61 protein-coding genes (2 of these 61 only partly in view) are annotated in these 55,051 nt (G+C 72.5%); 31 read left to right on the top strand and 30 right to left on the bottom strand.

The features are described from left to right. The 6 genes from QPJ90_RS04745 to QPJ90_RS04720 all read left to right on the top strand — a co-directional run. A protein-coding gene (locus QPJ90_RS04745; RefSeq protein WP_290133323.1) for a 3-hydroxyacyl-CoA dehydrogenase family protein crosses the window boundary here: on the top strand, positions 1-263 show its end. Its footprint begins 691 nt before the window's first position; the window shows 263 of its 954 coding nt (coding positions 692-954); its start codon lies beyond the left edge, outside the window; it ends in the stop codon at positions 261-263. Between the two features lie 11 nt (positions 264-274). Next, the gene (locus QPJ90_RS04740) at positions 275-1,036 is read left to right on the top strand and encodes an SDR family oxidoreductase (RefSeq protein ID WP_290133322.1); all 762 of its coding nucleotides are present in this window, start codon (positions 275-277) and stop codon (positions 1,034-1,036) included. A 108-nt stretch (positions 1,037-1,144) separates the two neighbouring features. Continuing rightward, positions 1,145-2,533, top strand: a complete 1,389-nt coding sequence (locus QPJ90_RS04735) for an MFS transporter (RefSeq protein WP_290133321.1) — start codon at positions 1,145-1,147, stop codon at positions 2,531-2,533. Then, the gene (locus QPJ90_RS04730; RefSeq protein WP_290133320.1) at positions 2,530-4,257 is read left to right on the top strand and encodes a dihydroxyacetone kinase family protein; all 1,728 of its coding nucleotides are present in this window, start codon (positions 2,530-2,532) and stop codon (positions 4,255-4,257) included. Before QPJ90_RS04735 ends, QPJ90_RS04730 begins: the two co-directional genes overlap by 4 nt. Continuing rightward, complete coding sequence (locus tag QPJ90_RS04725) at positions 4,254-4,748, top strand: ribose-5-phosphate isomerase (RefSeq protein ID WP_290133319.1); 495 nt, start codon at positions 4,254-4,256, stop codon at positions 4,746-4,748. The genes QPJ90_RS04730 and QPJ90_RS04725 overlap by 4 nt, the downstream gene beginning before the upstream one ends. Then, a complete protein-coding gene (locus tag QPJ90_RS04720) occupies positions 4,745-5,518 on the top strand; it encodes a triose-phosphate isomerase family protein (protein ID WP_290133318.1) in 774 nt (257 codons plus the stop codon). Before QPJ90_RS04725 ends, QPJ90_RS04720 begins: the two co-directional genes overlap by 4 nt. Here QPJ90_RS04720 and QPJ90_RS04715 read toward each other — a convergent pair. From QPJ90_RS04715 to QPJ90_RS04695, 5 genes are all read right to left on the bottom strand, one after another. Then, on the bottom strand, positions 5,503-6,258 hold the full coding sequence (locus tag QPJ90_RS04715) for an SDR family oxidoreductase (protein WP_290133317.1): 756 nt from the start codon (positions 6,256-6,258) through the stop codon (positions 5,503-5,505). The two genes, QPJ90_RS04720 and QPJ90_RS04715, sit on opposite strands and share 16 nt — an antisense overlap. Positions 6,259-6,372: 114 nt before the next feature. Further along, positions 6,373-7,116 (bottom strand): response regulator transcription factor, encoded by a 744-nt coding sequence (locus QPJ90_RS04710; protein WP_290133316.1) that lies wholly within the window; start codon positions 7,114-7,116, stop codon positions 6,373-6,375. Next, on the bottom strand, positions 7,113-8,321 hold the full coding sequence (locus QPJ90_RS04705) for a histidine kinase (protein ID WP_290133315.1): 1,209 nt from the start codon (positions 8,319-8,321) through the stop codon (positions 7,113-7,115). The genes QPJ90_RS04710 and QPJ90_RS04705 overlap by 4 nt, the downstream gene beginning before the upstream one ends. Positions 8,322-8,574: 253 nt before the next feature. Continuing rightward, positions 8,575-9,060 carry an AAA family ATPase gene (locus tag QPJ90_RS04700; RefSeq protein ID WP_290133314.1) on the bottom strand — a complete coding sequence of 162 codons (486 nt, stop codon included), beginning with the start codon at positions 9,058-9,060 and terminating at the stop codon, positions 8,575-8,577. 103 nt (positions 9,061-9,163) lie between these two features. Beyond that, entirely contained in the window at positions 9,164-10,297 is a 1,134-nt protein-coding gene (locus tag QPJ90_RS04695; RefSeq protein ID WP_290133313.1) for a hypothetical protein, read from the bottom strand. A gap of 200 nt (positions 10,298-10,497) precedes the next feature. Between QPJ90_RS04695 and QPJ90_RS04690 the strand changes: the two genes are divergently transcribed. Then, positions 10,498-10,881 (top strand): DUF6196 family protein, encoded by a 384-nt coding sequence (locus QPJ90_RS04690; RefSeq protein ID WP_290133312.1) that lies wholly within the window; start codon positions 10,498-10,500, stop codon positions 10,879-10,881. Here QPJ90_RS04690 and QPJ90_RS04685 read toward each other — a convergent pair. Continuing rightward, positions 10,812-11,315, bottom strand: a complete 504-nt coding sequence (locus tag QPJ90_RS04685; RefSeq protein ID WP_290133311.1) for a DinB family protein — start codon at positions 11,313-11,315, stop codon at positions 10,812-10,814. The two genes, QPJ90_RS04690 and QPJ90_RS04685, sit on opposite strands and share 70 nt — an antisense overlap. 112 nt (positions 11,316-11,427) lie before the next feature. After that, positions 11,428-12,114: an SDR family NAD(P)-dependent oxidoreductase gene (locus QPJ90_RS04680; RefSeq protein WP_290133310.1), complete on the bottom strand. Its 687-nt coding sequence runs from the start codon at positions 12,112-12,114 to the stop codon at positions 11,428-11,430. Between the two features lie 169 nt (positions 12,115-12,283). On the opposite strand from QPJ90_RS04680, the gene QPJ90_RS04675 reads away from it, so the two are divergent. Further along, positions 12,284-13,117, top strand: a complete 834-nt coding sequence (locus QPJ90_RS04675; RefSeq protein WP_290133309.1) for an SDR family oxidoreductase — start codon at positions 12,284-12,286, stop codon at positions 13,115-13,117. A 32-nt stretch (positions 13,118-13,149) separates the two neighbouring features. Then, positions 13,150-14,031 (top strand): manganese catalase family protein, encoded by an 882-nt coding sequence (locus QPJ90_RS04670; protein WP_290133308.1) that lies wholly within the window; start codon positions 13,150-13,152, stop codon positions 14,029-14,031. Positions 14,032-14,176: 145 nt separating this feature from the next. On the opposite strand, the gene QPJ90_RS04665 is transcribed toward QPJ90_RS04670, so the two are convergent. The 4 genes from QPJ90_RS04665 to QPJ90_RS04650 all read right to left on the bottom strand — a co-directional run bounded on the left by QPJ90_RS04665 (position 14,177) and on the right by QPJ90_RS04650 (position 17,214). After that, positions 14,177-14,476, bottom strand: coding sequence for a hypothetical protein (locus tag QPJ90_RS04665; RefSeq protein ID WP_290133307.1), 300 nt, complete (start codon positions 14,474-14,476; stop codon positions 14,177-14,179). Positions 14,477-14,488: 12 nt separating this feature from the next. Beyond that, complete coding sequence (locus tag QPJ90_RS04660; protein ID WP_290134165.1) at positions 14,489-14,929, bottom strand: Hsp20/alpha crystallin family protein; 441 nt, start codon at positions 14,927-14,929, stop codon at positions 14,489-14,491. A 111-nt stretch (positions 14,930-15,040) separates the two neighbouring features. After that, positions 15,041-15,691 carry a helix-turn-helix domain-containing protein gene (locus tag QPJ90_RS04655; protein WP_290133306.1) on the bottom strand — a complete coding sequence of 217 codons (651 nt, stop codon included), beginning with the start codon at positions 15,689-15,691 and terminating at the stop codon, positions 15,041-15,043. Then, the gene (locus QPJ90_RS04650; RefSeq protein ID WP_290133305.1) at positions 15,688-17,214 is read right to left on the bottom strand and encodes an APC family permease; all 1,527 of its coding nucleotides are present in this window, start codon (positions 17,212-17,214) and stop codon (positions 15,688-15,690) included. The genes QPJ90_RS04655 and QPJ90_RS04650 overlap by 4 nt, the downstream gene beginning before the upstream one ends. A 193-nt stretch (positions 17,215-17,407) precedes the next feature. Here QPJ90_RS04650 and QPJ90_RS04645 point away from each other — a divergent pair, with 193 nt between their 5' ends. The 6 genes from QPJ90_RS04645 (at position 17,408) to QPJ90_RS04620 (ending at position 23,136) form a co-directional block, all read left to right on the top strand. Next, complete coding sequence (locus QPJ90_RS04645) at positions 17,408-18,904, top strand: APC family permease (protein ID WP_290133304.1); 1,497 nt, start codon at positions 17,408-17,410, stop codon at positions 18,902-18,904. Positions 18,905-19,025: 121 nt separating this feature from the next. Next, a complete protein-coding gene (locus QPJ90_RS04640; RefSeq protein WP_290133303.1) occupies positions 19,026-20,999 on the top strand; it encodes a primary-amine oxidase in 1,974 nt (657 codons plus the stop codon). 1 nt (position 21,000) lies between these two features. Further along, positions 21,001-21,561 carry a hypothetical protein gene (locus QPJ90_RS04635; RefSeq protein WP_290133302.1) on the top strand — a complete coding sequence of 187 codons (561 nt, stop codon included), beginning with the start codon at positions 21,001-21,003 and terminating at the stop codon, positions 21,559-21,561. Between the two features lie 135 nt (positions 21,562-21,696). Continuing rightward, complete coding sequence (locus QPJ90_RS04630; RefSeq protein WP_290133301.1) at positions 21,697-21,879, top strand: hypothetical protein; 183 nt, start codon at positions 21,697-21,699, stop codon at positions 21,877-21,879. Positions 21,880-21,897: 18 nt separating this feature from the next. Next, positions 21,898-22,437, top strand: a complete 540-nt coding sequence (locus tag QPJ90_RS04625; RefSeq protein WP_290133300.1) for a MarR family transcriptional regulator — start codon at positions 21,898-21,900, stop codon at positions 22,435-22,437. A gap of 90 nt (positions 22,438-22,527) precedes the next feature. Beyond that, positions 22,528-23,136, top strand: a complete 609-nt coding sequence (locus QPJ90_RS04620) for a TetR/AcrR family transcriptional regulator (RefSeq protein ID WP_290133299.1) — start codon at positions 22,528-22,530, stop codon at positions 23,134-23,136. Positions 23,137-23,148: 12 nt separating this feature from the next. On the opposite strand, the gene QPJ90_RS04615 is transcribed toward QPJ90_RS04620, so the two are convergent. The 4 genes from QPJ90_RS04615 to QPJ90_RS04600 form a co-directional block, all read right to left on the bottom strand. Then, complete coding sequence (locus tag QPJ90_RS04615; RefSeq protein WP_290133298.1) at positions 23,149-24,021, bottom strand: metal-dependent hydrolase; 873 nt, start codon at positions 24,019-24,021, stop codon at positions 23,149-23,151. Positions 24,022-24,135: 114 nt separating this feature from the next. Further along, complete coding sequence (locus tag QPJ90_RS04610; RefSeq protein WP_290133297.1) at positions 24,136-24,552, bottom strand: DUF1801 domain-containing protein; 417 nt, start codon at positions 24,550-24,552, stop codon at positions 24,136-24,138. A gap of 169 nt (positions 24,553-24,721) precedes the next feature. Next, positions 24,722-25,837 carry a Gfo/Idh/MocA family oxidoreductase gene (locus QPJ90_RS04605; protein ID WP_290133296.1) on the bottom strand — a complete coding sequence of 372 codons (1,116 nt, stop codon included), beginning with the start codon at positions 25,835-25,837 and terminating at the stop codon, positions 24,722-24,724. Continuing rightward, complete coding sequence (locus QPJ90_RS04600; protein ID WP_290133295.1) at positions 25,834-26,649, bottom strand: sugar phosphate isomerase/epimerase; 816 nt, start codon at positions 26,647-26,649, stop codon at positions 25,834-25,836. Before QPJ90_RS04600 ends, QPJ90_RS04605 begins: the two co-directional genes overlap by 4 nt. Positions 26,650-26,840: 191 nt before the next feature. Between QPJ90_RS04600 and QPJ90_RS04595 the strand changes: the two genes are divergently transcribed. The 3 genes from QPJ90_RS04595 (at position 26,841) to QPJ90_RS04585 (ending at position 29,459) form a co-directional block, all read left to right on the top strand. Continuing rightward, complete coding sequence (locus QPJ90_RS04595) at positions 26,841-28,157, top strand: carboxylesterase family protein (protein ID WP_290133294.1); 1,317 nt, start codon at positions 26,841-26,843, stop codon at positions 28,155-28,157. Between the two features lie 159 nt (positions 28,158-28,316). Continuing rightward, positions 28,317-28,904 carry a hypothetical protein gene (locus QPJ90_RS04590; RefSeq protein ID WP_290133293.1) on the top strand — a complete coding sequence of 196 codons (588 nt, stop codon included), beginning with the start codon at positions 28,317-28,319 and terminating at the stop codon, positions 28,902-28,904. A 108-nt stretch (positions 28,905-29,012) separates the two neighbouring features. Next, positions 29,013-29,459: an NUDIX domain-containing protein gene (locus QPJ90_RS04585; protein ID WP_290133292.1), complete on the top strand. Its 447-nt coding sequence runs from the start codon at positions 29,013-29,015 to the stop codon at positions 29,457-29,459. On the opposite strand, the gene QPJ90_RS04580 is transcribed toward QPJ90_RS04585, so the two are convergent. The 3 genes from QPJ90_RS04580 to QPJ90_RS04570 all read right to left on the bottom strand — a co-directional run bounded on the left by QPJ90_RS04580 (position 29,449) and on the right by QPJ90_RS04570 (position 30,770). Beyond that, positions 29,449-30,138 (bottom strand): hypothetical protein, encoded by a 690-nt coding sequence (locus QPJ90_RS04580; RefSeq protein WP_290133291.1) that lies wholly within the window; start codon positions 30,136-30,138, stop codon positions 29,449-29,451. The two genes, QPJ90_RS04585 and QPJ90_RS04580, sit on opposite strands and share 11 nt — an antisense overlap. Next, positions 30,131-30,322: a hypothetical protein gene (locus QPJ90_RS04575; protein WP_290133290.1), complete on the bottom strand. Its 192-nt coding sequence runs from the start codon at positions 30,320-30,322 to the stop codon at positions 30,131-30,133. Before QPJ90_RS04575 ends, QPJ90_RS04580 begins: the two co-directional genes overlap by 8 nt. 82 nt (positions 30,323-30,404) lie before the next feature. Then, positions 30,405-30,770 (bottom strand): VOC family protein, encoded by a 366-nt coding sequence (locus QPJ90_RS04570; RefSeq protein ID WP_290133289.1) that lies wholly within the window; start codon positions 30,768-30,770, stop codon positions 30,405-30,407. A gap of 37 nt (positions 30,771-30,807) precedes the next feature. On the opposite strand from QPJ90_RS04570, the gene QPJ90_RS04565 reads away from it, so the two are divergent. Then, a complete protein-coding gene (locus tag QPJ90_RS04565; RefSeq protein ID WP_290133288.1) occupies positions 30,808-31,449 on the top strand; it encodes a nucleoside/nucleotide kinase family protein in 642 nt (213 codons plus the stop codon). A gap of 118 nt (positions 31,450-31,567) precedes the next feature. Next, a complete protein-coding gene (locus QPJ90_RS04560; protein WP_290133287.1) occupies positions 31,568-32,401 on the top strand; it encodes an NmrA family NAD(P)-binding protein in 834 nt (277 codons plus the stop codon). Here QPJ90_RS04560 and QPJ90_RS04555 read toward each other — a convergent pair. The 5 genes from QPJ90_RS04555 to QPJ90_RS04535 form a co-directional block, all read right to left on the bottom strand. Then, positions 32,352-34,442 carry a glycosyltransferase family 39 protein gene (locus QPJ90_RS04555; protein ID WP_290133286.1) on the bottom strand — a complete coding sequence of 697 codons (2,091 nt, stop codon included), beginning with the start codon at positions 34,440-34,442 and terminating at the stop codon, positions 32,352-32,354. The two genes, QPJ90_RS04560 and QPJ90_RS04555, sit on opposite strands and share 50 nt — an antisense overlap. 161 nt (positions 34,443-34,603) lie before the next feature. Then, positions 34,604-35,857 (bottom strand): MFS transporter, encoded by a 1,254-nt coding sequence (locus QPJ90_RS04550; RefSeq protein ID WP_290133285.1) that lies wholly within the window; start codon positions 35,855-35,857, stop codon positions 34,604-34,606. After that, positions 35,854-36,510 carry an HAD hydrolase-like protein gene (locus tag QPJ90_RS04545; protein WP_290133284.1) on the bottom strand — a complete coding sequence of 219 codons (657 nt, stop codon included), beginning with the start codon at positions 36,508-36,510 and terminating at the stop codon, positions 35,854-35,856. Before QPJ90_RS04545 ends, QPJ90_RS04550 begins: the two co-directional genes overlap by 4 nt. Positions 36,511-36,708: 198 nt before the next feature. Next, positions 36,709-37,404: an endonuclease NucS gene (gene nucS, locus QPJ90_RS04540; protein WP_290133283.1), complete on the bottom strand. Its 696-nt coding sequence runs from the start codon at positions 37,402-37,404 to the stop codon at positions 36,709-36,711. A 9-nt stretch (positions 37,405-37,413) separates the two neighbouring features. After that, entirely contained in the window at positions 37,414-38,820 is a 1,407-nt protein-coding gene (locus QPJ90_RS04535; RefSeq protein WP_290133282.1) for an MFS transporter, read from the bottom strand. Positions 38,821-38,924: 104 nt separating this feature from the next. On the opposite strand from QPJ90_RS04535, the gene QPJ90_RS04530 reads away from it, so the two are divergent. After that, positions 38,925-40,046 carry a LacI family DNA-binding transcriptional regulator gene (locus QPJ90_RS04530; protein WP_290133281.1) on the top strand — a complete coding sequence of 374 codons (1,122 nt, stop codon included), beginning with the start codon at positions 38,925-38,927 and terminating at the stop codon, positions 40,044-40,046. 159 nt (positions 40,047-40,205) lie between these two features. Here the strand turns inward: QPJ90_RS04530 and QPJ90_RS04525 are convergent, their stop codons facing one another. Continuing rightward, complete coding sequence (locus QPJ90_RS04525; RefSeq protein WP_290133280.1) at positions 40,206-41,522, bottom strand: MATE family efflux transporter; 1,317 nt, start codon at positions 41,520-41,522, stop codon at positions 40,206-40,208. A 105-nt stretch (positions 41,523-41,627) separates the two neighbouring features. Next, positions 41,628-42,965, bottom strand: coding sequence for a solute carrier family 23 protein (locus QPJ90_RS04520; protein ID WP_290133279.1), 1,338 nt, complete (start codon positions 42,963-42,965; stop codon positions 41,628-41,630). A gap of 125 nt (positions 42,966-43,090) precedes the next feature. On the opposite strand from QPJ90_RS04520, the gene QPJ90_RS04515 reads away from it, so the two are divergent. Next, complete coding sequence (locus QPJ90_RS04515; RefSeq protein WP_290133278.1) at positions 43,091-45,055, top strand: M13-type metalloendopeptidase; 1,965 nt, start codon at positions 43,091-43,093, stop codon at positions 45,053-45,055. Then, positions 45,055-46,014, top strand: coding sequence for a serine hydrolase (locus QPJ90_RS04510; protein WP_290133277.1), 960 nt, complete (start codon positions 45,055-45,057; stop codon positions 46,012-46,014). The genes QPJ90_RS04515 and QPJ90_RS04510 overlap by 1 nt, the downstream gene beginning before the upstream one ends. 11 nt (positions 46,015-46,025) lie before the next feature. Here QPJ90_RS04510 and QPJ90_RS04505 read toward each other — a convergent pair whose 3' ends face one another. Beyond that, positions 46,026-46,871: an aminoglycoside phosphotransferase family protein gene (locus tag QPJ90_RS04505; protein ID WP_290133276.1), complete on the bottom strand. Its 846-nt coding sequence runs from the start codon at positions 46,869-46,871 to the stop codon at positions 46,026-46,028. A 214-nt stretch (positions 46,872-47,085) separates the two neighbouring features. On the opposite strand from QPJ90_RS04505, the gene QPJ90_RS04500 reads away from it, so the two are divergent. After that, positions 47,086-47,766, top strand: coding sequence for a hypothetical protein (locus QPJ90_RS04500; RefSeq protein WP_290133275.1), 681 nt, complete (start codon positions 47,086-47,088; stop codon positions 47,764-47,766). Positions 47,767-47,827: 61 nt separating this feature from the next. On the opposite strand, the gene QPJ90_RS04495 is transcribed toward QPJ90_RS04500, so the two are convergent. Beyond that, the gene (locus QPJ90_RS04495) at positions 47,828-48,241 is read right to left on the bottom strand and encodes a GNAT family N-acetyltransferase (RefSeq protein WP_290133274.1); all 414 of its coding nucleotides are present in this window, start codon (positions 48,239-48,241) and stop codon (positions 47,828-47,830) included. 19 nt (positions 48,242-48,260) lie between these two features. Beyond that, positions 48,261-48,911, bottom strand: coding sequence for a DUF4232 domain-containing protein (locus QPJ90_RS04490; RefSeq protein ID WP_290133273.1), 651 nt, complete (start codon positions 48,909-48,911; stop codon positions 48,261-48,263). Positions 48,912-49,024: 113 nt separating this feature from the next. Between QPJ90_RS04490 and QPJ90_RS04485 the strand changes: the two genes are divergently transcribed. Beyond that, positions 49,025-49,297: a hypothetical protein gene (locus QPJ90_RS04485; protein ID WP_290133272.1), complete on the top strand. Its 273-nt coding sequence runs from the start codon at positions 49,025-49,027 to the stop codon at positions 49,295-49,297. Between the two features lie 15 nt (positions 49,298-49,312). On the opposite strand, the gene QPJ90_RS04480 is transcribed toward QPJ90_RS04485, so the two are convergent. Continuing rightward, entirely contained in the window at positions 49,313-49,711 is a 399-nt protein-coding gene (locus QPJ90_RS04480) for an NUDIX domain-containing protein (protein ID WP_290133271.1), read from the bottom strand. A gap of 95 nt (positions 49,712-49,806) precedes the next feature. After that, on the bottom strand, positions 49,807-51,126 hold the full coding sequence (locus tag QPJ90_RS04475; RefSeq protein ID WP_290133270.1) for a glutamyl-tRNA reductase: 1,320 nt from the start codon (positions 51,124-51,126) through the stop codon (positions 49,807-49,809). Between the two features lie 90 nt (positions 51,127-51,216). Here QPJ90_RS04475 and hemE point away from each other — a divergent pair, with 90 nt between their 5' ends. The 6 genes from hemE to hemQ form a co-directional block, all read left to right on the top strand. Continuing rightward, complete coding sequence (gene hemE, locus QPJ90_RS04470) at positions 51,217-52,335, top strand: uroporphyrinogen decarboxylase (RefSeq protein WP_354670488.1); 1,119 nt, start codon at positions 51,217-51,219, stop codon at positions 52,333-52,335. Next, on the top strand, positions 52,332-53,654 hold the full coding sequence (locus QPJ90_RS04465; protein WP_290133268.1) for an FAD-dependent oxidoreductase: 1,323 nt from the start codon (positions 52,332-52,334) through the stop codon (positions 53,652-53,654). The genes hemE and QPJ90_RS04465 overlap by 4 nt, the downstream gene beginning before the upstream one ends. Before the next feature lie 105 nt (positions 53,655-53,759). After that, positions 53,760-54,014, top strand: a complete 255-nt coding sequence (locus tag QPJ90_RS04460; protein WP_058724481.1) for a hypothetical protein — start codon at positions 53,760-53,762, stop codon at positions 54,012-54,014. Beyond that, positions 54,011-54,469 (top strand): phage holin family protein, encoded by a 459-nt coding sequence (locus QPJ90_RS04455; protein WP_290133267.1) that lies wholly within the window; start codon positions 54,011-54,013, stop codon positions 54,467-54,469. The genes QPJ90_RS04460 and QPJ90_RS04455 overlap by 4 nt, the downstream gene beginning before the upstream one ends. Positions 54,470-54,537: 68 nt before the next feature. After that, entirely contained in the window at positions 54,538-54,768 is a 231-nt protein-coding gene (locus tag QPJ90_RS04450; RefSeq protein ID WP_290133266.1) for a DUF3618 domain-containing protein, read from the top strand. A 95-nt stretch (positions 54,769-54,863) separates the two neighbouring features. Beyond that, on the top strand, positions 54,864-55,051 hold the start of the coding sequence (gene hemQ / locus QPJ90_RS04445; RefSeq protein WP_290133265.1) for a hydrogen peroxide-dependent heme synthase. Its footprint extends 544 nt past the window's final position; the window shows 188 of its 732 coding nt (coding positions 1-188); the start codon lies at positions 54,864-54,866; its stop codon lies off the right edge, out of view.

Raw genomic sequence — 55,051 nt, 5'->3', positions numbered from 1 at the left:
GCCCGTTCGCGATCGCCGACATGGCCGGGCTCGACGTGTACGCGTTCTGCTTCGAGTCGCTGCAGACCCGCTGGCCCGAGCGCTTCGCCACGCCGCCGTCGCTCCAGCAGCACGTCGACGCCGGTGAACTCGGCACGAAGTCCGGCGCCGGGTACCTCGACGTGCCCGCCGACCGCACGCCCGAGCTGGTCGCCTACCGGAACAAGGCTTACGTCGCGATGCAGAAGCTCCTCGACGACCTCGGCCCGGCCCCGATCCACTGAGGGGACCGAGCATGAGCACCGAACAGCAGACCGTCGTCCTCACCGGCGCCGCCTCCCCGCGCGGGATCGGCCGGGCCACGGCCCACCACCTCGCCGGGCAGGGCTGGAACGTCGGCATCATCGACCTCGACCAGGCCGCGAGCGAGCAGGTCGCCGCCGAGCTCCGCGACCAGCACGGCGTCCAGGCCGTCGGCGCCGGGGCGAACGTCGCGGACGAGGCCGCCGTCCGCGCCGCGTTCGACACGATCGAAGCCGCGCTGCCGCCGATCGCGGCGCTCGTGAACCTCGCGGGCGTCTCGTCCGCGCACGAGTACCTCGACCTGCCCGAGGGGGAGTGGCACCGGGTCCTGAGCATCAACCTCGACGGCGTGCACTTCGCGAGCCTCCGGGCAGCGCAGTCCATGGTCGAGCGCGGGTACGGCCGCATCGTGAACCTGTCGTCGGTCTCCGCCCAGCGCGGCGGCGGCACGTTCAGCAAGACGCCGTACTCGGTCGCGAAGGCCGGGGTCATCGGTCTCACCCGTGGCATGGCCCGCGAGCTCGGCCACCGGGGGATCACCGTCAACGCGATCTCGCCCGGTCCGATCGACACCGACATCATGGGCGGCACGCTCTCCGAGGAGCGCAAGACCGCGATGGCGGCCGACGGTGTGCTCCCGCGCATCGGCACCCCGCGGGACATCGCGGCGGCGATCGCCTACCTCATCAGCGAGGACGCCGGGTTCGTCACCGGGCAGACGCTGAACGTCGACGGCGGCCTCTACATGCACTGAAACGCCCACAGGCGTACTGGGCCGACCCAGCCCCACGACCAGAGCGAGCCGGTGTGCTCGTCGTGAGTCGTGCCTCCAGTCAGACCACCCGATCGCGAAGGAGCGACCGTGTCCGCAACCAGCCCCGCCCTGGGGTCCACCCACGATCCCGCCCTGAAGTCGGCGATCGGCAAGGCGACGAAGCACCTCATGCCGATGCTCGTCATCCTGTACTTCGTCGCCTTCCTCGACCGCACGAACGTCGGGTTCGCCGAAGAGGCCCTCAGCGTCGACCGCAACATCTCCGACGCCGCGTTCGCGCTCGGCGCCGGCATCTTCTTCATCGGCTACGCGATCTTCGAGATCCCGTCGAACCTGCTGCTCAAGCGGTTCGGCGCCCGCTTCTGGCTCGCCCGCATCGCCGTCACGTGGGGCATCGTCGCCGCGCTGTTCTCGTTCACGACGAACGACACGATGTTCATCATCCTGCGCTTCCTGCTCGGCGTGACCGAGGCCGGGCTCTTCCCGGGCGTGATCATGTACCTCTCCGAGTGGTTCCCGAACAAGGTCCGCGTGCGGATGTTCGCGATCTTCTACCTCGCGCAGCCCTTCTCGCAGATGATCGGCGCACCGCTCTCCGGCGGACTCATCAGCGTCGGCGACCAGGTCACCCCGTTCCACGGCTGGCAGGTCATGTTCTTCGGCGAGGGCATCCTCGCGGTGCTCGCCGGCGTCGCGGCCCTCTTCTTCCTGACGAACAGCCCGCAGCAGGCGAAGTGGCTCGACGACGGGCAGAAGGCGTCCCTCACGGCGGCGATGGCCCGCGAGGACCACGCCCGGAACGAGGACGGCCCGAAGGGGATCTGGAAGGCGATGGCGAGCGGCCGCGTCTGGTACTTCACGATCATCTACTTCTGCCTGCAGGTCGCCGTGTACGGCACGACGTTCTACCTGCCGCAGCAGGTGTCGTCGCTCCTCGGGCAGGACGTCGGCTGGCAGGTCGGCCTCGTCGCCGCGATCCCGTGGCTCGTCGGCCTCGTCGCCTGCTACCTCGTCGGCTCGAAGGCGGACACCGTCGGACGGCGTCGTCGCTGGGGCACCATGTTCTACGTCACGACGGGCCTGTCGATCCTCGGGTCGGCGTGGGCGGGTGCGAACGGGCAGCCCATCCTCGGCATCCTGTTCATCACCCTGGCCGTGGCGAGCTTCCTCGCCGTCGGCCCGATCACCTGGGCGTACCCGACGGCGTTCCTCACCGGGGCGGCGGCGGCCGCGGGCATCGGCCTCATCAACTCGCTCGGCAACCTCGGCGGCTTCGTGGCCCCGATCATGCGGACGGCCATCAACGAGGTGGTCCCGACCGACAGCGGCGCGTTCGGCATCGTCTCGCTCGGTGTCCTGGCGTTCGTGGCGGCCGTGATGATCTTCTGCACGAAGTTCTTCCGAGGCGCGAAGGCGGATGATCTGCTCGACACCTCACACGTGGCGACGAGTGCGTCGAAGGAGACGACACGATGACCAGGCTCTTCAACGACCCCGCGGACTTCGCGGACGAGGCGGCGGACGGGTTCGTCCTCGCCAACCAGCGGTGGGTGCGCCGGGTGCACGGCGGTGTGGCCCGCGCCACCACCAGTCCCGACGGCACGGTCGCGGTCGTCATCGGCGGCGGCTCCGGGCACTACCCGGCGTTCGGCGGACTCGTCGGGCACGGGCTGGCGGCCGGCGCGGCGATGGGCAACCTGTTCGCCAGTCCGTCGGCGCAGCAGGTCGCCGGGGTCGCCCGAGCAGCCGAGCACGGGGGCGGGGTGCTGTTCTCGTACGGCAACTACGCGGGTGACTGCCTGAACTTCGACGCCGCCGCACGCACGCTCGAGGGCGAGGGCATCCCGGTGCGGACCGTCCGGGTCACCGACGACGTCGTGTCCGCACCCACCGACCGCACCGCCGAGCGCCGCGGCATCGCCGGCGACCTCTGCGTCTTCAAGGTCGCGGGGGCCGCCGCCGAGGAGGGGCGCAGCCTCGACGACGTCACCACGGTGGCGTCGCGGGCCAACGACCGGACCCGCTCGTTCGGCGTCGCGTTCTCCGGGTGCTCCCTCCCCGGTGCCGCCGAACCGCTCTTCGAGGTCCCGGAACACCGGATGGCCATCGGCATGGGCATCCACGGCGAACGCGGCATCGACGAGACCGAGGTACCCACGGCCGAGGGGCTCGCGTCCCTCCTGGTGTCGCGCCTGCTCGACGAGCTGCCGACGGGCGTCACGGCGTCCGGTGCGCGGGCCGTCCCGATCCTCAACGGCCTCGGCAGCGTGAAGTACGAGGAACTCTTCGTCGTCTACCGCTCGGTGGCCAGACTGCTCGAGGACGCCGGCGTCGTCATCGTCGAACCCGAGGTCGGCGAGCTCGTCACGAGCTTCGACATGGCGGGCGTCTCGCTCACCCTGTTCTGGCTCGACGAGGAACTCGAACGGCTCTGGGCAGCGCCGGCCGACACCCCCGCGTTCCGGAAGGGCGGTGCGGTCGCGGCCGAGCGGCTGCCGGAGTCCGAGCTCGAGGCGTCCGACGGCATCGAGGTCGGCACCGGCACCGCGGAGTCGCAGGAGGTCGCGGCACGGGTCGCCGCGGCGCTCGCCGCAGCGCGCCGCGTCGTCGACGAGCACGTCGACGAACTCGGAGAGATGGACGCGGTCGCTGGCGACGGCGACCACGGCATCGGCATGCAGCGCGGGGCGCACGCCGCGGACGCGGCGGCTTCCGGTGCGTTGCACCGCGAGGTCGGAGCCGGCGGCCTCCTCGCGATCGCCGCCGACGCCTGGTCCGACAAGGCCGGCGGGACGTCCGGAGCGATCTGGGGAGCCGCCCTGGAGGCACTGGGTCGCGTCATCGGGGACGAGTCACGTCCGTCGTCGGCGCGGCTCGCGGAAGCGGTGCACGCCGCGACCACGGCGGTGTCGGCCTTCGGTGCCGTGCCCGGGGACAAGACGATGGTGGACGCCCTCGTGCCGTTCGACGAGGCCTTCGGCGCCGCGGTCGAGGGTGGGGCGTCGACCGCGGACGCCTGGCGCACCGCGGCGACCGCTGCCCGCGAGGCGGCGGACGCCACGGCTGACCTCGTGCCCCGGAAGGGACGCGCCAAGACCCACGCCGACCAGGCGGTGGGGACGCGGGACCCCGGAGCGGTGTCCTTCGCATTGATCGTCGAGACGGTGACCTCGGTCATCGAGGAAGGAGCAGCACGATGACGCTGCGACTGGTGGTCGGATCGGACGATGCCGGCTTCGAGTACAAGGAGGCGATCAAGGCCGACCTGCTCGCGGACGAGCGGGTCTCGGACGTCGCCGACGTCGGCGTGGACGCGGACGGGCACACCGCCTACCCGCACGTCGCCGTCGACGCCGCACGCATGGTCGCGAACGGCGAGGCCGACCGGGCAATCCTGATCTGCGGCACCGGGCTCGGCGTCGCGATCAGCGCGAACAAGGTCCCGGGCATCCGAGCAGTGACCGCCCACGACAGTTACAGCGTCGAGCGTTCCGTGCTGTCGAACGACGCGCAGGTGCTCTGCATGGGGCAGCGGGTCATCGGGCTGGAACTCGCACGACGGCTGGCGAAGGAGTGGCTCGGGTACGAGTTCGACACGTCCTCTGCCAGCGCCGAGAAGGTCGCGGCGATCTGCTCCTACGACGGCTCGGCGGCCGAGGGCATCGACGCGACGGGGGCCGACCGCGCATGACGCTCGTCGGGGTGTCGCTCAAGACGTACTTCTCCCACGCCCGGACCCTCGACTGGGTCCGGCAGGTGGTGGACATCGCCGAGCGGCACCCCGCCGTGCGTTCCGGGGCCGCGCAGCTCTTCGTCGTCCCGACGTTCCCGGCGCTCGTGCCCGTGCGTGAGGTCATCGGCGATGCTCCGGTGCTGCTCGGGGCGCAGGATCTGGCGTGGGCCGACGAGGGCGCGTTCACGGGAGAGGTCTCCGGCGCCGAGCTCCGTGAGATCGGCGTCGACCTCGTCGAGATCGGCCACGCCGAACGGCGGAGCCTGTTCCACGAGACCGACGAGGACGTCGCGGGGAAGGTGCACGCGGCGTACCGCAACCACCTGCGGCCGCTGGTCTGCGTCGGGGAGCCGCACCGTGCCTCCAGTGCGGACGCGATCGACGAGGTGACCGCGCAACTGGACCGCTCGCTCGCCACCGCGACCGCGGACGGTCTCGCCGGGCCGCTGATCGTCGCGTACGAGCCCGTGTGGGCGATCGGTGCGCCGGCGCCCGCGCCGGACGACCACATCGTGGACGTGCTCGCCGGGCTCGAGGCGCACCTCGCGTCGCGGCCGGAACTCACTGGCAGCACGGTGATCTACGGCGGCAGCGCCGGACCGGGGCTGCTCACCCGTGGGCAGGGGCGGATCGGCGGACTGTTCCTCGGACGCTTCGCCCACGACCCGGCCGCGATCACCACCATCCTCGACGAGGTGCTGACCCTGCCCGGTCAGCGCAGCGAGTAGCCGCCGTCCATCAGCAGCTCGGTCCCGTGGCAGTACGAGGCCGCGTCACTCAGCAGGAAGTGGATCGCCGCCGCGACCTCGGCCGGCTGCGCGAACCGCCCCGGCACGATGTCCCGCATCCACTCGTCGAACTGGTGGTGCTTCTTGGCGAGCAGCGGTGTGTCCACGTAGCCGGGTGACACGCAGTTCACCCGGATGCCCTCCGACCCCCACTCGACGGCGAGGGTCTTCGTGAGCGCGGTGACGCCCGCCTTCGACACGTTGTAGGCGACCTGCTTCTGCGGGTGGTTCACGACGTGGTTGCCGGACATGGACGCGATGCTCACGATCGCTGCTCCACCGCGCCCCGCCATCACCCGGTGGAGGGCCTGCGAGGTGAGGAACACCCCGACGAGGTTGACGTCGAGGACCCCGCGGAACTGTTCGGCGGACATCTCCGCCGCGGCGACGTCGTCCTCGACGATGCCCGCCGCGTTGACCAGGTCGATGCGGCCGGGGTGCTCGGAGCCGACCCGGTCCGCGAACGCGCGCAGGGACTCCGGATCAGTGATGTCGACCGTGTCCGACGTCACGCCCGCGGGGACGTCGGTCGGTTCGCGGAGGTCGACCGCGACCACTTCGGCGCCGGCGGCGTGGAGGCGGCGCACGACCTCGCGGCCGATGCCGCCGGCTGCTCCGGTGACCACCACCGTCCGGTCCGTCAGGTCGCGGGCCACGGTCGTCGTCTGGTCGATCGTCATCGATCGCCCCTCTCTGCCCGGCGCACCGGGCGTCGTTCGGTCGGTGTCCGGGACGGTACCCGGCGACACCTGACGTGCGTCCGTGCCGCGTCCGCCGCTACGCCTCGTCCGCCGCTACGCCTCGTCGCGTGCGCCCGCGAGCCCGTGGTCGTGGGCGTAGACGACCAGCTGCACCCGGTCGCGAAGCTGGAGCTTTCCCAGGATGCTCGAGATCTGGGTCTTCACGGTCGACTCGGTGACGAACTCCTTCGCGGCGATCTCGGCGTTCGACAGACCCCGCGACGCCCAACCGAACACGATGCGCTCGCGGTCGGAGAGCGTCTGGAACTCCTGCGGTTGCGGCTTCGGCGCACGCTCGACGTCGGCGCCGAACAGCTGCGCGAGGTCGTTCGGGGCGATCACCGAGCTGCCCTCGTGCACGGCGCGGATGGCCGCGAACAGGAACGGCGGCGTCGTGTCCTTGAGGAGGAACCCGCTGGCACCGAGCCGGATCGCGGTCGCTGCCGCCGGGTCGAGGCCGAACGTCGTCAGGACGATCACGCGGGGGATCGGGCCGTCGACCGCGCCGGAGAACAGCTGGCGGACGGTCTCGACGCCGTCCATGCCCGCCATCCGCATGTCGAGCAGCATCACGTCCGGACGGACGTCGGGGATCGCTGCGAGGGCCTCCGCGCCGTCCGATGCCTCACCCACCACGACCATGTCGTCCTGGGCGTCGAGCACGACACGGAGCCCCGCGCGGAAGAGCGCCTGGTCGTCGGTGAGCAGGACGCGGATGGGCGCCGGTCCCGTCGCGTCGGTGCCGGCCGGGCCGCGGGCCGGGTCGGCGGCGGCTGCGTGGTCGGTCGTGTCGGTCATCGGTGGTTCCCCCCTGGGATGTCGATCGGGATGCGGGCGCGGGCGACGAACACGTCGTCGAGGACCGCGGCGTCGAAGGAGCCGTCGAGGGCGGCGAGTCGGGAGCGCATGCCGTCGACCCCGCGGCCGGAGCCCCCGGTGGCACCACCGCCGACGACGTTCTCGACCTCGAGCACGAGGTCCGCGGAGCGCCAGGTCTCCCGGACGGTGACGGGCATGCCGGGAGCGCCGTGCCGGAGCGCGTTCGTGAGCATCTCCTGCAGCACCCGACGGGCAGCGGTGCCGGCGTCGGGGCCGAACGTGCGCGGGACGCCGCGGACGGTGTGGTCCACGGTGATCCCGGCGTCGCGGATGCCCTGCACGATCTCGTCGAGCGTCGCCGGACCGGCGTCCCCGGTGCCGTCGATCTGCCCGAGGACCTGCCGGACCTCCATGAGCGAACTGCGCGCGGTGCTGGCGATCGTGGCGCTGACCTCGCGCACCCGTGCCTCGTCGGCGAGGAACGGCACCGAGTCGGCCTGGGCGATGATCACGGCGAGGGAGTGACCCACGACGTCGTGCACGTCCCGGGCGATCGCCGCTCGGATCCGCTCGGACTCCGCGACGTCGATGGCACGGGTGGCGGTGGCCTCGGCCTCGGTGGCGACGGCCTCCGCTCGGGACCGCGCGGCCTCGGCGTGGGCGCGTCGCTCGGACTCGCGGTCGCGGGAGCGGAACGCCCGCACGGCCAGCCCGCCGGCCCACACCGCGAGCAGCGCCGCCGCGGGGGCCGCCATCGCCAGGAAGGCCTGGTCGCGCGGCCCGTTCACGAGCACGGCGAACCGGAACCCGGTGACGGTCAGGTACAGCGTCGCGCCGACACCGGTGACGAACGCGAGCAGTCCGGAGAGGACGACCTCGGCGCGGGTCCCGACGATCGCGGTCGTCCCGATGACGACGAAGATCGCGAGGTCCACGAGCGACGGACGCTCGCCGCCGGCTACCTGCACGAACCCGAGCGCGACGACGAGCAGCATCGCGACGGACGGCGAGATGCGTCGCACGGCGATGGCCCCGGCCGCGGCGACGACGGCGAGGATGCTGGCGTGCTCGAGCTCGAGGTCGACGGGGGCGAGGAACGCGAGCGCCGCGACGACCGCCCAGACCACGTCGACGACGATCGAGCGCGTGGCGAGCGGTCGGATGAACGTGCGCCCTTCCGTCACGGGTCCGATCATCGCACGGAGGGGTCCGTCACCCGGCCGCGCGTGGGGACGGCCCCGCGGGTCGCCCCGCGCTTCACGCCACCGGTGACATCGCGATGAGCGCCCACGCGGTGACGACGACGATCCCGGCGCAGACCGACAGGGTGGCGATGACGTGCTTGATCGAGGAGTCCATGCTCCTCAGCCTCCGCGATCTCGGGCCGCCGGGCATCGGGCGGACGGCCGAAGCGCATCCGTCGCGGGGACGAACGGCTCAGCGCGCGAGGGCTGCCAGGTCCGCGACGACGTCGTCCAGCGGCCGGGTCGCGTCGAGCTCGTGCGTGCACCCGGCGCGGAGCAGCGGCAGCACCTCGGCGAAGTCCGCCGCGATCATCGCCCGCTCCACGTCGGTCTTCCCGTACGGGTTCGTCGTCCGCCGCGCGACCCGTTCGAGCAGGACGTCGAGCGGTGCGCTGAGGAGCACGACCGCATCGAAGCGGTCGTACCAGCGGCCCTGGTTGCGGACGCAGCCCTGGACGAAGAGCGACCGGTCGTCGTCCTCGTCGAGCAGCGCCGTCATCCGGTCCTCGGCCCAGAGCCACTCGCCGCGGTGTGCCTCGTCGGACGGGTGCGGGTACGGGTGGTACTCGCGCCAGCCCGGGTCGTCGGTGTCCACGACGCGGTGACCGAACGTGGCCAGCCGCTCCAGCGCCGAGGACTTGCCCGTCCCCGACATCCCGGTGATCAGCACCCTCGCCACGACGGGGAGCCTAGCGGGGCAACGGGGTGACCACTCGCCGCTGCGACGACCACGGACCCGCCACGACGCGCGTGACGGGTCCGTGGTCGCGGGCTCCCGAGGATCAGCCGACCTTGCTCCAGGTGCCGCAGCCGGAGGACTCGAAGACCGAGATGTCAGAGCCGATCCGGACCGTCGTGGACCCACGGCCGTCGATGAAGTCGTTCGCGATGACGTCCTCGAAGCGACCGGACGCGCGGCTGCTCGTCTCCCAGTAGCAGCCGTCCGTGAACGACGTCCGCCAAGTGCCGGCAGCGATCTGCTGTCCGACCTTGAAGACGCCGTCCGCAGGCATCTTCGTCAGTCGGGGCGCGCTGGCGATCGGGTACCACGATCCGCAATCCGAGAAGGAAACGTACCGGTCCGACGAAGCGATGGTGATGATGCGCTGACCACTCCCGAAGGAGTTCCCGATGATCTCGTCGAAGCTGCCGCTCGCGCCGCTGAGTCGCGCCCAGTAGCAGCCGCTCGTCGAGCCGGAGAAGTACGTGCCCGGCTTGATCTTCGACCCGACGGCGTACGTGCCGTTGCCGGAGAACGCTGCGCTGCGGGTCACCTTGGCGGTCACCGTGGTCCGCGCGCTGCCGTCCTGGTAGCCGGCCTTCGAGACGATGACCCGGGCTGCCAGCGTTGCACCGAAGTCGCTGCCCGACACGGTGTACGACTTCTTCGTCTGGCCGCTGATCACCGAGCCGTTGCGGAGCCACTGGTACCGCACCGAGAGCCCGGACCGGTTCCACGAGCCGTTGGTCGTCGTCAGCGTGCTCCCGACCTTCGCGGACCCGGTCAGCTTCGGGGCGACGGTCATCTTCGGTGCATCGCCCTTCGCGACGATCCCGAGATCCTTCGTCCGCGTGGCCTTCGCGTACCCGCTCCGGGATCCGATGATCATCAACGAGAGGCGGTGCCCGCTGTCCCCGGCCGCGGGCGTGTACGTGGGCCGCGTCGCGCCGGTGATGGCCTTCCCGTCGCGGAGCCAGCGGTACCCCTTGGCCGTCGGAGCGGGCCGCCAGGTGGGGAACACCGCGGTGATCGTGCTGCCGACCTTCACCGCGCCGGTCGCCCGAGGGGCCTGGGTGGTGAAGGTCGCTGCGGCGCTCGCCGGGGTGGTGCCGGCGAGCACGGTCACGGACGCGATGCCGAGTCCGAGGAGAGCGAGGAGAGCGCGTCCACGGGACGCGCTTCGGGTGGGAGACATGTCGATCCGTTCTCGGATGCTGGGCAGGGGCACAGGAAGTGCCGGCCCAGCCTAGAAGAGCAGTGCTCAACTTGGGGAGCCCCTGAAAGGAGGGTGACGGAAACCTGCGGTTTCCCGCAGAGCTGTCGGGCGACTAGCGTGCGGACACGGTCGACATCAGCCACGAGACCCCGTACGAGACCGACCGACGGCTCCGAGCGATGATCGCCGAAGCCGAGCTCGTGGTCCTCGACGGGGAGTGGGCGTACCGCGAGGCGCCCGCGGACGAGACGCCCACGCTCGGGATGGACGTGCTCGCTGTCGTGCCGGACGAGCACTCGTGGTCCTGGCTCGCCCCGGCCGGCGAGGATGCGCCGGAGCGGTTCGGGCTGGTGTCCTTCCACTTCCCCGCCGGCACGGACAACAGCGGCTTCGTCGGGTGGCTCGCCACCGAGTTGAAGCAGCGCCTCGGCACGGGAGTGTTCGTCGTCTGCGGGCAGAACAGCGCCCGCGGCGGCATCTACGACTACTGGGGCTACCCGGCGTCGCTCGCCACCGAGGCCGTCTCCGTGGTCCGGGAGCTCCGGGACGGTCGCGCGGCGTAGAGGTCCCGCAGGAGCGCCGCCTCGGCACCGTGGTGGATCAGCTCGTCCGCCACGTGCAGCACGAACGACCGCTTCGTCGACTCGGCGTACGGGCCGGCGACGGCGCCCATCGGCTCGGAGGCGGTGTCGCCGACCTCCGTCGCGGCCGCCAGGAACACCCGGATCGCCGCGTCGAGTCCCGCGAGCGCCTCGGCGGCGGTCGCCGGGGTGCCCGGCGTCGGTCCGGTCGACGGCGCGAGCCCCAGCCACTCGCGGTTCCGGCTGGTCGTGAGCACCTCGACGACGTGGTCGAGCCGCCACCGCACGGTGACCTCCGCATCCCCGGTGATCGGCTGCCATGCCCACTCGTCGTCGGAGAGCCCTTCCATCCGGTCCGTCAGCCGCCCACCGGCGTACTCGACGAGTCCGACCACGTCCTGCTCCGCAGTGTCCATGCCCCATCTTGACCCTGCACCGGGCGCACGGACAGGGCGCTGACGCACCACGGGACGGACGGGAGGCGCGGGGCGGGCCCGCCACGGGCCTCCCGTCCGCCGCGACGCGGCTTCAGACGACGACGGAGCCGAGCATCCGGTGCGCGATCGAGATCGACTCCCCGCTCAGCGCCGAGAGCGGCGACGACAGGAACGCGACGAGGTCGGCGATCTGCTGCGGGCTCGACTCGCCGCCGGCTCCGCGCTGCACCTCCGACGAGGGCTCGTCGGTGACGGTCCCGGGGTTGACCACGTTCACGGCGACGCCGGACCCGGCGCACTCGTCAGCGAGGTTCTTCGCGATGACGTTCGTCGCGGTGTTCCGCAGCGACGCGGTGATGTTGCCCGCGATGTAGGCGTTCTGGCCGCTCACGACGACGACCCGACCGAAGCCCGCCTCCCGCTGGTGGGGGAGCACGGCGTTCGCGACGCGGAGGAAGCCGAGTGCCTTGCCGTCGATCGCCTCGGCGACCTGCGCGGGGTCGGACCCCCGAGCCGGGTCGAGGGTCTGCGCGCTCGGGGCGGCCGTGACCACGAGCACGTCGATCCGCCCGTGCCGCTGGAGCACCGACGCGACGCCGGCGTCGACCGAATCCTGCGACGCGGTGTCCATCGACACGCTGTCGTCGTCGTCCCCGGCGCTCCGGGAGGCCACCACGACGGTCGCCCCCTCGGTCCGGAGCCGTTCGGCGACGGCACGACCGATGTAGCCCTTCCCTCCGACGACGAGCGCGACACGTTCCGAGAGTTGCAGGTCCATGCCGGCCACGCTACGCGCGGCCCGTCGGGCCGGTGCCCGCGCGATCCGGCCACACCCGCCGCGCGATCGGGCCACTCCCGGACGGCCGCTCAGTGCGGCGCGCCGACCATCGGCCGAACCGAGCGGTCCTCGGACGAAGCGGACCGCGCACCACTGATCAGGAGGCGACATGACCGACCGACAGCAGCCCCCGGGGAGCGACCAGGAGCTCAGCCCGACGGCGGACCACGGCGAGCAGTCGTACCGCGGGTCCGGCAAGCTCACGGGCAAGCGGGCGGTCATCACCGGCGGGGACAGCGGCATCGGCAAGGCCGTCGCGATCGCCTTCGCCCGCGAGGGTGCCGACGTGCTCATCAGTTACCTCCCCGACGAGGAGGACGACGCGCAGGACACGAAGCGCTGGGTCGAGGAGGCGGGGCGGGCGGCGGTCCTGCTGCCCGGCGACGTCAGCGACCCCGCGTACTGCCGGTCCGTCGTCGCCACCGCGGTGGAGCAACTCGGCGGGCTCGACGTCCTCGTGAACAACGCGGCGTACCAGATGACGCACGAGACGATCGAGGAGATCAGCGACGCGGAGTGGGACCACACCCTCGCGACCAACCTCAGCGCCTACTTCCACCTCGTCAAGGCCGCGCTGCCGCACCTCGGCCCCGGCTCGGCGATCATCGGGTCGAGCTCGGTGAACTCGGACAACCCGAAGCCCGACCTCGCGCCGTACGACGTCACGAAGGCGGGCGTCGCGAACCTCTCGGCAGCGCTGGCGCAGCTGCTCGGCCCGCGTGGCATCCGCGTCAACAGCGTCGCGCCCGGGCCGATCTGGACGCCGCTGATCCCCTCGACCATGCCTCCGGAGGAGGTCGAGCAGTTCGGGAAGCAGACCCCGCTCGGCCGTCCCGGACAGCCCGCGGAGCTCGCCCCGGTGTACGTGCTGCTCGCGAGCGACGACGGCAGCTACGTCTCCGGTGCGCGCGTCGCCGTCACCGGCGGTACCCCGATCCTCTGAACCGCACCACCGAACGAAGACAGGAGCACGATTTGTACTTCCACAAGCAGGAACTCCAGTTCAAGTCCACGCCCGACAAGCCCGACGCCGTCTACGCGCGCAAGCTGCAGGAGGTGCTCGGCGGTCAGTACGGCGAGATCACCGTCGCCCTGCAGTACCAGTTCCAGGCGTGGAACATGCACATGCCCGGCAAGTACCGCGACCTGGTGTTCGGCATCGGCGCGGAGGAGATGGGCCACGTCGAGATGCTCGCGACGATGATCGCGCAGCTGCTCGAGAAGAGCCCGCTCGGCATCACCGAGGACGCCGTGCAGGACGACCCGACCGTCGCGGCGATCGTCGGTGGCACGGACGTCCAGCAGGGCATCGTCGCCGGAGCCGGCGCACGTCCGGTCGACAGCAACGGCAACCCCTGGCAGGGGTCGTTCATCACCGCGAGCGGCAACCTGCTCGCCGACTTCACGGCGAACGCGAACGCCGAGATGCAGGGCCGCGTGCAGGTCGCGCGGCTCTACCACCAGACCGACGACGCCGGGGTCCGGGACCTCCTGTCGTTCCTGCTCGCGCGCGACACCATGCACCAGAACATGTGGGCGACGGCCGCCGCGGAGCTCCGCGAGAAGGGCATCGAGGACTTCCCGGTGCCGAGCAACTTCCCGCAGGCGAAGGAGAACCAGGAGGTCAACTACCAGTACCTCAACTTCTCCGACGGCAAGGAGGCGGCGAACGGCCCGTGGGCGAGCGGCCCCTCGTTCGACGGCAAGGGCGAGTACACGTACCACGACGGTCCGACGACCTCGTCGCCGATGCCGCCGCCCACGCATCCGGACGTCCGGTTCTACGGCACGACCGAGCTCCCGAACGTCGTCGAGAAGACGGCCGGCACGGTGCAGGACAAGCTCAACAAGGAGTAGTCCGCGGAACGAAACGCGCGCGTTCCGACGTGGCACCCGTCGATCGACCGGTGCGATGTCGGAACGCGCGCGTTTCGTTGACTGATGGGGCGGACGGACGGGAGGCGCGGTGCCGCTGAGCGGGGCGCGCCCGTCCGTCATGCGGTCACCGCGCGGTCGTCGCGATCGTCCCGGTCTCGTCCGCCGGTTCCGGCGGCGGGGCGAAGACGCCGTCGTAGAGCCGGACGACGCTCCAGCCGGCCGTGAGCGCCGCCGTCCCGAGGACGGCGGCGACCCACGGCACGAACCCGGAGAACGCGCTCGGCGCGACCACCCACGCGAGGAACGCGCCGACCGTGCTGCCGGTCGCCCCGAGCACCAGGGCGACCCGCCTCTCCAGACTCGTCGCGGTGAGCGCGACGGTCACGGCCCCGATCGCGAGCAGCGCGTTCAGGAGTGCTGCCATCGCGCCTCCGACCTACTCGGAGGCCCCGCCGCCGACGGCGAGCTGCTGGGACCCGCTGCCCACCGCGACCTCGATCTTGCGCGGCTTCGCCGACTCCTTGACCGGGATCGTGATGCTCAGCACACCGTTGTCGTAGGTCGCGGTGATGCGTCCGGCGTCGAGGTGGTCGCCGAGCGTCAGCTGGCGGACGAACGTGCCGGGCTGCCGCTCGCGCGTGATCCACTGCGAGCCCTCCGGGGCGCCGAGGGTGCGCTCGGCGCGGATCGTGAGGACCGAGCCGTCCACGTCGACGTCGACGCTGCCCGGGTCGATGCCCGGCAGGTCGACGTCGAGGACGTAGTGGTCCCCGGTGCGGTACAGGTCCATCGGCATCGAACGCGGTCCGCCGGCGCTCCCGAGCAGGGATCCGGCGAGGCGGTCGAGCTCGCGGAACGGGTCGAAGTTCATCGTCATCGTCGTCAACTCCTTCACGTGATCCTCGTTGAGTCCCCTCGACTCAACTGCCATCCGTTCTAGCACTCGAACCCAGAGAGTGCCAACAGTGCGCTCCGAGGACGCTGAGGGTCAGGCGAGGAGCGGCTCGAGGCGGTCGGCTCCACGCTGCAGGAGCGGCAGGAGGTCGCCGGGGGAGTCGATCCGGGGCGCCGCGGCGGACAGCGTGAGTCCGGCGACCAGCAGACCGTGCTCGTCGAGGACCGGGACCGCGAGGCACCCGAAGCCGGACCGGAACGCGCCGACCTGCCGGACGACCTCGGTGCCGCCGTGCGCGTGCAGTCGCCCCATCGCGCTCGCCCCGGGGTCTGCGCGGAGCCCCCGCTCGTCGAGGAGCGGGAAGTCGGGGTCCACGTCGACGTCGGCCAGCCCGGAGGCGTCGTACCGGGCGAGGTGCACGCCGGCGCGGACGCTCGACCGGACCTCGGCGAGGACGGACCGCACCGCGCGTGACAGCGGCGGGAGGGACGGCGCTGCCCCGAGCCCGGCCAGCTCGGCGACCTTGTGCCCGAGGGCGAAGCCCCGCAGGTCGGACAGGCGGACCAGGTACTCGTCCTCGACGAGGAGCGTGATGAGCCGGTAGGTCGTCGCCCGTGGCATGCCGAGTGCCTCGGACACCTGCTGCGCGGTGGTCCCCGGTCCCGATGCGGCGACGGCCTCGAGCACGGCGAAGGCGTTCTGGATCGCCTTCGGCTGGCGTGCGCGCAGGCCGGGGTCGCTCACGGCCGGTCGCCTCGGCCGGTCCGGTCGGGGTCGTCGGGGCGCAGCCGGGAGGCACCCAGGAGGTCCGTCTCGACGGGCACGTCCCACACGGCCCGGCTCCTCGCGCGCCGCCACGGACGCCGTCGGGTCACGACCGCGAAGGCGAGCAGGACGACGGCGACCACTCCGACGACCAGCGCGACGGCGGGCCACCGGTCGCTCGTCGCCTCGACCCCGGCGTAGACCACGAGGACTCCCGTCAGGAGCGCCGCCGTCACGACCGCGACGGTCGCGACCCGGGCGGTCAGCTCGCCGATCCGACGGAGGAACACCGGCGCGGCGACGCAGGTGAGCGCGTAGGCGACGAGGTACCCGAGTGCGGCGACGGCGAGTTCGGTCTCCATGAGCGTCCACGTCGCGACGCCCGCGGTCAGTCCTGCGACCGGGACCGCGGTCAGGACGACGCTCGCCACGATCCCCGCGACGAACGGCGTCCGGAAGCGCGGGGACGTCCGACCGAACACACGGGGGAGCACGCCCTCGCGGCCCATCGCGAAGAGCACCCGGACGAGCGCGGTCGTCGACGCGATCGCGCACGCCGCGAACGAGGCCGCGATCGCGAGGTCGAGCACCCACCCGACCCAGCCCACACCCGAGGCGACGGCGAGCTCGTTCACCGGCGAGGCGCTCGTCGCGAGTTCTGCTCCCACCGCCGCGAAACCGGACTGCTGGGCCACGGCGCTGCCGAGGTAGAGGACGCCGGCGAGCAGGACGGTCCACGAGATCGCGCGCGGGATCGTGGCGAACGGGCGGCGGGCCTCGACGCCGAGCACCGACGCGCTCTCGAAGCCGACGAACGCGGTGACGGCGAGTGCGGTCCCGACGGAGAACGGCGCCGGCATGACGGGGCCGAGTGCGACCGCCCCGAGGTTCGGCGGTCCGCTGCGGGCCAGCAGGGCGATGACGAGCACCGCGATCACCGCCACCGAGACGGTCTCGACGAGCAGCGTCAGACGGGTCGACAGCCGGACGCCGACGGCCGTCACGGCGAACACGACGGCCCCCGTGACGAGGACCACGAGCACGGTGACGAGCACACCGCCGTTCCCGAGCGGGACGAATCGCGACAGCACGTACTCGAGGTAGTAGCCGGTCCCCGTCAGCGAGAACACCGCGATGCACCCCGAGCCGAGGAGCAGCGCTGCACCGCACACCACGCCCGCGACCGGTCCGAGGCCGAGGGACACGTACGTGTAGAGGGAGCCCGGGCCCGCGACGCGGCGGACGAACTCGTTCACGGTGCGTCCGACCAGGAACGAGAGCGCCATCGCCGCCAGCAGCGACCACGTCGCACCGCTGCCGGCGACGGACGCGACGAGCACCGGGATCGTGGTCGCGGCGGCGGACGGGGCCACCGCGGAGACCGACTGCGCGAGCACGTCGACCGGCCCGACACTGCGTCGCGAGAGTCCGTCGACGGGCGAACCCGCACCGACGCCCGGCACCCGGGGCGGGTGGGCTATCGCACGGTCGAGGGCGGTCACCCGGCCACGGTAGGGCCCGCGCGTTGCCCCGGTGTGGCGGCCGTGTTTCGGGCAGGTACCGGCGGAACGGGACGCCGGCGACGAAGGTGTCCCGTTCGGGTGCGACCGGGTTTCACCTCGGCGGTACGTGGCCGCAACGGCGGCGCGGGACCGTGGTGCCGACCCCCGAAGCCACCCGAACCGGAAGGCCACGATGTCCAGCATCACGAAGGACCCCGCGTCACTCGGAGCGCTCCCCGCCCCGCACGGCCGGGCCATGCACGGCTCCCTCGGCGTCACCGCGATCGTCTTCATGGTCGTCGCGGCCGCCGCACCGCTCACCGTCGTCGGCGGCGCAGCCCCGCTCGGCATGCTGCTCGGCAACGGCGTCGGGTTCCCGGCGCTCTACGCCGTCTCGGCCGTGGTGCTCCTGCTGTTCTCCGTCGGGCTCGCCGCGATGACCCGTCACCTGCCGCGGCCCGGCGCCTTCTTCACGTTCGTCGGGCACGGACTCGGACGTCCGGCCGGCGCGGGGGCCGCGACGCTCGCCCTCCTGACGTACACGACGATCCAGGTGGCCGTGCACGCGTACATGGGGTACCTGCTCGGCGTCACCGTCGCGGGCCTCGGCGCGCCGGACGTGCCCTGGTACGTCTGGTCGCTCGCCGTGGTCGTGCTCGTCGGCGTCCTCGGCTACCGGCACATCGACCTGTCGAGCAAGGTCCTCGGGGTCCTGCTCGTCGCCGAGGTCGGCATCGTGCTCGTCCTCGTCGCCGCCGTGGTGTTCCGGGGCGGCGCCGACGGGCTGTCGCTCGCGCCGTTCGCGCCGTCGCAGGTCGTGTCCGGCTCGCCCGGTGTCGGACTGATGTTCGCGATCGCGGCGTTCATCGGCTTCGAGGCCACCGCGATCTTCCGCGACGAGGCGAAGGACCCCGACCGCACGATCCCCCGCGCGACCTACGCGGCCGTGATCGGCATCGGGGTCTTCTACACCCTCGCGTCGTGGGCCCTCGTGATGGCCTGGGGACCGGACGGGGTGCTGGCCGAGGCGGCGGAGGACCCGGGGTCGCTCATCCTCACCACGGCGGCCCGGTACATCGGCGGTGTCGGCGAAGCGGTCCTCAACGTCCTGCTGCTGACGAGCATGTTCGCCTGCGTCCTCTCGTTCCACAACGTCATCACCCGCTACCAGCACGCGATGGCGAACGCCGCACTGCTCCCCGGTCGCCTCGGCCTCGTGCACCGACGACACGCCTCCCCGCACACCTCGAGCGTCGTCCAGACCGTCACCGCCGTCGTGCTCACCGCGCTGTTCGCCGTCCTCGGCCTCGACCCCGTCCTGCAGGTCTTCAGCTGGTTCTCCGGCGTCGCCACGCTCGGCATCGCCGTGCTCATGGCGGCCACGAGCCTCGCCGTCGTCGTCTACTTCCGCCGCAACCGAGCCGACCTCCGCGTCTGGAACACCGTCGTCGCGCCCCTGCTCGGCTTCGCGGGGCTGGTCGCGTCGGCCGTCCTGATCTGGGCGAACTTCCCGACCCTCGTCGGCGACGTGGACGCAGCCGGGCACAGCGTCTTCGGCGTCGTGAGCACCGTGCTCACCGGCCTCGTGGTGGTCGTCCCCGCCGTCGGGACCGTCCAGGCCCTGGTGCTGCGCCGGCGACGACGCGACCGCTACGAGCTGATGCTCGACCGCCTCGAAGCGGAGCAGTGAGCGGCACCGACCGGCGGCGTCCCGCCAGCAGGACCGACCGACAGCACCGACCACCCAGTCGGCGTGAGCCGACCCACCGACCCACACCGTGCCTCCCGACCGAACGCAAGGAACCACGCGCATGACCATCACCGAACCGACCGTCCCCGCCACCTCGACCACCCACCCGCTGGCGAGCCTCACCGCCCCGGAGATCACCCGGATCCGCGACGTCGTGACGGCGCAGCCGGACTGGACCGACACCACCCGGTTCGCCTACGTCGGTCTCGCGGAGCCGCACAAGCGCGACGTCCTGGCATGGCAGGCCGGGACCGGCGCAGTCCCGGAACGGTGCGCCCGCGTGATGCTGCTCGACATGGCGACGGGCCGCTCGACCGACAACGTCGTGTCGATCGACGGCGGTACGGTCCTGCGCACCGACGTCCTGGACGGCTCGCGCGGTCAGCTCCCGGTGCTCATCGAGGAGTTCGACGCCGTCGGCGAGATCGCGGCGGCCGACGAGCGGTGGGTGGCCGCCCTCGCGGCACGCGGGCTCACCGTCGAGGAGGTCAAGTGCGTCCCACTGTCGGCCGGGTACTACGACCTCCCCGAGGAGGAGGGCCGACGCATCCTCCGCGTGCTCGCCTTCCGGCAGGACCACCCCGCCGACCACGTGTGGGCACACCCCGTCGACGGGCTCTCGGTGTACGTCGACGCGGCGAACCGCACCGTCACCCGGATCGTCGACGCCGCCGACATGCCCGTCCCCGCGACCTCGGGCAACTTCGACGACCCGGAGCTCCAGGGCGAGCCGCTCGACCTCAAGCCGATCGTCATCACCCAGCCCGAGGGGCCGTCCTTCACGGTCGACGGTGAGTTCGTCGAGTGGGCGAACTGGCGGTTCCAGGTCGGGTTCGACCCACGCGAGGGACTGGTGCTCCGCCAGCTCTCCTGGCAGGACGGCGACCGGCTGCGCCCGATCGTGTACCGCGCGTCGATCGACGAGATGCTCGTGCCCTACGGGGACCCCTCGCCCGTGCGGTTCTGGCAGAACTACTTCGACACCGGCGAGTACCTCTTCGGCCGCTTCACGAACTCCCTCGAGCTCGGCTGTGACTGCGTCGGCGAGATCCGCTACTTCGACGCCGTCCTCGCCGACGAGCTCGGCAACCCGCAGACCATCACGAACGGGATCTGCATGCACGAGGAGGACTTCGGCACGCTCTGGAAGCACGAGGACATCTACACCGGCTCGCACGAGGTCCGCCGGTCCCGCCGCCTCGTGATCTCCTTCTTCACGACCGTCGGCAACTACGACTACGGCTTCTACTGGTACCTCTACCTCGACGGCACGATCGAGTGCGAGGCGAAGCTCACCGGCGTCCTGTTCACCTCGTCCTACCCCGGCCGGGACGCCGACGGATCGGACTACGGGTTCGCGTCCGAGGTCGCCCCCGGGCTGGGTGCGCCGTACCACCAGCACCTGTTCTCCGCGCGGCTCGACATGACCGTGGACGGGCTCACCAACGCCGTGGACGAGATCGACGCGGTCCGGGTGCCGGTCGGACCCGGCAACGAGCACGGGAACGCGTTCACGAAGCGGGCGACGCGCATCGCCTCGGAGTCGATGTCGGGGCGGCTCGCGGACGCGTCCCGTGGCCGGACCTGGTTCATCTCGAACACCGAGGAGCGCAACCACCTCGGCCGGCCGACCGGCTACGTGCTGTACCCGCAGGACGCCCCGGTGCTGCTCGCCGACGACTCGTCCTCGGTCGCGTCGCGCGCCGAGTTCGCCCGCAAGCACCTCTACGTCACGCAGTACGACCCCGCCGAGCAGTACGCGGCGGGTGACTTCGTGCACCAGAACCCGGGCGGGGACGGCGTCGCGCGGTACGTGCAAGCCGACCGGTCGCTCGACGGTGAGGACATCGTGCTCTGGCACACCTTCGGTCCGACGCACTTCCCCCGCCCGGAGGACTGGCCCGTGATGCCCGTCGACTACGCGAAGTTCACCCTGAAGCCGTACGGGTTCTTCCCGCGCAACCCCGCCCTGAACGTGCCGGCCGCGGTGTCGGCCGCCACGGACGCGCACTGCACGCACCACACCGGGCACTGACGTGACGGACGTCCTCGGGCTGGTCGCCGTCCTGCCGGCGTCCGCCGGAGCGTGCTGCACGGTCGGGGCGTGGCGCCCCGGCCGTGCGGTCGACGTCGTCGCGGCGATCACGATGGTCGCCGCGATGGCAGACGGCCTCCTGACGCCCCGCGTCCTCCCCGGAGCCGCCTGGTTCCTGGTCCTGGTCGTCCTGGCGGTGGCGCTCGCCGCGGTCGACCGGTCGCAGCGGAACGGCGCGCGTGCGGACCCGTCCGCGCGGCTGCACGCGGCGCTCGGGTTGCTGGTGATGGGCGCGATGGGCGTCGGGATGTCGCACGACGGCTCGATGCCCGGCATGCACGACCACGGCGGACCGGTCGCCGCGACGTGGGCGGCCGTGCTCGCCGGGCTGACCGCCGGGTACCTCGTCCTGACGGTCGCGGAGGTCCGCGGCTGCCTCCGGGAACGGGAACGGGAACGGGCACAGGAGCGAGGCCGGCGCCGGGCGGGCATGCTCCCGCTGCTCGAGACCGTGACGATGGGGACGGCGGTCGTGGTCATGGCCGTCGGCATGCTCTCCTGACGGCACTGTCCGAACGGTTCAGTGCGCGAATCGTCCAGGACGGAAACTGTTCGTTGCGCAAACCGTTCACCTCGTGAAAGAGTCTGGATCGTCCACGACGGACACCTCGACCACAGCAGGAAGGCGGGATCAGACATGCGCAGCACGTACACGGGGATGCCGCGACTCGCAGCCAGCGGACGGAGCCACCCCCGGGTCGGCCTGACCGACCAGGCAGTGATCGACGCCTTCGTCCAGCGTCGGATCGAGGATCCGTCGCTGCTCGCGAAGCAGACCGAACCGTCCTACGCCGACTTCTTCTCGGCAACCCTCGTCTGACCAGGAGCGCATGACCGCATGCCGTTGACCGTCGTCCGCCGCGAGCACGCCCACCTCTACGCCCGCCAGCCCCGCTCGGCCGCCGCCAAGACCGCGGTCGACGCACTGCTCCGCCTGCAGCACGCCGAGGAGCAGCAGATCGAGGCCGCACGTGTCGAGACCGGGCTGACGAAGAACGAGTCGCTCGCGCTCCGGTACCTGCTCCAGGCGCACCGCGACGACCGGCCGATGAGACCGAAGGACCTCGCGGTGATGCTGTCGGTGTCCAACGCGTCCGTCACCAAGCTCGTCGACGGGCTCGTCGCGTCGGGCGACCTCGTGCGGGCCGCGCACCCGACGGACCGTCGACAGCAGGTCCTCGAGCCGACCGACGAGGCGGCGGCGAAGATCGGTGTCTCCTACGCCTCGTTCCACGAGGCCGTGGTGGGCGTGCTGGACGGGCTGTCGGACGACGACAACGAGGTGCTCACGCGGACGCTCTCGGCGATCGTGGACGCGCTCGCGGAGGGATCGCCCGTGCCGGTCGACGAGTACACGGTCCCCGCCGACGCAGACTGAGCGACCATGCCGTGGTGCGGCGCGCGATCGTGCGCCGGCCCGTGCCCACGACCGGTCGCGCGGAAAACCTTCCAGCGGTAAGTTGGCGGGGTGACCTCCCCGGCCGACGACGACGCGGTCCCGCGACGACGCGGGTACCGCAAGGGCGCCGAGCGCCGGGCGCAGATCCTCGACGAGATGATCCGCATGGTCGCGGCGCAGGGCGTCGACGCGTCGTCGCTCCGGTCGGTCGCCGACGCGCTCGGCATCACCCACGCAGCGCTCCGGCACTACTTCCCGAGCCGCGACGAACTGCTGCTCGCGGTCTACCACGAGCACGAGGTCCGGTCGCAGGCCGATCCGGAGCGCGTCAAGTCGGCGATCGGCGACATGCGGGACAGTGCCGTGCGGAACCGAGCGGTCCCCGGCCTCGTGCAGCTCTACACGACGCTGTCGGCCGACGCGGTGCAGGAGGGGCACCCGGCGACCCGGGAGTTCATGCGCGAGCGCTTCGCCGCACTGCGCGCCGAGCTCGCCGAGTGGATCCGGGCCGACCAGGCCGCCGGGCGCATCCGCGACGACCTCGACCCGGTGGACCTGGCGAGCCTCGGCATCGCGGCGTCGGACGGCCTGCAGGTGCAGTGGCTGCTCGACCCGGACGCCGTCGACGGGGAGCGCGTGCTCCGCATGCTCGAGCGGCTCCTGCCCCCGGCGCCCTGACGCGACCGCGGCTCAGCGGGGCGCGGTGACCCTCGTCGTCATCGTGACGAGCCGCGCGCCGGGGACGTCCTCGACGCTGATCGTGACCGCGGGGTCGACCAGGTCGGCGAGGGACTCGGCGTGCGTGCCGCCGCAGGGGATCGCGGCGGTGCCCTCGGGCAGCGCGCACGTCCACTGCCGCCGTGCGGAGAGGCCGGGACCCTCGGCGTCGACGTGGATCGAGCCCCCGGCGGCGGTCCAGGCGCGGAGCTGCTCCGTCACCCGGGCAGCGATCGCGTCGGGGTCGTCGAACGCGCTCGGGTCGAAGCCCTTCTTCCGGAGCGACTTCCCGATCCGGTAGACGTCCTCGGACCGGTACTCGTGGATCGAGGACCGGGTGACGGCCAGCGCGTCGAAGGCCGGACGGCCGAGGGCGTCCTCCGGCACGGCCTTCGACCAGTGGTCCGCGAGCGCTGCGTCGAGGGCGAGGGCGGCGAGGTGGCAGGCACTGTGCGCGACGCTCAGCGCCGCGCGGTACGCCGCGTCGACGGTGACCGTGACGGTCTCGCCGACCCGTGGTGGGGTCCCTGCGACCACGTGCGCGACACCGAACACCCACCCTGGCGTGCCGGTCCGCACGGGCAGGGCGTCCCCGAGGAGCACGCTCCCGTCGTGGAAGCCGGCGACCCGCACCTCCGCCACCTCGTACGCGTCGTCGGGCCCCCGGAGGGCAACCCGGTCGGCTGGCTGGTCCGGCCAGGCGGTGTCGACCGGGTGCGCCGCGGTGCGGTCGAGGAACACGGCCCACCGGTCGTCGCCCGCGGGCTCGACCTGCAGGACCGTCCCCTCGCTCGTCAGGGCGCCCGCGGGGTAGGAGACCTCGGTGTCGGTCGTCGGTGCTGCCATGGTCGCGCCCTCCTGCTCGTCCGCCGGTCGACGGCGTCCACCCATCTTGGCGCGGACGCCGAACGACCCGTCGGAGGCGGGCCGACCGCGCGGGTCTCGTGGACCGGGGCGGGATCAGCCGTTCGCCAGCGCGTCGTCTCGGGTCCGGACCAGCAGCTCACGGAGCACCGACCGATCGACCGCCTCGAGTCGGGTCAGGTAGAGGCAGGCGGTGCTCGCCCGGTGCGCTCCGAGCTGCTCGAGCAGGTCCGGCCACCGTTCCGCGAACCCCGAGGCGAGGTAGACCGTGTGGTGCTTCGGACCTGGGGCGAACGCGAGCAGGGGCACGGTGCCCGAACGGCCGGAGTCGTGCCGGTACTCGACCGCACCGAACCCGAGGATGCGACCCGCCCACACCACCGGCTCCGCCCCGCTCAGGTCGCGGTGGAGCGTCACCAGATCGTCGACCTCGGCGCGACGGGCACCGGTGGCGCGGTCGAGCACGTCGGCGAGGGGCGTCGGCGTCGGTGTCATCGCAGGGGTCTTCGCCACGGGGCGACGCTACCCCAGCCGGACGGGTGCGGTGTCCCGGATCGACCCGCGCGGCGCGACCGGTGCCCGCGGGGCGGGCGCGACCCGTGCCTCCCGGCCGACGACGCCGGACGGCGGACACGAAGGGGGCCGGTCCCTGACGGAACCGGCCCCTCCTCGTGCGGTGCGACTAGGCGTTGACGCCCTCGGCGAGGACCGCGGCTGCCGGGTCGAAGTCCTCGGGCAACGGCTCCGGCTTCGCGATGCGCGAGGCGATCTCGACGGCCTGGCCGGACTCGGCCGCGTCGCGGATGCCGAGCATGACGTCGAGCGCGTGCGACGCGACAGCACCGGAGGCCCGCTCGGGGCGGCCCTCGGCGATCGCGCGGGCCATCTCGACGACGCCCGTGCCACGACCCCAGGTGGAACCCTTGTGCGCCAGCGTCGTCGGCTCGTCCTTGCCGAGCGTCCACAGCGTGCTGTCACCGTCGAAGACGTTCGGGTCCGGCAGCACGATCGTGCCCTCGGAGCCGTTGATCTCGACGAAGCCGTTGCGCGGCAGGGCGTGCTGGAACGACAGCGTCGTCTGCGCGGACTGCCCGTCGGCGAACGAGATGAGCGCGGCGTGGTGCGTGGGCACCTCGACCGGGAACTCGGTGCCGGCACGGGGACCCGAACCGATCACGCGGGTCTCGCGCGACTTCGACGACACGGCCTGCACGCGCGAGGCGGAGCCGAACGCGTGGAGCAGCGTCGTGACGTAGTACGGGCCGATGTCGAACAGCGGACCGGCGCCCTGCGCGTACAGGAACTCGGGGTCCGGGTGCCACTGGTCCGGGCCGGGCACGTGGAACATCGTCGTCGCGGTGAGCGGCGTGCCGATGTCCCCGCGGGCGATGGCGCGGATCGCGGTCTGGATGCCCGCACCGAGCACGGTGTCCGGCGCCGTGGCGTAGCGGACCCCGGCAGCCTCGGCCGCGGCGAGGAGCGCCTGCGCGTCCTCGGCCGTGGTGGCGACCGGCTTCTCGCTCCAGGTGTGCTTGCCGGCGGCGATGATCTGCTGGCCGACCTTGGCGTGCTCGGCCGGGATCGTGATGTTCACCACGATCGAGATGTCGTCGCGGGCGAGGAGCTCCTCGACCGAGCCGTACGACGGGACGCCGTACTTCTCGGCCTGGGACTTCGCGCGCTCCTGGATGAGGTCGGCGACGAACAGGACCTCGACGTCGGCGAACTGCGTCAGGTTCGTCAGGTACTGGTCGGAGATGTTGCCGGCACCGATGATGCCGACGCCGACGCGGGTCACGCGGCGCTCCCGGCGGTGTCGTTCTCGCGCAGCCACTGCAGCGACTCGGTGATGCCCTCGAAGACGTCACCGGCGTAGGCGTCGAACTCGACGACGCGGATGGCCTGCGGAGCGGCGGCGAGGATGCCTGCGACGTCGACGTCGCCCTGACCGGCGGGCTTCTGGTTCTCGAACGCGCGCTGGAGCGCCTCCGGGACGATGAGGGCGCTCTCGGCGGAGGGGAGGGCGGTGAGGATGTCACCGTCGACCTTGCCGTCCTTCACGTGGATCGCGACGACGCGGTCACCGAGGGAGCGGAGCACGGCGGGGGCGTCCGCGCCGCCGACGGTCGCCCAGAAGGTGTCGACCTCGAGCACGGTCTCCGGTGCGAGCTGCTCGACGAACAGGTCGTAGACGGTGCGCCCGTCGACCTTGTTCGTGAACTCCCACTGGTGGTTGTGGTACCCGAACTGCAGGCCGTGCCCGGCGGCCTCGGCGGTCAGCTCGTTGACCCGGTCCGCGATCTTCTTGACGTCGTCGGCGGTCTGCCAGCGGTCGGTCGGGATGAACGGGTCGATGACGGTCTGGATGCCGAGGCGCTTCGCGGCGTCCCAGATCGGGGCGGTGTCCTCGGCGTCGATCACCGCGACGTGGCCCGAGGGTGCCGAGAGGCCGTTGGCCTGCAGTGCCCGCTCGAGGTCGTCGACGCGCTCGACGAAGGCGTACGGCTCGACGTTCTCGTAGCCGATCTCGCGGACCCGGGCGATGGCCTTGTCGAGGTCTTCGGCGATGGCGTCGCGCAGCGAGTAGAGCTGCACAGAGGTGGTGGGCATTGCAGAGGCTCCTTCGGTCCTGACTGGTGTCGCGGCACTGGTCGCCGTGACGGTGTCGTCGCGGCCCTGGTCGTCGCAGCCCGCAGAGGAGCGATGCTCCACGGCGAGATCGAGGACGACGCTACCGGAAAAACCACCCGGTGGGTAGTTTTCGACGCCGTGTTGCGGGCGTCGGCGCTAGCGTGGAGGGCGTGACCGATCTGCGCGCCTTCGACACCCCGGTCGGCACCGTCCAGGCCCGCGTCGACGGGGACGTCGTCCGGGCGCAGGGGATCCCCTACGCCGTCGCCGAGCGCTTCGGCCGGCCCCGACCCGCACCCGCGTTCGGTGCACCGTTCGCCGCCGTCACCCCCGCCCCGGTCGCGCCGCAGCCGCCAGCAGCGTTCGTGGACGAGTTGCTGCCCCCGATGCAGCACCTCGCCGTCGCCGAGGACTGCCAGCGCCTGACCATCACGCTCCCCGCCGACGTGCGTCCGGACGAGCAGCTCCCCGTCATGGTCTGGGTCCACGGCGGCTCGTACGTCATCGGCGGCGGCGACCTGCCCATCCACGATGCGCACGACCTCGTGGTCGAGCAGCGGGTCGTCGTCGTGTCGGTGACCTACCGGCTCGGCGTCCTCGGGTTCCTCGGCGACGGGGAGCGCGTGCCGGCGAACCTCGGACTGCTCGACCTCGTCGAGGCGCTGCGGTGGGTGCACGGGAACATCCAGTCCTTCGGGGGCGACCCGGACGCCGTGACGCTGTTCGGGCAGTCGGCCGGTGGCGACGCGATCGCGCACCTCATGATCAGCGACGGCACCGAGGGGCTGTTCCGTCGCGTGATCGTCCAGAGCGCTCCGCTCGGCATCTCCCGACGGCGAGCGCGGATGTCACGCGCGGTGCTCCGGGCCGTCGGTGTCGTGGGCGCGACCACACCGCTCGACGACGTCCTCGAGCGGCAGCTGGCCGGCACCCGGGCGGGCGCACCGTTCGGCCTCCGCGGCGGCATGCCCTTCGGCACGCAGTACGGGCACGATCCGCTGCCGACCGAGCGCCGGGCGGCCGACGCCTGGCGCGCGGTGGCGCCGAGGATCGACGTGCTCATCGGCTCCGCGGTCGACGAGGCGGCGATGTTCGTCCGGGCCGTCCCCGCGCTCGCAGCCGTGACCCGGATCCGCCCACTGCGCTCCCTCGTGCGATGGTGGCTCGTCCGGCCCCTGTCCGAGGCCATCTACGGACGGGACGTCCGGCGCTTCCGCGACCGGCACCGAGCAGCCGGCGGGCGGGCGACCTCGTACCGCCTGCTCCGGGGCACCACGGCCCGCCCCACCGGCGCGGTGCACATGAGCGACCTGCCGATGCTGCTCGGGGGGCGTGCGGCGTGGGCCGGGTCGGCGTTCGTGCCCGAGCGGGACTGGGCGGCGGTCGATGAGCGTGGTCGCCGGATCCGGAAGGTGTGGGCCGACTTCGCGCGGACCGGACGGGTCGAGGAGCCGGACGACGAGACGATCGCGTTCGACCGCGGCTGACGCGCTGACGCGCTGACGCGCTGACGCGCTGACGCGCTGACGCGCGGGCGGGACCGGCTGGCGGGTGGCCGCATGACCGGCGGGGCACCCCGGCGCCCCGGACTGACCCCCTGAACTGGGCGATGCTCCGCACCCGCCGGTCGGGACAGGATCGACGGCATGCCCGATTCCGACGCCGACCTCCGGTCCCGTGTGGTCACCGGTGCCGTCGAGGCCTACCGGTCCGGTGACTTCCACAGCGTGGGTCACGCCGAGATCGCCGGCGCGGCCGGCCTCACGGAGGACGACGTGTGCCGCGCCTACCCGATCTGGGACCTCCTGATCGTGGCCGTCATGGACCGTTGGAACAACGGGAGCCGCCGGGCGCTGTGGAGCATCGCCGAGCAGGACGGCGTGGTCGCCTACCTCCGTGCCCGGTTGCAGGCCGGCCTCGACGAGCCGTCGCTCGTCCGGCTGCGGATCGCCCTCCTCAGCGCCGCGTCCACGCCGGGTCACCCGGCCGAGGGCTGGTTCCGCGCCCAGTACGCCCACTCGTTCGAGGACATCACGCTCGGACTGACCCGCGACGTCGTCGCCGGGCGCGAGTCGCGGGGCGCGTCCCCACGGCACGCCGCCGAGCAGCTCGTCGCGCTGTACGAGGGCCTGCAGCTGCAGGCCATGCTCCGCGACGACACCGAGGTGCTGGGGGCGTTCGACCGGGCGGTCGCTCGGCTCCGGGTCGGGTGGAGCACGGTCGCGACGGCGTGAGCACCGTCACACCGCTGTGAGCGGCGGCGCGCGGTCGTCCCGCCGCATCAGCCGGGAGGCACGGCGCGGCTGAACGAGTCGCACTCGCGTTCCTGGCATGGTCGGGTCATGGAGTACACGGACTACGACACCCGGCTCGCGGCGTACGCCGTGATCACCGAGGGCGACCGGGTGCTCCTCGCGAAGCTCCGGTTCCCCGAGGCCGGGACGTGGACGCTGCCGGGCGGGGGAGTCGAGTTCGACGAGACCGTGGAGCAGGCCGTCGTGCGCGAGGTGCAGGAGGAGACCGGGCTGGACGCCATGGTCGGGCCGCTGCTCGGCATCCGGCACCACGTGGTCCCGGGGGAGCGGCGCATGCACGCCGGAGCGAAGGGCCGCCCGATGAAGGCCGTGCAGGTGGTGTTCCGCGCCACCGTCACCGGTGGGGTGCTCCGCGACGAGCTCGACGGATCCACCGACGAGGCCCGGTGGATCCCGATCGCCGAGCTGCCCCACCACCGACACGGGCTCCTCGTCCCGATCGCCCTCGCGTGGGCGGGCGCGCTCACACGCTGACGGCCCGAGCGGACCGCTGCTCCCAGTCGACGAAGGGCGCGTCGACCGTCCAGCCGAGCGCGCGGAGGGCCTCGGCCGTCTCTGCGGGGAACTGGCGTGCCGTCGCAGCGGCCTCGTCCCGACGCCAGTCCCGCCGGTACTCGTGCACCGCGCTCCGCCAGCCGGGTCGTGCGTCCACGCCGCACTCCTCGATGAGGAACTCGACGAAGTCGGCGAGCCCGGTCCGGAAGTGCGGGCCGCCGAGCGGCAGGTGCAGCGACGACAACCGTGCGGCGCTCCGAGGGCCGGAGGTCCTGCCGTGCGCCTTCGTGAGCATCGCACTGAATGCGCCACGTTCGGCGTGGACGTGGAAGTGGGCCGGTGGTGTCGACGTCAGGGCCTCCTGGTACTCGAACCGGAGCAGCGGCTGGCGCTCACCGTCGAGGAACAGTGCGAACGTGGACGCGTCGACGACCGCCTCCGACGAGGAGGGGCCGGGTCGGAATCGGAACCAGATCTCTGCTGAGCCGAGTACCGCGCCGTCGGCCAGCAGGGTCAGCGCGGACGGGACGGAGCCGTCGAGCTGCACCCATCGGTAGTCGTCGGCACCGACGCTGGCCACGAACTGTGCACCGTGGTGGGGCAAGGACGCATTGACGAGCGCCTGCATGTCCTCGACCGCCGAGTCGATGTCACGCATGCTCGTGGTTCCGCATCGACCAGTCGATGTTGAGCAGGTGCTGCTTGGCGCGGAACTCGTCGACGTCGAGGTCCCGCCAAGCCTCGATCGGCTCGAAGCCCCGCTCGTCCAACCCGAACCGCGTCAGGATCGCCGCGCGTTCGGCGAGGAGCCCTTCCTTCGTCGTCGTCACCCAGATGACCATCGATGTGTCCTCCCGCTCGTGTGGAGAAGACCGTACGGAGGTCCATCCCGAGGACCGCAATCCTCGGGATACGACATCCCGACTACTCCTCGAGGACGCTGAGCACGTTGCCCGACGGGTCGGTGAACCACGCGATCAGCGGACCGCCCTGCCGGTTCACGCCCCGCGCGTCCGTGACACCGTCGTAGTGCAGGAACACGACCCCGGCATCGGTGAGCTCGTCGACCGCGGCATCGATGTCGGGCACCGGGAAGTTCAGGACGGTGAAGGACGCCGGCTCGTGCGCGGGACCCTTCGGGTAGACCAGCACGTGGGTCCCGCCGACCTGCAGGGAGAGCATGCCGTACTCCTCCGTCACGGGGACGCCGAGCACCCCCTCGTAGAACGCCCTCGCCTCCGGGACGTCGCGCACCGAGAACCCGCTGAACGCCTTCGTCGCATCGACCATGCGGCCAGTGAACCACCGCGCCTGCGAGGATGACACCGTGCCGCAGCAGGAGATGTCCGTCGACGAGGCCGTCGAGCGAGCCGTGGAACTGGCACGGGGCGCGGACCGGGTGGTCCTCGGCATCGCCGGCGCTCCGGGCGCGGGGAAGTCCACGCTCGCCCGACGCATCGTGACCGCGGTCGACGAACGGCTCGGCGCGGGGACGGCCGTGCAGGTGCCGATGGACGGGTTCCACCTGGCGAACGCGGCGCTCGACGCCCTCGGCCGGCACGACCGCAAGGGAGCGGTCGACACCTTCGACGCCGCCGGGTACGTCGCGCTCGCCCGTCGACTGGCGACCGCGGACGAACCGGTCGTCTGGGCCCCGGACTTCGACCGCCGGATCGACGAACCCGTCGCGGGCAGCATCGCCGTCCCGCGTGCGACCCGACTCGTGGTGACCGAGGGGAACTACCTCCTCGACACCGAGGCGCCGTGGACCGCGCTGCCGGAGCTCCTCACCGAGACGTGGGCCTGCGTCGTCGACGACGCGGTCCGCGTCGACCGCCTGGTCGGTCGCCACATGCGGCACGGGCGCGACCACGACGCAGCGCGCGCGTGGGCGGTGGAGGTGGACGGCGTGAACGCCGCACGGGTCGCTGCAACGGTGAGCCGTGCCTCCAGGACGGTCCGGACGTGACCGTCCGACCGACGGGGGCCGGCCGGCCCCGCACCACCCGACCGACGCTGGCCGGCCAGCCCCGCACCACCCGACCGACGCGCGCCGGCCGGCCCCGCACCCCACGAGAGGACCGACCATGACCATCGCCGTCACCGGGGCCACCGGCAACATCGGCGGCGCCGTCGCCCACGCGCTCGCCGCGGCCGACGTGCCCTTCCGCATGATCGTGCGGGACGCCTCCCGTGCGCCGCGGCTCCCCGGCACCGAGGTCGCGGTCGCCTCCTACGACGACGCCGGGGCCGCACGCGCCGCGCTCGAGGGCGTGGACCTGCTGCTCATGGTGTCCGGTGCCGAGGCCGAGGACCGCCTCGCGCAGCACCGCACCTTCGTCGGCGCCGCCGCGACGGCCGGGGTGCGCCACGTCGTCTACACCTCGTTCGTCGGTGCGGCGGCGGACGCGACGTTCACGCTCGGCCGCGACCACTGGGCGACGGAGCAGGCGATCCGGGCGACCTCGATGGCGCACACGTTCCTCCGTGACTCGTTCTACCTCGACTTCGTCGAGGACCTCGTCGGCGAGGACGGCGTGATCCGCGGGCCGGCGGCGGACGGCGCGATGGCCGCGGTCGCGCGCGCCGACGTCGCTCGCGTCGCGACGGCCGTGCTGCAGGCGCCGACGTCGCACCTCGACCGGACGTACGAACTGACGGGACCGGCCGCGATCACCCTCGCGCAGGCCGCGGCGACGGTGTCGGAGGTCCGCGGGCGCACCGTGACGTACCACTCGGAGACCCTCGACGAGGCGTACGCCTCCCGCGCTCGGTGGGAACCGGCGCCGTGGCAGGCCGATGCCTGGGTGAGCACCTACACGGCGATCGCCGAGGGGGCGCTTGCACACGTCTCGGGCGACGTCGAGCGCGTCACCGGGCGCCGGCCGATGTCCCTGCACGAGGTGCTCGAGCAGGCCTGACGAGCAGCTCGACCCGGCCGTGGCCGTCGGCCGGGTGCACGAGCACGCTGCCGACCGAGGGTCCCGACAGCCCGCAGCGCCACACCGACCACCGCAGTCCGGCGATGGCCCAGCGCCCGCGGGTGTGGTGCCTGCCCGGGAGGACGTCCCCGACGGTCCGGCACCCGCCGAGCAGCACCGCGCGGAGCACCGGGTCGCCGAGACGGGTGCCCTCCCGCACGACGACCACGCGGAGTCCGTGGTCGATCCGCTCCCGGATCTGGTGCGTCGTGAACACCGCGACGGTCCCGGAGAAGCCGCCGTCGGTCAGGACCGGCAGCCCCGTCGCCGAGATGACGCGGGAGGACAGCCGCCACGTGTCCGTGAGGAACAGCGGCATGCCGTGGCGGGGGCCGTCGATGCGCTCCGAGAGCGCGACGAGCCGGCGGAGCGCGACCGGGTAGGCGGTCGGCTCGCCGCCGCGCCAGTCCGGCGACGAGACACGGAAGCGCTCCGCCGCGTCGGCCGTGCGCCCCACCGACGCGTCGAGTCCACTGCCGTCGCGTGCCGCGTCGAGCGCCTGGAGCGAGAAGGCGGCCGGCCCCGCCACGAGGGCCAGTCCGGTGGCGGTCGCGATCACCGCACGGGAGGCACGGTGCAGCCCCGACGGTCCCCCCGCGACCTGCCGTGGCCGCCAGAGCAGTGCCACGACCGCCGCGACGACGCTCGCGTTCGCGACGACGTGCGCCGCGTGGGCGAGGACGGTCGGCTCACCGGCGCCGTGCGCGAGGAAGAGCCACCAAGCCTCCTGCCCGACGGCGAGGACGAGCGGGAGGGCGCGCAGCCATGCGGACCGGGAGCGCGCCAGGCCGACCGCCCCGCACCAGCCGACGGCGGCGAGGACCGCGAGCTGGACGCCGACCGCGGCGACGTAGGCGGTGTGCGGGATCCGGGCCACCGAGAGCACGGCGGCCGCGGTCGCGAGCCAGACCGTCACGACGACGAGCGTGACGGCACCGGCGCGGGTGTCGAGCGCGCCGCCGAGGACCAGCGCGGCCCGGTCGTGCCGTCGGATGCACACCACGACGGCTCCGACGAGGACGGCGAAGAGCGCTGCCGGCAGCAGCCACGACACCTGCGAGCCGAGGTGCGGCTCGAGCAGCTTCGTCAGCCCGCCCGGGTCACCGGACGGCGCCGGCGTGGCCGAGGGGTGCACGGCGACCGACCCCGGGAACGTCCCCGGTCGGAAGCGGTCGAGCCCGTTGTAGCCGAACACCATCGCCCACGGGTCGTCGTCCGTCGAGCCGTCCACGACGGGCCGTGCCCCGGCGGGCGTCGCGGCGAGCCAGACGATCCACACGAGCGAGGCCGCGACGGCGACGGTACCGAGCACCGCGGACCGCCCGAGCCGCATCCACACGCTCCACCGTCGTCCGTCGGGCCGGGCGTCCGCGAGCAGTGCGCCGAGCACCAGTGCGGGCAGGATGAACCACGCCTGCAGCATCTTCGCCTGGAACCCCACCCCGACCGCGAGGCCGGATGCCACGAGCGGCCACCACGTCCCGGTGATCGCGGCACGCTGCCAACAGAGCAGGGCGACGGCGAGTGCGGCCGTGACGAGTGCGTCCTCCATCGGGTGCGCGAACACGGACACGAAGATCGGCGTGCTGGCGGCGGCGAGGGCGGCGACGAGTCCCGTCCCGGCACCGGCCCAGCGGAGGCCGACGACCGAGCACGCCCACACCGTGACGAGTCCCTCGACGACCTGCGGCAGCGCGAGGGCCGAGGTGGAGTCGCCGAACAGCCGGATGCTCAGTGCCTGCGGGACGAGGAACCCGCTGAGCTTGTCGAGCGTCACCGTCCCCGAGGGGTCGAAGGACCCGGACCACAGCGCGTGCCACGATCCGGACATCGAGCGGGCGGCCGCCGCGTAGAAGGGCGCATCGCCGCCGCGGGCGAGGTTCCACCCGAGCAGCACCGTGGACCCGGTCAGGACGAGGAGCAGTGCGACCCGCGCCGCGGGGTGTTGGTCGGCCCACCGGGCCGGACGTCGGGTGTCCACCCCTGGACCCTCGCGCTGCCGGGTGACGGTGTGCCGCGACGCTGCCGCCAGCATGCCGCGAAGCCGGAGCCTGCGCTGAGCCGACGTGCGGTTCGTCCGGGGAACGTCCAGCCCGCGTGCGGCCTCGACTGACCGGAAGCTCAGCCGACGCCGAGGACCGGTCAGTCGACCCGACGCGCCGAGATCGTGCCCGCGACGCCGAGGGTCAGCACGGCCACGAGGACGACGAGCAGCGGCGCCGTCCAGTCGCCCGTGGCTCCGTGCAGGGACCCGGCCACGAGCGGTCCGGCGCTCCCGAGGAGGTACCCGCCGCCCTGCACGAATGCCGACATCCGCCGGGCATCGGCGTCACTCGACACGATCCGGACGATGACGATGAAGATGACCGTGATGCCGCCGCCCTGCGCCGCACCGCCGAGGACCGACCAGAGCAACCAGAGCTGCGGCGCGAACAGCAGCCCGAGCGGCATCGCGAGCCAGAGGAACGCGACGAGCGCGATGATCGCCCGTGGACGCCACCGGGTCGCGAGCAGCGGGACGCCGAGCGCCCCGACGACGGCGAGGATCTGGAAGACCGACGAGCTCGCGCCCGAGGACTCCTTCGAGAAGCCGATCTCGTCGTGCAGCAGCGTCGGGATCCAGGCGGTGAGGGCGTAGTACGAGAACGCCTGCCCGCCGAACGCCAGCGTGAGCCCCCAGGTGATGAGTCGCCGAGCCGGACGGACGGGGGTCGTTCCCGCACCGCCGTCGACGGTCCGGATCGACCCCGTGCCGAGCACCTGGTCGATCGGTCCGGTCTCCACGACGGGCTCGACCGCGACCGGCCGACGCCAGGCCGCCCGAGCCCCGACGGTGTACGTCCAGCCGATGCCGGCGAGGACTGCGAGCACACCCCAGATCGCGATCGCGACGGGCCAGCCCCAGACCGCGGCGATCGGCGCCGTCCCGAGCGAGGTGATCATCGACCCGACGTTGAGCGCCGAGGTGTACACGCCCGTGACGAGTCCGACCCGCTCCGGGGAGGTGTCCCGCCGGATGACCACCGGGATCACGACGTTCCCGATCGTGATGCCGATGCCGATCACCGCGGTGCCGACGAGCAGTGCCACCGACGAGGGCAGCGACCGGACGACCGTGCCGACGAGGACGACCACGAGCGAGAGCGACACCGCGCGCTCGGGATCCGCCTTCGCGATCACCCAGCTCGCGAACGGTGTCGCGAGTGCGAAGCAGAGCACGGGGATGGTCGTCAGGAGACCGGCGATGCTCGCGGTCAGCCCGAGGTCGGCGCGCACGTCCCCGATGACCGGGGCGGTCGCGACGATCGGCCCGCGGAAGTTCAGGGCGATGAGGACGACGGCGGCGGGGAGCAGCCACGCGGCCCCGCGGAGCCCGGTGCGGACGGCGCCCGTCACGGGAGCAGGATCGGCAGGAGGTCGAGCGGGGTCGCGGCCCGGGCGACGGTGCCCTCGGCCTCCTCCGGCGAGCCGTAGCCCCACTCCGCGAAGATCGTCGGCACGCCGTGGACCGCTGCGCCCTCGACGTCGTGCTTGCGGTCGCCGATCAACACGGGACGGCTGACGTCGAACCCGCGGGCGTCGAGTCGGCGCAGCGCCTCCGCGACGACGTCGGCCTTGGAGCTGCGGACCTCGTCGTCGCTCGCGCCGGTGATGATGTCGATGTCCCCGGTCAGGCCGTAGTGCTCGAGGATGTACGTCGCCGGGGTCTCCGGCTTGCTCGTCGCGGTCGAGATCGGCAACCCGGCCTCGTGCAGCGTGTGGAGCACGACGTCGATGCCCGGGAACATCGCCGAGTCGAGGGCGCCGTGCGAGAGGTAGTGCTCGCGGTACACGGCGAGGGTGTGCTCGGCCTGCGCGGCGTCCATGCCCATCGCGTCGTGGAAGGTGTCGAGGATCGGCGGTCCCACGAACGACATGAGCGTCGCGTGGTCCGGCACGGGGACGCCCACGGTGGTGAAGGTGTGCGTCATGCTCTCGAGGATGCCCGGAGCGGAGTCGCTGATGGTGCCGTCGAGGTCGAAGAGGATGGCGGTGAACGGGCGCGTCATGTCCCACCCAGCCTAGCCGGGGCCGTGGAGACGACCACGCGGCCGCCGTCGGCGACGGGGCGGACCCGCACCGTGCCTCCCGGCTGCGGGTGAGCGGGGTCCACGAAACGCGCGCGCTTCGACGTTGCACCCGTCGATCGACGCGCGCGATGTCGGAACGCGCGCGTTTCGCGACCCTGTTGCCGGCAGACCCACGCGTCAGAACAGGCGGGTGTGCCCGCCCTCGATGCCGCGCATCGCGTCGTAGTCGAGGACGAGGACGCGGATCCCGCGGTCCTCGGCCAGGGTTCGGGCCTGCGGCGCCACCGTCTGCGCCGCGAGGACGCCCTGCACCGGACGGAGCAGCGGGTCGCGGTTCATCAGCTCGAGGTACCGGGTCAGCTGCTCGACCGCGTCGATGTTCGCGTTCCGCTTCATCTCGACCGCGACGCTCGCCCCCGCGTCGTCGCGCGCCAGGATGTCGACCGGCCCGATCGCGGTCATGTACTCGCGGCGGACGAGGGTGTGCCCGTCGCCCAGGAGCTCGATCTGCTCCGCGAGGAGCTGCTGCAGGTGGGCCTCGACGCCGTCCTTCACGAGACCAGGGTCGACGCCGAGGTCGTGGGTCTCGTCCGCGATGACCTCGTACAGGCTGACGACGAGCTTGTCCTGCGTCTTCTTCTGCGTCACCGTCCAGACCTGCGTGATGCCGGCCTCGGCCTGCTCCTCGCTCGGCTCGCCCATCTCGATCGAGCAGGGCGGGCTCATCCAGTTCAGCGGCTTGTAGCTGCCGCCGTCGGAGTGGACGAGCAGCGAGCCGTCCGCCTTGAGCATGAGCAGGCGCGTGGCGAGGGGGAGGTGGGCCGAGAGTCGCCCCGCGTAGTCGACGGAGCAGCGGGCGATGACGAGACGCACCCGGCGATCCTAACGGTCGGTGCGTGCACCGCCCGACGACGCCGGGTCCGCCATCGTGTCGTCCGTCGCGTGGTCCGGATGGTCGGCCTGGAGGCGCGGCTCGCCTCCGCCGCGCTGCGTCGCGTCCGCCTGCTGGTCGCGTGCTGCCCCGCGGGAGTCGGTGGTGCCGTGGTCGCCGTCACGTGCGCGCCGCTTCCGGAGGGTCTCGGCGGCCGCGCCGGTCTCGCGGGCGGCACCGGACGCCAGGCCCGCGGCGATGATGAAGACGAACACCACGAGCAGGGCGCCGAGCAGCCCGATGTGCTCGCCGAGGAAGCCGATCAGCGGCGGGCCGGCGAGGAAGGCCACGTACCCGATCGTCGCGACGGCGCTGACCTTGAGCGCTGCGGAACGGGGGTCGTCGGCGGCGGCGGACATGCCCATCGGGAAGCCGAGGCTCGCCCCGAGGCCCCACAGGACCACGCCGACGATCGCGATCGGGATGACGTCGACGAAGATGAGCAGGCCGAGTCCGACGACGGCGACGGCGGCGCTCACCCGGAGCACGGGGACACGGCCGAACCGGTCGATGAGCGGGCTGCCGGCGATGCGCCCGGCGGTCATCGCAGCGAGGAACACCGTGAGCACCGCGGAACCGGCGGCGTTGTCGAGGCCGTGGCCGTCGATCATGGCGAGGGGCAGCCAGTCGTTCGCGGACCCCTCGGCCAGGGCCATGCCGAGCACGATCACGCCGATGAGGAGCGTGGACGGCTGCGCCCACACCTGCCAGCGGGTGAGCTGCACCGGGGTCGGGCTGGTCTCGGTGCCTTCGTGCTCCTCGTACCGGTGCTCGTCGCCGAAGCGCGAGGCGGCGGCGAGCATGACGAGGCAGGTCACCACACCGAGGACCGCGAAGTGCAAGACCACCGGCACGTCGAGCGCCTCGGTCAGGGCGCCGATGCCGGCACCAGCGAGCGTCCCGACGCTGAACGCGGCGTGGAAGAGCGGCATGATCGTGCGGCCACCGGCCTTCTCGGCGGCTGCGCCGGAGACGTTCATCGAGACGTCCACGAGGCCGTTGCCGAAGCCGAAGGCGACGAGGCCGATCCAGATCGCGGCGAAGCCCCAGCCGAAGGTGACGGCGAACCCGGCGAAGACGATCCCGGCCGCGAGGCAGACCGACGCGACCTGCACACCCCGACGGGCGCCGACCTTGGCGACGATGTGCCCGGCGAACGTGAGGCCGCCGATCGAGCCCACCGCCATGCCGAGCACGAGCAGGCCCATCTCGAAGGTGGTCGCGCCGAGGGAGTCGCGGACGCTCGGGATCCGACCGAGCCACGTGGCGATCGCGAGGCCGGACATCGTGAAGGCCACGAACACGGCGGTGATCCACGCCCGGGTGGTCGGTGCGGTGCGTGCGGACGTCGTCGTCATGGTGCTCTTCCGGGTCTCGTGCTGGGTGGGGTCCCGCGTCGTCTTGCGTGTCGGGCCGCTGGTCGAATCGATTCGACCGCCGTTGACGATTACGCTAACGGGCGATGGACGAACCGGCAACCGCGAACGGCGCGGCGCGACCCACGACGGGCAGTCGTGTCGCGCGCCCGACCCTGGCCGCGGTCGCACGGGCCGCCGGCGTGGCACCCTCGACCGCGTCGCTCGCGTTCAGCGGTGCCGGCCCGGTCTCGGACGAAGCCCGCGAGCGCGTGCTCGCGGCCGCCGCGGAACTCGGCTACGGCGGCCCCGACCCACGTGCGCGCTCCCTCCGCCGAGGTCGGTCCGGGGTCATCGGCGTGGTGATGGACGAGCGGCTGAGCGACGCCTTCCGTGACCCGGTGAACGTCCTCACGCTCGACGGCATCGCCGAGGTCGCCGGCGAGGCGGGGACCTCCCTGCTCCTCGTCCGCAGCCCGCTCGACGACGCCGGGTTGGTGGGACCGCTCGTCGACGCCCCGGTGGACGCGGTGGTGCTCATCGGGTGCAACGTCCGGATCGATCCAGCGGTCGCCGTCCTCCGCCGTCGGAACATCCCCGTCGTCGCCATCGAGGCGGACGACATCGAGGGCGCGGTCCCCGTGCAGCTCGACAACCGGGAGGCCTCGCGCCGCGCCGCTGCCTTCCTCCGCGACCTCGGCCACACCGACGTCCTCGTCGTGACGCTGCCGCTCGACGGCACCCACCGACGCGGGCCGATCAGCCCCGGACGTGAGGCCGAGGGCATCGCGCACACTTCGCTCGAACGCCTGCGCGGGGTCCGCGGGGTCTTCCCGTCCGCGCTGGCGCACGAGGCGGCCGGGAGCTCGGTCGAGGAGGGCCGCATCGTCGGGGCCGCCCTCTTCGCCCCCGACGGGCCTCGGCCCACCGCGGTGGTCGTGCAGAGCGACGTCCTCGCGGTCGGGGTGATCTCGGCGGCGCTCGATGCCGGACTCCGCGTGCCCGAGGACGTCAGCGTCGTGGGGTTCGACGGCATCCCCGTCGACGACAGCCTGTTCCACCGCACCCCGATCCGGCAGCTGACCACGCTCGTGCAGCCGTTCGTGCAGAAGGGCCAGGCCGCGGCCCGGGCGGCGATCGCCATGCTCGAGGGGGCTCCGGCCCAGCCCGCTGCCTTCCGCTCCGAGCTCCGCATCGGCGACACGACGGCCCCGCCGCCCGCGCGCTGACGCGGTGCGCGGAACGCGCCGGCGATCGTCGTTTTCGCGAAAGCGACAGTCTGCCGCGGGGATCCGCACGGTTCTTGTCGCTCTCGCGAGAGCGACACGGCACATCTGTCGCTGTCACGGCACCCGCGCGCCCTCACCAGGGCGCGCGGATGCCGCCGCTCAACGGGCCAGCGCCACCTCGATCCAGCCCCGCCGGTGCGCCCGCACCCCGAGCGTCACCGCGCGCACGCCGATGTACCCGAGCGCGAACGCAGCCCAGAGCCCTGCGAGCGTCCCGCCCGCCCACCACAGCAGCGGCAGGTACACGACGAGGTTCACGCCGCCCGCGAGTGCCAGGTACCGCGCGTCCCCGGCGCCGATGAGCACCCCGTCCAGCACGAACACGTACCCGGCGACCGGCATCCCCACCGCGACGATCACCAGCACCAGGGGGAGTGCCTGCTGCACCGCGCTCGAGCCCGAGAACACCGGCCCGAGCACGCCGCTCACAGCCGCGGTCAGGAGTCCGAGCACGACGCCGCCCACGATCCCGAGCAGCACCAGCCGGCCGGTCACGAGCCGCACCCGGTCGGGATCGCGCGCTCCGAGTCCGTGGCCGACGAGGGCCTGCCCTGCGATCGCGAGGGCGTCGAGCGCGAACGCCAGCGTCGAGAACACGGTGAGCCCGACCTGCGTCGTGGCGAGCCCCGTGGTGCCGAGTCCCGCCGACACCGACACCGTCGCGAGCATGGCGATCCGGAGCGAGGCGGTGCGGAGGAACAGCCACGCCCCCGACCGGAGCGCGCGTGCCACCCCCGAGGCGCCGGGGCGCAGCGGGGCACCGGACGCCCGGGCTGCCCGCACCGCGATCACCACGTAGACGGCGGCCATCGCCCACTGCACGACGACCGTCCCGGCCGCCGAACCCTCGACGCCCCAGCCCGCGCCGTAGATGAGGACCGCGTTGAGCAGCCCGTTCGCGACGAACCCGACGGTCGCGACCACGAGGGGGGTCCGCGTGTCCTGCAGTCCGCGCAGGAGCCCGGTGGACGCCGTCACCACGAGGATCCCCGGCAGCCCGACGAGCGACAGCGTGAGGTACGCCGTCGCTGCTGCCGAGACCTCCGGCGCGGCGCCGAACGCATCGACGAACGGTGCCGCGAGGGGCCACCCGACCAGGGCGAGCACGACCCCGAGCACGAGGGCGAGCCACATGCCGTCGATGCCCGCGTGCACGGCTCCGCGTCGGTCACCGGCGCCGAGGGCCCGCGCGACCGCAGGGGTGGTCGAGTACGCGAGGAAGACGAGCAGCCCCGTGACGGTCTGGAGGACGGCACTCGCCAGACCGACCGCTGCGAGCGGCGTCTGGCCGAGGTGCCCGACGAGGGCGGTGTCGGTGAGCAGGAACAGCGGTTCGACGACGAGCGCGCCGAGCGCGGGCACGGCGAGCCGGACGATGTCCCGGTCGACTCGACGGGTCTCGGTCCTCAGGTGCACCGGACCATCTTGACGGGTCGCGCGGCTCGCGCGGCGCGCACGGGACGGACGGGAGGCTCGGGCGCGGGCCGGCCACGAGCCTCCCGTCCGTCCCGTGGCGGCGTCTCAGTCGGCGCGCGGCTCCGCGGGGACCGCGCCGGTCGCGGCGTGGGCCGCGTCCGACGCCGCAGGCGTCGCCGGGTCCGTCCCGCGGGCCCGGCCGATGAGGTCCATCACGTGGTACACCACGATCGCAGCGACCGTGCCGACGATGATCCCGCCGAACGTCGCGCTGCCGAACGAGAACGTGAAGTCCGCGATGCCCATGATGAGCGCGATCCCCGCCGTGAGCTGATTCTTCGGCTTCGCGAAGTCGACCTTGTTCTCGACCCAGATCCGGATGCCGATGATCCCGATGAGGCCGTAGAGCGCGGTCGTCGCTCCGCCGAGCACCCCCGCGGGGACCGACGAGATCAGGACACCGATCTTCGGGGAGAGTCCGAGCAGGACCGCGACGATCGCCGCGACCCAGTACGCCGCGGTCGAGAACACGCGGGTGGCGGCCATCACGCCGATGTTCTCGCCGTAGGTCGTCGTCGCGGATCCGCCGCCGATGCCCGCGAGGACCGTCGACACCCCGTCCGCGAACAGCGCACGCCCGGTGAGCGGGGTGAGGTCGCGGCCGGTGAGCTGTCCCACGCCCTTCACGTGGCCGACGTTCTCGGCGACCAGTGCCAGGACGACCGGCACGAAGCCGAGGTAGATCGCGAGCTGGCCGGCGTCGAAGGCCGGGGCGGTGAACGTCGGCAGACCGATCCACGGCGCCGCCGCCACCTTCGAGAAGTCGACCTCGCCCGCGATGACCGCCGCGACGTAGCCGACGACGACGCCGATGACGATCGAGAGCCGCCCGATGAGCCCCTTGAACAGGACGGTCACGAGGATGATGGCGAGCAGGGTGATCAGCGCGATGACCGGCGCCTTGACGAAGTTGTCGCGTGCGGCGGGCGCGAGGTTGAACCCGATGAGGGCGACGATCGCACCGGACACCACCGGCGGCATCACCCGGTCGATCCACCCGGCGCCGGCGAGGTGCACCACGAGTCCGACGACCGCGAGCAGCGCCCCGACGACGATGATCCCCGACAGGGCGAGCGGGATGCCGCCGATCTTCGTGGCGGCGCCGATCGGTGCGAGGAACGCGAACGACGAACCGAGGTAGCTCGGTAGGCGGTTGCCGGTGATGAGCAGGAACAGGATCGTCCCGATGCCGCTGAACAGCAGGGTCGTCGACGGCGGGAAACCGGTGATGAGCGGGACGAGGAAGGTCGCGCCGAACATCGCCACGACGTGCTGCACGCCGAGGCCGACGGTCCGTCCCCAGCCGAGGCGCTCGTCGGGGGCCACGATCGTCGTAGCCGAGACGGTGCGGCCGTCGCCGTGCAGCTTCCAAGGGAGTCCCATGCGGGAAACGGTAGTGGCACCGCGAGGCCCGTGACGAGGACCGAACCGATCTGTGGACGAGTGCCGCTGGTGACCGCTCGGGCTGGCCGCCCGCGCACAGGGCAACGGTGGCTATCGTGGACGGCATGACCGACGTCGCAAGCACCTCCGGCATCCACACCGACGAGCTCGACGCCGGTGTGCGCCCACAGGACGACCTCTACCGGCACGTCAACGGCACATGGGTCGCCGCCACCCCGATCCCCGACGACAAGGCGCGGTACGGGTCGTTCACCGTCCTCGCCGAGGCGGCTGAGCTCGCCGTCCGCGAGATCGTCGAGCGCTCCCAGCAGGCAGCCCCGGGCACGGAGGAGCGCAAGGTCGGCGACCTCTACACGGCGTTCGTCGACGAGACGCGCCTCGAGGAGCTGGGCACCGGCCCGATCGAGCCCTTGCTCGCCGAGGTCGACACGGTCGACTCCGTCGAGGACCTCGTCCGCATGGTCGGTCGTTTCGAGCGCCTCGGCCTGCCGAGCTTCCTCCAGCTCTTCGTCGACAACGACCCGGGCGACCCCGATTCGTACGTGGTGTTCCTCGAGCAGAGCGGCCTCGGTCTGCCCGACGAGTCGTACTACCGTGAGGACCGCTTCGCCGACATCCGCACCAAGTACCGCGAGTTCGTCGCCGCGATGTTCCCGCTCGCCGGCTTCGACGACGCGGGCGACCGCAGCGACAACGTCATCGGGCTGGAGACCGCCCTCGCCGCCGAGCACTGGGACAACGTCACCACGCGCGACAGCCAGAAGACCTACAACAAGCTTCCGTGGGCCGAGGTCGCGGCGCTCGCCGAGGGCATCGACCTGCGGCAGTGGTGGGAGGCCATCGACGCCCCGGCCGGTGCCTTCGAGACCGTCGTCGTCCGCGAGCCGTCGTTCATCACCGGGCTCGCGCGACTGCTGCGCACCGAGCCGCTCGCAGCGTGGAAGGACTGGCTCCGCTGGCAGGTCGTCCGCGGCTCGGCGGCCTACCTGACGAGCGCGTTCTCCGCGACGAACTTCTCGTTCTACGGCACCGCACTGACCGGAGCGCCCAAGCAGCGCGAGCGGTGGAAGCGCGGCGTCTCCCTGGTCGAGGGCGCCATGGGCGAGGCGATCGGTCGCATCTACGTGCAGGAGCACTTCGACGAGACCTCCAAGGCCGAGATGGACGAGCTCGTCGCGAACCTCGTCGAGGCCTACCGCCAGAGCATCACGGGTCTCGACTGGATGACCGACGAGACCCGCGCGCGGGCCCTCGACAAGCTCGACAAGTTCACGCCGAAGATCGGCTACCCGGTGAAGTGGCGCGACTACTCGGCGCTGCAGGTCTCCGCCGACGACCTCATCGGCAACGTCCGCGCCGTCGCGAGCTTCCAGGTCGACCGTGAGCTCGGCAAGATCGGCAAGCCGATCGACCGCGACGAGTGGTTCATGACCCCGCAGACGATCAACGCGTACTACAACCCCGGCTTCAACGAGATCGTGTTCCCCGCCGCGATCCTGCAGTTCCCGTTCTTCGACGCCGGACGCGACCCCGCCGCGAACTACGGCGCGATCGGCGCCGTGATCGGCCACGAGATCGGTCACGGCTTCGACGACCAGGGGTCGCAGTACGACGGCGACGGTCGCCTGCAGAACTGGTGGACCGAGGCCGACCGCGCCGCGTTCGAGGAGCGCACGAAGGCCCTCATCGCGCAGTACGACGCCCTCGTCCCGACCGAGGTCCCCGACGGTCACGTCAACGGCGCGCTGACGATCGGTGAGAACATCGGCGATCTCGGTGGCCTCTCGATCGCGTGGAAGGCGTACCTGCTGTCCCTCGACGGTCAGGAGCCGCCGGTGGTCGACGGGCTCAGCGGCGCAGAGCGCTTCTTCCTCAGCTGGGCGCAGGCCTGGAGGATGGCGATCCGTCCGGAGGAGGCCGCGCGCCTGCTCAGCATCGACCCGCACTCCCCGAACGAGTTCCGGTGCAACCAGGTCGTGCGCAACATCGACGGCTTCTACGACACGTTCGGCGTGACGGAGGGCGACTCGATGTACCTCGACCCGGCCGAGCGCGTCGCCATCTGGTGATGGTCGAGCCGGACGCGGCTCTGCCGTCCCGGCGACGCCGTCAGGGGTCGGCCGGCGACGGCGACCGATCGCGCGGCGGCAGCGGCGGCCGTGCGCACGGCCGGCACCGTGGCGGTGCCGACGAGCGCTTCGGAGCCACCCTGGAGGCACTCGGTGCGTTGGCGAGGGACGGTGCGGGGGTCAGTGCCTCCGTCATCGACACGTCGACCGGCAAGGCGCTGCTCGCGGTCGACGACACCTTGGTCCAACCGGTCGCGAGCCTCGGGCGGGTGCTGCTGCTCATCGAGGTCGCTGCACTGCTCGAGGACGGTGGTCTGCACGGCGACCGCCTGCAGCGGATGGCCCGGGACACCGCGACGGGCGCCGGCCTGTGGCAGTTCCTGCAGGAGTCCACCATGCAGGTGTCGGACCTCGCGACCCTGGTCGGCGCCGCCGCGGACGCCTGGGCCATGAACGCCCTGCTCTCGACCGTCGGCATCGACGCCGTCCGCGAGCGCGCCGAGTCGCTCGGCATCGAGCGGACGGCCCTCATCGACCGCATCCGGGACCGCCGGGGCCCGGACGACGCTCCTGATGCCTCGGTGGCGGCGACCGGGGAGCTGAGCTGGCTCTTCCGCGGGCTGGCACTCGGGGAGGTCGTCGACGAGGCCGTCTCGAACCGGGTGCTCGGGTGGCTCTCCCTGTCGAGCGACCTCTCCCTCGTGGCGGGCTCCTTCGCGCTCGACCCGCTGGCCCACCGGTCGCTCGACCACGGGTTGCAGGTCGTGTCGATCACGGGTTCGTCGCTCGGGGTCCGTGCCGAGGCGGGGATCCTCCGCGGTCCGGCGTCCTCCGTGAGCTACGCGGTCACGGTGACGTTCGACGACGCCACCCTGCAGCGGCGACTGGCGGTCGTGGATGCCCTGCGCACGATGGGCACCGAGGTGCTCGAGGCCGTGCACCTGCCCGCTCGCCGCTGACCGGCACCGTCTCAGTCGAGGAGGCGCCGGACCCACGCGTCGAACCGCTGCCGGATGACCCGCGCCGTGATGTCCTCCCGACCGATCCCGGCGTAGTTGGGCGCCCACGTCTCCACGTACGGGTCGGCGCGTGCCGCGGCCAGGACGTCCCAGGCGTGCACGTCGAGGACCCGCACACCGCCGGCGCGCTCGTACGCGGCGAGGAACCGGTCGGCGGCGTCGGTCGAGCCCAGCAGCACGAGGTCCTGTCGGCACCACGCCACGTCGACGCCACGAGGAGCCGACATCGCACCCGACCAGTCCACGATCCCGCTGAGACGGTCGTCCTGCCACACGGCGTTCCCGCTCCAGAAGTCGCCGTGGGTGAGCACGCGAGCCTGGTCGGTCGTCGGCCAGACGGCGCGCGCAGCACCGGCCAGACGGCCCGCGACGCGCTTCGGTGCCCGTCCGTCGTCGGGCAGCCCGGTCGGATCGAGCTCGTGCACCCGTGCGAGTGCGGCGCCGAGCTGGTCGGCGGCGGATCCGAGGTCGAGGTCGGCGGGCGGCACGGAGCCGGGCAGGGCCGAGGTGACGACGGTCGGCAGCCCGTCGACGGTGCCGTGCGCGAGGAGGCGGGGCGCGAGGACGCCGAGGGGCTCCAGTCGTGCGAGCACCGCGGCCTCGCGGAGGACGGCGTCGTCGCCGCGTGGGAAGGTCCGTACGACGACGTGCTGCTCGCCGTCGTCGGCCAGGACGGTGCGGGCGTGCTGTCCGCCGGTGAGTACGCGCACGGCGTGCAGCGGCCGTCCGACCAGTGCGCTGCCGCGGTCGACGACGGCTTGCTCGACGACGCGTTCCTGCTGGCTCGTAGCGGTCACCGGGCAAGGGTAGCGAGCGCCCGATGTCACGGAACGGTAACGGCGAGAAGTCGTCCCAATCCACTCCGGGCAGGGCGTCGAATCCCCTGCACAGACCGGGAACCACCCGGAGCGCTCACCAGCCGCAGATCGCTGGTTCTCGACCCGTCGACGGGTCGGTTCGGCGCGCCATCGAACGCCGCGCCGAGCGCGACACAGCAAAGGACAGAACATCATGCGCAAGAGCCTGAAGACCACGATCACCCTCGCCACGACCGGCGCGCTCGTCCTCGGTGGCGCCGCGTTCGGTGTCGGCGCCGCGAACGCGTCGACCCCGTCGGTGCACACCGTCTCCTCCAGCTCGTCGAAGATCCCGGCGCCGGTCGCGTCGGTGCCCGAGGTCCTCGGTGGCACGACCGCGGTGAAGCTCGACTCGGGCTTCACCGACGCGCTGACCGCGCTGAAGCTCACCCCCGGGGTGTCGGGCAACGCCAAGCTCGAGGACGGGTCGGTGTCGTTCCCGATCACGGCCGGTTCGGTGACGTACTGGAACCCGGACGGCTCGTACCGTCCGTACGTGCAGGGGCTGCTCAACCACGACGACTCGGGGCTGACGCTCAAGGCCGGTGACACGACGGTGACGCTGGAGAACTTCGTGGTGAACCCGGGGTCGTCCAAGCTCTACGGTGACGTGCTGGTCAACGGCAAGGTCGCCGCGGCGAACGCGTACCTGTTCGAGCTCTGGGGCGGCACCCTCAAGCCGCTGCAGCTCGAGGGCGACAACGCGATCCTGACCGGTACCACGGTCCACGTCTCCGAGGACGCCGCGGGTCTGCTGAACAAGACGTTCGGCACCGACGCGGTCAAGCGCGGCCTGCTCGTGGGCACCGCGACCATCACCGCCAAGATCAAGTAACACCCCGCACCACCACGCAGCAGCGCCGCCCCCGGACCACGGGGGCGGCGCTCTCGTGTGTTCAGCGCAGCAGCACGAACGACCGCAGCGGAGCGGGCTCGACGTCGTGCGCCTCGACGAACCCGAGTGACTCGTAGAACGCCCGCTGCCCGGGTTCGGCGTCGGTGAGCAGCACCGTCTGGCGCACGTGGTCGTACCGGCGGAGCACCTCGGCGAGCAACGCCCGGCCGACCCCGGTCCGCTGGTGCTCGGGGCGCACGAGGACGTCCTGCACGTACGCGATCGTCGCCCCGTCCGACACCGTGCGCACGAGCCCCACCAGCACGCCGTCCACGCGGGCGGTCACCACGAGGTGCGCACCCGACACCGCGGCCTCGAGCAGGTCGGGATCACGGGTGTAGGCCGACCAGCCGACCGATGTGTAAAGGCCGATCAGTTCGTCCGAGGTCGGCACGTCCGTCGCGATGGTCACCATGCGCCCATCGTGGCAGGCCTCAGTCGGTCGCCTGACCCTCCGGCACGAGCGCCTGCACGCTGAGCAGCGGCGCGTCCGACGACCGGCACGCCTGGCGCCCCTCGTCCTTGAGGAACAGCGACGTCTTCGACCCGGGCGGGTAGACCCGGTAGCCGTCGGGCGTCACCGGGGAGCAGTCCGCGGCGGAGTAGTTGCCGGCCTGCCCGATCTTCAGCGGCGCGACCGCGACCTGTCCGGGGCGGAGCGTCACGGTCGGGTGCGGCGACGAGCGGTCGAGGGACGCCGCGGCACCGATCTGCTGGCCGTCGCCGCCACCGACGAACGAGACGCCCGGCCAGCCCTGCAGCGTGCACGTCGACGAACCCGTGTTCGTGAACGCGAGGTGGATGATCGTGCTCCCGGCGGCGCCGCCGCTGCCCGGCTGCTCGGTGAGCGACAACGACGACGCGGCACACCGGGCGACCCCGCCGGACGACGACCCGGTGCCCGACGACCCCGACGCGGACGACGACGGCGTGGAGGACGGCGTCGGCGTGGCCGTCACGGTCTCGGTGGCCGTCGCCGTGGCGCTCGGCGTCGCCGCACCTCCGCCGGCACACCCGGCGAGGACGCCGACGGCGATCAGCCCGACGGCGACGGACAGGACCCTGGGGACGGTGCTGCGTTGCATGGACCCACGCAACCACCGTCGAGCGACCCGGACTCGGGCGGTGTCCAGCCTCCGCGAGCACACTCGCGGTCACCGGCACGGGAGGGCCCGTGCCACGGACGACGGAGACCGCCATGACGGACAAGCACGAGCAGGCACGCGGCGACGAGGGTCGCGCGGACGGCGTCGAACCCCGCGCCGGAGCCTTCACCGACAGCGAGATCCCGGGCGAGCAGCACGTCGCGAGCACCGAGCCGGTCGGGGAGTTCGTGTCGAGCGACATCCCGGGCGAGGGTCGTCCGACGCCGGACGGCGAGCAGGGTGAGTACGTCGAGAGCGACATCCCCGGCGAGCCGGAGCCGACCGGCACCGAGGGAGTCGGCCACTACACCGACAAGGACGAGTAGCCCGGGTCGTGCCCGTCAGTCGACGAGGTCCGCGGCGACGAGCCGCCGGAGCGTCTCGACACCGGCGGGCGGGCACCGGTCCGCGTCCGCGGAGGTGACCCACTCCACCTCGTCCACCTCTGCCGAGGCGATGGGCGTGGCGGAGTCGAGCGTGCCTCCAGGCCGGACCGTGAACAGCGCCATCGCGACCATCGTGCCGGGCGCCTGCCCGTGCGCGGGTTCCGTGACCGTCCCGAACGGCTCGACGTCCTGTGCCGTCAGGCGCAGTCCGGTCTCCTCGTACGCCTCGCGGAGCACCGCCTCGACGTCGGTCTCGCGCGGCTCGGCCTTGCCGCCGGGCAGGTAGAGGACGTCGCGCCCCCGCGCACGTACCATCAGGACCCGCCGGTCGCGCACGAGGAGCAGCGCGCTCACGCGCAGCGTGGGGACGGCCGGAGGGCCCACGCGCCCCGGTTCCGCCGCGCTGCGGAGCTTGCGGAGCGGCGTGGCGGCCGTGGGCGTGGGGCGGCTCAGCTCGCGTCCGCCTCGTCGGTGCGGTCCGCGTCGTCACGGGCGGGCGCGGTGCGCTCCGCGAGCGGCACGACCGGGCTCGGCACCTCGGTCTCGGGGGCGGGCTGCACGCCGAAGAGCGCGTCGAGCGCGCCGACGAACTCCTCGCCACGACCGGCGCGACCGAGCTCCCGTGCTCGGACCGAGGGCCGGTGCAGCAGCACGCCCACGAGGTGGCGGAGGGCACGCTCGGTCTGCTCGACGGACTCGGGGTCGCCGTCGCGACGCTTCGCCCGGTCGATCTCGTCGTCGAGGATGTCGAACACGTGCTTGCGGAAGGCGACGAGTGCGGGGGTGGTCGACTGCTCGAGCGCCTGTGCGCGGAAGCGCGACACGGCGTCGTCGACCATCGCGCGGGCCTCGGACTCGGCGTTCAGCTCGTTGATCGGCGCGTGGATGCTGATGGTCTCGAGGTCGAGCAGCTCGACGCCGTCGACACCGGCCGCGGCGGGGTCGACGTTGCGGGGGAGCCCGAGGTCGATGACGATCCGACGGACGCCGTCGTCGAGGTCCGCCGGTGCGACGACCGGGACCTCGCTCGAGGTGCAGGTGATGACGACGTCGCTCGACCCGATGGCCTGGCGGAGGTCACGCGCGGCGACGAGGTCGTGCTTCGCCGCGAACCAGGACGCACGACCAGAGGGCGAGAACACCTGGATGTTCGCGGCGCCCTTGTCGCGCAGCGCCGCGATGGTCGTCGCGGCGTAGCTGCCGGTGCCGATCAGGAGGACGCGGGTCTGCGCCCAGTCGGTCACGCGGGAGGACGCGAGCTGGAGGCCGAGGCGGACGAGCGACCGTCCGGCGGCACCGATGCGCGTGCGGGTCTTGACGCCGCGGGAGGTGTGCGCGGCCTCTTGGAAGAGGCGCTCGAGGTCCGAGGTGGTGGTGCCGTTCGAGCGGGCGTCCTCGAGGGAGCGACGCACCTGTCCGGAGATCTCGGTCTCCCCGACGACGACGGACTCGAGCCCGCTGGACACCGCGAAGAGGTGCTGCACGACGTCCTTGCCGCCGAGCACCCGGACGGAGTCGCGGAGTTCGGTCGGGGAGAGGTCGCTGGCGGTGGCGACGGCGTCGACGGTGGCCGAGACGGCGGAGTCACGGTCGTCCCCCGCGATGTCGAGGTAGGCCTCGAAGCGGTTGCACGTGGCGAGGACGACGGCTCCGTCCAACACGTCGGAGTCGGTCACGAGACGGCTCGCGGCGGTCGGTGCGCCGATGCTCAGTCGCTCCAGGAGATCGAAGCTGGCGTTGCGGTGCGACGCCGTGAGACAGATGAGCACGTGTTCCATGGTAACCCGCGCTCGGTGTGCCGGCGGTTGGCTGCACGGATGTGCGGGAACCACCCGGACAGCCGGTGGGAGAATCGTTCGGTGACCGACGCCCCCGCCTCCGCCCTCCCCGGGACGCACCCCCTCACCTCCGGCCTGACCAGCGGTTCCCCGCTCGTCCGTGCGCTCCGTGGCGACCGACCTGAGACGCTCCCCGTGTGGTTCATGCGGCAGGCCGGGCGTTCGCTGCCGGAGTACCGCGAGCTGCGGGTCGGCACGGCGATGCTCGACGCCTGCCTCGACCCGGCGATGGCGTCCGAGATCACGCTCCAGCCGGTCCGTCGGCACGGGGTCGACGCCGGGATCTTCTTCAGCGACATCGTCGTGCCGATCAAGCTCGCGGGCGTCGACGTCGAGATCGTCCCCGGTCGCGGTCCGGTCCTCGGCTCCCCGATCCGCACGGCGGCCGACGTGGACGCCCTGCAGCCCCTCGACCCGGCGTCGCTCGCACCGATCACCGAGGCCGTCGCGCGGACGGTCGCCGAGCTCGGGAGCACGCCGCTCATCGGGTTCGCCGGCGCGCCCTTCACCCTCGCCGCCTACCTGGTCGAGGGCGGTCCGTCGAAGGACCACATCCGCGCCCGCACGCTCATGCACGCCGACCCGGAGACGTGGTCCCGCCTGCTCGCCTGGGCGGCGGACGTGTCGGGGGCGTTCCTCCGCGCGCAGGTGCTCGCCGGAGCCTCGGCCGCGCAGCTCTTCGACTCGTGGGTGGGATCGCTGCCGCGTGCCGACTACCTCGCGTCCGTCGCGCCGCACTCCGCCCGGGCGCTGGAGCACGTCGCGGACCTCGGCGTCCCACGGATCCACTTCGGCGTCGGCAGCGGCGAGGTCCTGCACGACATGACCACCCTCGGGGGTGACTCCGTCGTGGTCGACGGCGTCGGGGTCGACTGGCGCATCCCCCTCGACGAGGCCGTCCGCCGCGTCGGCACCGACGTCACCGTGCAGGGCAACATCGACCCGGCGATGCTCTCCGCTCCCTGGTCGGTGCTCGAGGCCCACGTGCGCGACGTCGTCCGTCGCGGCGGATCGGCCCGTGCGCACGTCGTCAACCTCGGGCACGGCGTCCCGCCCGAGACGGACCCGACCGTGATCACCCGCGTCGTCGAGCTCGTGCACTCCCTGGGCTCCGGCCGGACGGCGGGGGAGCCGGCGTGACCGACGTCGTCGTCGTCGGTGGTGGTGTCGCCGGCCTCGTCGCCGCGCGGGACCTCGCCAAGGCGGGTGCCCACGTGGTGCTCGTCGAGGCGTCCGGCGTGCTCGGCGGCATGGTCCGTCGGCACACGGTCGCCGGCATCGACCTCGACATGGCCGCGGACTCCTTCGCCACCAGGACGGACGCGATCAGCCGGCTCGCGATCGAACTCGGACTCGGCAACGACATCGTGACGCCGGACCAGCGCGGCGCGTGGCTGATGACCCGCGACGGTCGCACCGCGCCGATCCCCGCCACGGGCCTCCTCGGCATCCCGAGCACCCCGATGGCGGCCGACGTCCTCGCCGTGATCGGGCAGAAGGCCGGACTGCGGGCGCAGATGGACTCCCTGCTGCCGTCCCCCGTCGGCGCGAAGGCGGCGTCGCTCGGCGAGCTCGTCCGGAAGCGGATGGGCGAGCGGGTGCTCGACGACCTCGTCGTCCCGATCGCCGGCGGCGTGCACTCGACGCACCCCGACCGCCTCGACCCCGACCGTGTGGCGCCGGGGCTGCGCGCCGCGCTGCTCCGGGACGGCTCGCTCGGCCGAGCGGTGCTCGCACTCCGCTCCCGTGCCGCTGCCGGCTCCGCCGTCCAGGGCATCCGCGGCGGCATCGTCCGTCTGGTCGACGAACTCGTGGCGGACATGGAGACCTACCGGGTCGACGTCCGGCTCAGCACGCGCGCGACCGCCGTTGCCGGACACCACGTCGAGGTCACCGGAGCGGACGGCGAGACCGAGACGCTCGTGGCCGACCACGTCCTCTCCTCGACGGCCGACCCGCAGCGCACGGCGGCGGCCGACCGCACCGGCATCGAGCTCGTGACGCTCGTCGTCGACGAACCCGCCCTCGACGCCGCTCCGCGCGGGACGGGCATGCTCGTGCACCCGGACGCCGAGGGGGTCGGTGCCAAGGCCCTGACGCACGCCACCGTGAAGTGGCCCTGGCTCGCCGAAGCGACGGGCGGTGCGCACGTCCTGCGCCTCAGCTACGCGACGCACGCCGACGTGTCGGACGTGGCCACGAGCCTCCCGGTCGACCCGGCCGACCCTGCCGGCGTGCGCGCCGTCCGCGACGCCGTCACCCTGCTGGGCGTGCGGTTCGGGACGGACCGCGTCCGTGGCGCTGCACGCGTCCGGTGGCACGGCCCGGACACCACCGCCGCCGGCCTCGCCGAGGGCGTCATCGGCATCGGGGAGACCTCGAGCGGTCGCGGGCTGTCGGGCATCGTCGCGTCCGCCCGGACAGCCGCTGAACGCATCCTGGACGACACGGACCTGTGAACCTGGGCGGACCGAGCGGTGCCCGAGGGCTACTGTTGGGGAGACGCCGGACGTATACCGCTCGGCGCATGACCACCGCACACTGACCCAACGGAGGAATCGCACATGCGAGGCAAGCTCCTGTTCGTCGCCGGCGCAGCACTCGGGTACGTCCTGGGATCACGAGCCGGAAGGGCGCGGTACGAGCAGATCAAGACCGTCAGCGGCAAGATCTGGAACAGCAACGGCGTCCAGAAGGGCGTCCACACGGCTGAGGAGTTCATCGCCGACAAGACCCCGGACGTCGCGGAGTTCGTCGGCGAGCAGACCAAGAAGGTCGTCCGCAAGGTCGGGCAGAAGAAGGACGCTCACACCTCATGACCGACACCCGCGACCGCAAGCCGCGTTCGCTGTTCGGTCTGGTCGGCGACGTCCCGAAGCTCGTCAAGGAGCTCGTGACCGGTGAGCTCAACCTGCTCAAGGCCGAGATGCTGGCGAAGGTCAAGATCTTCGCGCTCGCGGCCGGGCTCCTCATCGCGGCGCTCGTCATCGTGCTGTACGCGATCGGCGTCCTCCTGACGGCAGCCGTGATGGGCCTCGCGACCGTGATGCCGGCGTGGCTCGCCGCGCTGGTCGTCGCCGTCGTCATGCTCGTCGTCGCGGCGATCCTCGGGCTGATCGGGTGGAAGCGCTTCAAGAAGGGGCTGCCGATCACGCCGAAGCGCACGATCGACAGCGTGAAGAACGACGTCAACGCGGTGAAGGGCCTCGGCAAGAAGCCGACCCCGGGGACGCAGTACGGATCGCGCAAGCCCGACGTCGGCGGCCGGTTCTGACGCCGACCCCAGGCAGCGACCGAGGTCGCGCAGACGCCACCAGCACCAGCACCACCGACGGAGGAACCGTGACCGACCAGCACGACGACTTGGCCGACCGCGTCGCGGCGACCCGCGCGCAGCTGTTCGACACCCTCGACGCCATCGAGGACAAGCTCAACGTCCCGAAGCAGCTCGGCATCGCCGCCGCGAAGGTGAAGCGGCGCGCGGACGAGAACCCCGTGCCGTACCTGGCCGGGCTCGCAGCCGGCGTGGCAGTGGTCGGGGGTATCGTCGTAGCGGTGCTCCGACGGCGGTGACCGGCCGACGCATCGCCGCCGCGCGGGTCCTCCTCGTCGGGCGCTCTTCGGCAGGGGCCGAGGTAATCCCTGGCAACCGATAGGACAAAGGACCCATGAGTTCCACCGTGCCCGCTCCGGGCGACGCACACGAGACCGACCCGGCCTCCGGCATCGACCCGAACCTCCTGACGGCCTACGCCCTGTGGGCCGTCGTCCGCCGCCCGGTCGGGGCGGTGACCCCGGTCGGTGACGACGGTGTCGCCGAGCTCGACGGCGTCGTGTCCGCCGCGGCCGACCGCGG

The organism is Curtobacterium sp. 458, assembly GCF_030406605.1.
GTDB lineage: Bacteria > Actinomycetota > Actinomycetes > Actinomycetales > Microbacteriaceae > Curtobacterium.
This window is presented reverse-complemented; position numbering and strand designations above follow the sequence as displayed.

Bases quoted from the DNA above. Each gene is read 5' to 3' on its own strand.
- QPJ90_RS04740 (WP_290133322.1), top strand. From the start codon at position 275: ATGAGCACCGAACAGCAGACCGTCGTCCTCACCGGCGCCGCCTCCCCG.
- QPJ90_RS04730 (WP_290133320.1), top strand. From the start codon at position 2,530: ATGACCAGGCTCTTCAACGACCCCGCGGACTTCGCGGACGAGGCGGCG.
- QPJ90_RS04725 (WP_290133319.1), top strand. From the start codon at position 4,254: ATGACGCTGCGACTGGTGGTCGGATCGGACGATGCCGGCTTCGAGTAC.
- QPJ90_RS04720 (WP_290133318.1), top strand. From the start codon at position 4,745: ATGACGCTCGTCGGGGTGTCGCTCAAGACGTACTTCTCCCACGCCCGG.
- QPJ90_RS04715 (WP_290133317.1), bottom strand. From the start codon at position 6,258: ATGACGATCGACCAGACGACGACCGTGGCCCGCGACCTGACGGACCGG.
- QPJ90_RS04710 (WP_290133316.1), bottom strand. From the start codon at position 7,116: ATGACCGACACGACCGACCACGCAGCCGCCGCCGACCCGGCCCGCGGC.
- QPJ90_RS04695 (WP_290133313.1), bottom strand. From the start codon at position 10,297: ATGTCTCCCACCCGAAGCGCGTCCCGTGGACGCGCTCTCCTCGCTCTC.
- QPJ90_RS04690 (WP_290133312.1), top strand. From the start codon at position 10,498: ATGATCGCCGAAGCCGAGCTCGTGGTCCTCGACGGGGAGTGGGCGTAC.
- QPJ90_RS04685 (WP_290133311.1), bottom strand. From the start codon at position 11,315: ATGGACACTGCGGAGCAGGACGTGGTCGGACTCGTCGAGTACGCCGGT.
- QPJ90_RS04680 (WP_290133310.1), bottom strand. From the start codon at position 12,114: ATGGACCTGCAACTCTCGGAACGTGTCGCGCTCGTCGTCGGAGGGAAG.
- QPJ90_RS04675 (WP_290133309.1), top strand. From the start codon at position 12,284: ATGACCGACCGACAGCAGCCCCCGGGGAGCGACCAGGAGCTCAGCCCG.
- QPJ90_RS04665 (WP_290133307.1), bottom strand. From the start codon at position 14,476: ATGGCAGCACTCCTGAACGCGCTGCTCGCGATCGGGGCCGTGACCGTC.
- QPJ90_RS04660 (WP_290134165.1), bottom strand. From the start codon at position 14,929: ATGACGATGAACTTCGACCCGTTCCGCGAGCTCGACCGCCTCGCCGGA.
- QPJ90_RS04645 (WP_290133304.1), top strand. From the start codon at position 17,408: ATGTCCAGCATCACGAAGGACCCCGCGTCACTCGGAGCGCTCCCCGCC.
- QPJ90_RS04640 (WP_290133303.1), top strand. From the start codon at position 19,026: ATGACCATCACCGAACCGACCGTCCCCGCCACCTCGACCACCCACCCG.
- QPJ90_RS04630 (WP_290133301.1), top strand. From the start codon at position 21,697: ATGCGCAGCACGTACACGGGGATGCCGCGACTCGCAGCCAGCGGACGG.
- QPJ90_RS04625 (WP_290133300.1), top strand. From the start codon at position 21,898: ATGCCGTTGACCGTCGTCCGCCGCGAGCACGCCCACCTCTACGCCCGC.
- QPJ90_RS04615 (WP_290133298.1), bottom strand. From the start codon at position 24,021: ATGGCAGCACCGACGACCGACACCGAGGTCTCCTACCCCGCGGGCGCC.
- QPJ90_RS04600 (WP_290133295.1), bottom strand. From the start codon at position 26,649: ATGCCCACCACCTCTGTGCAGCTCTACTCGCTGCGCGACGCCATCGCC.
- QPJ90_RS04590 (WP_290133293.1), top strand. From the start codon at position 28,317: ATGCCCGATTCCGACGCCGACCTCCGGTCCCGTGTGGTCACCGGTGCC.
- QPJ90_RS04585 (WP_290133292.1), top strand. From the start codon at position 29,013: ATGGAGTACACGGACTACGACACCCGGCTCGCGGCGTACGCCGTGATC.
- QPJ90_RS04580 (WP_290133291.1), bottom strand. From the start codon at position 30,138: ATGCGTGACATCGACTCGGCGGTCGAGGACATGCAGGCGCTCGTCAAT.
- QPJ90_RS04575 (WP_290133290.1), bottom strand. From the start codon at position 30,322: ATGGTCATCTGGGTGACGACGACGAAGGAAGGGCTCCTCGCCGAACGC.
- QPJ90_RS04570 (WP_290133289.1), bottom strand. From the start codon at position 30,770: ATGGTCGATGCGACGAAGGCGTTCAGCGGGTTCTCGGTGCGCGACGTC.
- QPJ90_RS04560 (WP_290133287.1), top strand. From the start codon at position 31,568: ATGACCATCGCCGTCACCGGGGCCACCGGCAACATCGGCGGCGCCGTC.
- QPJ90_RS04545 (WP_290133284.1), bottom strand. From the start codon at position 36,510: ATGACGCGCCCGTTCACCGCCATCCTCTTCGACCTCGACGGCACCATC.
- QPJ90_RS04535 (WP_290133282.1), bottom strand. From the start codon at position 38,820: ATGACGACGACGTCCGCACGCACCGCACCGACCACCCGGGCGTGGATC.
- QPJ90_RS04530 (WP_290133281.1), top strand. From the start codon at position 38,925: ATGGACGAACCGGCAACCGCGAACGGCGCGGCGCGACCCACGACGGGC.
- QPJ90_RS04520 (WP_290133279.1), bottom strand. From the start codon at position 42,965: ATGGGACTCCCTTGGAAGCTGCACGGCGACGGCCGCACCGTCTCGGCT.
- QPJ90_RS04515 (WP_290133278.1), top strand. From the start codon at position 43,091: ATGACCGACGTCGCAAGCACCTCCGGCATCCACACCGACGAGCTCGAC.
- QPJ90_RS04510 (WP_290133277.1), top strand. From the start codon at position 45,055: ATGGTCGAGCCGGACGCGGCTCTGCCGTCCCGGCGACGCCGTCAGGGG.
- QPJ90_RS04500 (WP_290133275.1), top strand. From the start codon at position 47,086: ATGCGCAAGAGCCTGAAGACCACGATCACCCTCGCCACGACCGGCGCG.
- QPJ90_RS04495 (WP_290133274.1), bottom strand. From the start codon at position 48,241: ATGGTGACCATCGCGACGGACGTGCCGACCTCGGACGAACTGATCGGC.
- QPJ90_RS04490 (WP_290133273.1), bottom strand. From the start codon at position 48,911: ATGCAACGCAGCACCGTCCCCAGGGTCCTGTCCGTCGCCGTCGGGCTG.
- QPJ90_RS04485 (WP_290133272.1), top strand. From the start codon at position 49,025: ATGACGGACAAGCACGAGCAGGCACGCGGCGACGAGGGTCGCGCGGAC.
- QPJ90_RS04460 (WP_058724481.1), top strand. From the start codon at position 53,760: ATGCGAGGCAAGCTCCTGTTCGTCGCCGGCGCAGCACTCGGGTACGTC.
- QPJ90_RS04455 (WP_290133267.1), top strand. From the start codon at position 54,011: ATGACCGACACCCGCGACCGCAAGCCGCGTTCGCTGTTCGGTCTGGTC.